This window comes from Aromatoleum diolicum, assembly GCF_012910955.1.
In the GTDB taxonomy this organism is placed as follows: domain Bacteria; phylum Pseudomonadota; class Gammaproteobacteria; order Burkholderiales; family Rhodocyclaceae; genus Aromatoleum; species Aromatoleum diolicum.
Genome location: NZ_WTVQ01000015.1, coordinates 1 through 57671 on the forward strand (window position 1 = coordinate 1; position 57671 = coordinate 57671).

Here is a 57671-nt window from a genome sequence, read left to right on the forward strand (position 1 = left end):
GGGATCAGCTCGGTGAGCGCCCGCGGATCCATCACCGCGCCGGACAGAATGTGCGCGCCGATCTCGGCGGCCTTCTCGATCAGGCACACCGCCAGTTCCGTGCCTTTCTCGTTGGCCAGTTGCTTCAGCCGGATCGCCGCCGCCAGCCCCGCCGGGCCGCCACCAACGATCAGGACATCGAATTCCATCGATTCGCGCATGAGTGACCGTCTCCACTGAATGCGGGCACCGCATCCGGCACCCCGCATTGTTGTTTCATTGTTTCAATTCAAAAAAAAGCCGGCTCGGAAGATCCACGATTTACCGAGCCGGGAGAAGCTCCGGCGACACTTGGAGGAGAGGGAGCATTGAAATCGCCGAAGATCGAGGACGGGACAGCAGTCAGGTTCGTTCAAGCACCAGCGCGATCCCCTGGCCGACGCCGATGCACAAGCTGACCACGGCATAGCGCCCCTGGCGACGCTGCAGTTCGCGCGCGACGCTGAGCGCAAGCCGTGCGCCGGAGGCACCGAGGGGGTGGCCGATGGCGATTGCGCCGCCGTTCGGGTTCACGCGCGGATCGTCGAAGGCGACGTTCAGCAGCTTCAGGCAGCCGAGCATCTGGGTGGCAAAGGCCTCGTTGATCTCGATGATGTCCATGTCGGCGAGCGTGAGCCCGGCACGCTCGAGCGCCTTCGGGATCGCATAGGCCGGACCGACCCCCATGATGCGCGGCTCGACGCCCGCGGCGGCCCCGGCAAGGATGCGCGCGATCGGCTTCGCCCCGGCGCGGTCGCCGACTGCGGCGTTGCCGACCAGAACGGCCGCGGCGCCGTCGTTGATGCCCGACGCGTTGCCGGCGGTGACGACGCCGCCTTCGAACAGCGGCTTGAGCTTCGCAAGCGACTCATAGGTGCTTTCCGCGCGCGGATGCTCGTCGTCGGCGACGACCAGCGGCGGGGTCTTGCGCCCGGTCGGCACGCTGATCGGCAGGATCTCGGCAGCATAGAAACCGGCAGCCTTGGCCCCCGCGTACTTCGCCTGCGATGCGGCGGCGAAGCGGTCAGCCTGTTCGCGGCTGATGCCGAACTCGGCGGCGACGTTGTCGCCGGTCTCGGGCATCGAATGCGCGCCGTACTGCTCGGTCATTTTCCGGTTCGGGAAACGGGCGCCGATGGTCGAGTCGTACACCTTGAAGTCGCGGCTGTAGGCGGACTCGGCCTTTGCGACGACGAACGGGGCACGGCTCATGCTCTCCACGCCACCGGCGATATACAGTTCGCCTTCGCCGCAGCTGATCGCGCGCGCGGTGTCGAGCACGGCGGCGAGGCCGCTGCCGCACAGGCGATTGACTGTCTGGCCGGGCACGCTCGGCGGCAAGCCCGCGACCAGCAGTGCATTGCGCGCCACGTTGCGGCTGTCTTCGCCGGACTGCGCGGTGCAACCGAGGATCACGTCCTCGATCTGCTCGGGGCGGAAAGGCGATCGGGCAACGAGTTCCCGCATCACCGTCGCGACGAGGTCGTCGGGGCGCACGGCGGCGAGGCTTCCCGCGTGACGGCCGAAAGGCGTGCGCAGGCCATCGTAGATATAGGCGTCGAGCATGGCAGTTCCTGTGTGATCGGGTCGTTTCAGTTTTCGGGGGTCAGCAGGGACACGCCCAGTGCGGCGCGCCGCTTCAGCCACGGGCTCGGGCGGTAGCGCGGATCGCGATAGAACGCGTACAAGGCATCGAGGATCGCGAGCACTCTGGCAGCGCCGAGTGCGTCCCCCATGGCCAGCGGTCCCTTCGGGTAGCCGAGGCCGAGGGTCACCGCGCGGTCGATGTCGGCCGGCGTGGCGATGCCCTGCTGGGCGATGTCGCAGCCGATATTGACGATCGTCGCGAGCACACGTTGCGCAACGAAGCCGGGGCTGTCGTTGATCACCGTGACCGGCGTGCCGTCGGATGCGAGCAGGCCCCAGGCCGCGTCGCGCATCTCGGCGCGGGTCAGCGGCGTGCGCATCAGCGTGCGCCGGCCGTCGAGCGTGAGCGAGTCGAGCGCCAGCGTGCGTGCCGGATCGAGTCCTTCCGCGAGCGCGGCAGTCGTCGCATCCTCACCGAACGGCAGCACCAGGCACAGCGACTCGCTGCCCGGTTGTTCGCCGCGGTCCAGCGTTGCACCGAGCTTTTCGATCAGGGCCGCGACAGATTCGGCGGCCGCGGCATGGCGCCGGCTGATCCACACGGGGCGCGTCGTTTTCGCGGGCGGCGTGTCTTCGGCGAGCGCTTCGGCCTTGCCGTCGCGGTACACGTAGAAGCCGCGCCCGCTCTTGCGTCCGAGCAGACCCGCGGCAAGCCGCTGACGCGTGATCGGCGACGGGCGGAAGCGCGGTTCCTGGTAGTACTGGTCGTAGATCGACTCCATCACCGGATGCGAGACATCCAGCCCGGTCAGGTCGAGCAGTTCGAACGGGCCCATGCGGAAGCCGGCCGCCCGGCGCAGGATGCGGTCGATGTCCGCAAATCCGGCGATGCCCTCGCCCAGGATGCGCAGCGCCTCGGTGCCGTAGCCGCGTCCGGCGTGATTGACGATGAAGCCCGGGGTGTCCTTTGCCCGCACGGGCGTATGGCCCATGCGCTGGGCCAGTGCGGTCAGCGCGGTGCCGACCCATGCTTCGCCCAGCACGCCGTCGATGACCTCGACGATCTTCATCAAGGGCACGGGGCTGAAGAAGTGGAAACCGCCGACACGGCCGGGCAGGCGGCAGCCTGCGGCGATCGACGTGACCGACAGCGACGAGGTGTTCGTGGCGAGCACGCAGGCGTCGCCGACGACGTCCTCCAGATCACGGAACAGCGAGCGCTTCGCGTCGAGGTTCTCGACGATCGCCTCGACGACGATATGGCAACCGGCCAGCGCCTGCAGCGATTCGGCGACACCGATCCGCCCGATGGCCGCATCGGCCTCGGCCTGCGAGATCTTGCCTTTGGCGGCGAGCGTTTCGAGAACCTGGCCGATCGCCGCGCGGGCCTCGCCGGCGGCGTCCGGACGCGCGTCGTGCAACAGCACGCGAATGCCACCCTGGACAGCGATCTGCGCGATACCGCGCCCCATCAGGCCGGTGCCGACGACACCGAGTAGCAGATCCGTGCGTGTGATATCGAGCATGACTCAGAGTCCCTTGTATTCGGGTTTGCGCTTCTCGAGGAAGGCCTGCATGCCTTCCTTCTGATCCTGGCTCGCAAACAGCAGTTGAAAGGCCTTGCGTTCCAGCGTCAGGGCGGCGTCGAGCGACGCATCCTGGCCGGCGAGCACCACTTCCTTGATCTGCATGACGGCCAGCGGCGGCAGCGCGGCGATTTCGGCAGCCAGCTCGAGTGCGCGGGCCTGCACCTTGTCATCCGCCACGACCTCGCTGGCGAGTCCCATTTCGAGCGCCTCGCGGGCGCTGACCGGCTGCCCGGTCAGCACCATTTTCATGGCCTTGAACTTGCCGACGGCGCGCGTCAAGCGCTGAGTACCGCCGGCACCCGGCATGATGCCGATGCGCACCTCGGGCTGGCCGAAAGCGGCGCCCTCGCCGGCGATGATGAGGTCCGCGTGCATTGCCAATTCGCAGCCGCCACCGAGCGCGAGGCCATTGACCGCGGCGATGACCGGCTTCGGGCAGGACGCGATCGCCTGCCACAGGCGGTGGGTATTGCGCAGCATCATGTCGATCGCGCTGCGTTCGGCCAGATCCCGAATATCGGCCCCCGCAGCAAAAACCTGTTCGCCCCCCGTCAGCACGACGCACCGAATGTCGGGATTCGCACCGACTTCCTCGAAGCTCGCTGCCAGCAGCGCACGCACTTCCTGATTGAGTGCGTTACGCACGGCCGGTCGATTCAACCGAATCACCGCCACGTGCGCCAAAGCTTGTTCGATAACGACGCTCATCATCTGTGCCCTCGCCCCTGAAAACCTGACATGAAACCGTTGACTAGAAGGTAGCAAGAATTCGCATATGCGTCAATATATTGCCTTAATTAATCGACAAGCCACAGATCGCAAAAAAACCCTGAAACTGCAATCAAGCGCCTCGCACCCTCGGTAACTCAGTGCTTTTGCATGGCTGATGCCGCGCACAAACGCGCAGCGGACGGTGGTCTCGCATCGACTGAAGCAAACTTTACAGCGCGCAAGTACGTCAATATCATTACACATCAGCACAGGATGCTGAGCACCCGAAAATCCCGGCCCGGACCTTCAGGCCAGCCGATTGACGTACCCACATTTCGATGCACAGCAGTGCACCATGGAGACTGTAGTGAAACCACCCCGCGTCTACGCCATCGACGGCATCGTTCCTGTCGTCGCCCCCAGCGCCTACGTGCACCCGTCCGCCGTACTGATCGGCGATGTCATCGTCGGCCCCGGATGCTATGTCGGCCCGTGCGCCAGCTTACGTGGCGACTTTGGCCGCCTCGTCCTCGAGGCCGGGGTAAACGTGCAGGACACCTGCGTGGTCCACACCTTTCCCGATCACGACACGATCATCGAGGAAAACGGTCACATTGGTCATGGCGCAGTGCTGCACTGCTGTCGCATCGGTCGCCAGGCCCTCATCGGCATGAATGCGGTCGTGATGGACAATGCGGTGATCGGCGAAGGCTCGTTCGTCGCCGCGTGCAGCTTCGTCAAGGCGGGCATGATCGTGCCGCCGCGCTCGCTCGTGGCGGGCACGCCAGCCCGGCTGATACGCGACCTGAGCGATGGGGAACTGGAGTGGAAGGCCGCCGGGACCGGCATTTACCAGCAGCTGGCCCGACGCTGCCTCGCAACGATGGTCGAGACCGACGCCCTCAGCGCCGTAGAGGACGGCCGCAGGCGGATCGAGGCGATTGACATCAAGCCCCTGGCAGAGGTCAAAGCCAGGTCGTAGCCCGGATTCCATCTGCACATGACCGCAGCCCTGCCACGCACGCACTCGGGCGCGCAGGCAGGGCGGGTTTTCACTCGTGGCGAACGACGAATTCCGACGTCGCGGCACGCACACTGATCAGGCTATTTTCCGCAGCTTCGGTGTCTGCGTGACCCAATGCCATTCCGCACACGACCTTCTCGTGCGGCATCAAACCAAGCACCTCGCCAATGATGCGGTGATAGTCGATCCACGCCGCCTGGCAGCAGGTAGCCAGTCCACGCGATTCGGCGGCAAGCATCACGTTCTGCAGGAACATCCCGTAATCGAGCCAGCTTCCCTGGGCGAGCCGTCGATCGACGGTGAATATCAACCCGACCGGCGCACCGAAAAATTCGAAATTTTTCCTGTGCTGCGCCTTCATCCGCGGCGCATCGCCCTTGGCGATGCCGAGCAGGCCATACAGATCCCACCCGACTTGCCGCCGCCTTCCCAGATAGGGCTCGAAGAATTCGCGCGGGTAATAATCGTACTCCGACGTGTGCGTGCCATCGCCGGCATCGAAGGCCGAGCAGACCGCGTCCACGAGGCGGCACAGCGCCGCCCCTTTGACCACATGCACACGCCAGGGTTGAAGATTGGTGCCGGACGGGGCTCGCGCCGCGACCTGCAGGATGTCGTCGATGGCGTCGTCGCCCACCTGCTCATCCCGAAACGCACGCACAGAGCGGCGCCTCGTGATGACATGATCGACCTCGGACGCCATCTCCGACATGTTGTTCCGGCAGTTCATGTAGTGCGCGCCTCACTCACCCGTTGTGGGCACGGATCATGTTGCGGGCGATGACCAGTTGCTGAATCTGGGTCGTGCCTTCGAACAGGCGGAACAGGCGCACGTCGCGGTAGAAGCGCTCGATGCCGTATTCCGACAGATAGCCCGCGCCGCCGAAGATCTGCACCGCACGGTCGGCGACACGTCCGCACATCTCGGAGGCGAACATCTTCGCGCACGAGGCCTCGGTACCCACGTCCAGCCCCTGATCGCGGCGACGCGCGGCGTCGATCACCATGCAGCGCGCGGCGTAGATCTCAGCCTTGCTGTCGGCGAGCATGGCCTGGATGAGCTGGAACTCGGCGATCGGCTTGCCGAACTGCTTGCGTTCGCAGGCGTAGCGCAGCGCGTCTTCGAGCATGCGCTCGGCCACCCCGACCGAAATCGCGGCGATGGCGATGCGGCCTTTGTCGAGCACTTTCATTGCGGTCTTGAAGCCGATGCCCTCGCGTCCGCCGATCAGGTTGGCCGCCGGCACACGGCAATCCTCGAAGATCACGTCGCAAGTGTGCGAACCCTTGTGCCCCATCTTTTCGTCCGGATGTCCGAGCGAAAGGCCGGGCGCACCGCGCTCGACGATGAAGGCGGAAATGCCGTCGGCGCCCTTCCTGGCCGGATCGGTGCGCGCCATCACGGTGAAGATGCCGGCTTCGGGCGCGTTGGTGATGTAGCGCTTGGTGCCGTTGAGGATGTAGAAGTCGCCGTCACGCACGGCGGTGGTGCGCAGGCTGGCGGCGTCCGACCCGCTGTCGGGTTCGGTCAGCGCGAACGAACCGATGAGCTCGCCCGTCACCAGCCTCGGCAGGTAATGCGCCTTCTGCTCGGGCGTGCCATCGATGACGATGCCCTGGCCGCCGATGCCGTTGTTGGTGGCAAAGAGCGAACGGAAGCACGGTGAGGTGTGGCCGATCTCGAAGGTGGCGAGCACCTCCTCCTCCATCGTCAGCGCCATGCCGCCATGTTCCTCGGGGATGGACAGGCCGAACAGGCCCAGCTCCTTCATCTCGGTGACGAGGTCGTCGGGAATCCGGTCGGTCTCGGCGACGACCGCCTCGGCCGGCACCAGGCGTTCGCGCACGAAGCGCGAAATCGTGTCCAGCAAGATATTCAGTGTTTCCTGGTCGCGGATCATTCTTGTCTGTCTCCGTGGCGTTGGCTTTGGGGGTGGGGGTGGGCGCAGCGGCAGGTCGCGACGCGGCACGAGGGATGGGAGGAGAGGTCTCGTGCCGCGCCGTACCGTCTTACTTCACGTGCTTGCGGAACTCGGGCTTGCGCTTCTCGCGGAAGGCGTTGCCACCTTCGGCGGACTCGGGGCTTTCGTAGTAGAGCTTCAGCGCGTGCATCGCCAGGCCGCCCATGCCGCGGATCATCTCGGTATCGACGTTGAACGACTTCTTCGCCAGCGCGATCGCGGTCGGGCTCTTCTCGACGATCTCGTCGCACCACTTCTTCACTTCGGCGTCGAGCTGATCCTGCGGCACGACGGCGTTGACGAGGCCCATCGCCAGCGCTTCCTGCGCGGTGTAGCGACGGCACAGATACCAGATCTCGCGTGCCTTCTTTTCGCCGACGACGCGCGCCAGCAGTGCCGTACCGAAGCCCGGATCGACCGAGCCGACGCGCGGACCGGCCTGGCCGAGTTGCGCGTTGTCCGACGCGATCGCCAGATCGCAGATCGTCACGAGCACGTTGCCGCCGCCGATCGCGAAACCGTTAACACGCGCAATAACCGGCTTGGAGATGTCGCGGATCGCGCTCTGCACTTCCTCGATCGGCAGACCGATGATGCCGCGGCCGCCGTAACCGCCGTCCTGCGTGCCCTGGTCGCCGCCGGTGCAGAATGCCTTCTCGCCGGCGCCGGTCAGCACCACCACGCCGATGCTGCGATCGTGGTCCGCGTCCTTGAAGGCGTGGATCATTTCTTCGCAGGTCTGCGCGCGGAACGCGTTGTAGGCCTTCGGACGGTTGATCGTGATCGTCGCGATGCCCTCTGCCTTCGTGTAGAGGATGTCCTGGTATTCCATGGTGTTCTCCAATCCTGAATTCGATTTAGATGAGTAAGGCCGCGCTTAGCCGGCCATCGTCAGGCCGCCCGACACGCTGAGCACCTGGCCGGTGATGAAGGACGCGTCGTCGCTCGACAGAAACATGACCGCGCCCGGCAGGTCGTCGGGCTGGCCGAGGCGGCCGAAGGGCACTGCGCGCGTGAAGGCCGTGCGCAGCTTGTCACCCTTCTCGCCTTCGCCGCAGATGTCGTCGAGCAGCGGCGTATCGGTCGGGCCGGGGCACACGACGTTGACGCTGATCTGCTGGCGGGCGAGTTCACGCGCCATCGTCTTCGAGTAGGCGATCAGGCCGCCCTTGCAGAAGGCATACACCGCCTCGCCCGAGGAACCGACACGGCCGGCATCGGAAGCGATGTTGACGATGCGCCCCGCGCCGCGCGCGACCATGCCCTTGACGACGGCGTGGTGCATGTACAGCGCGCCGTACAGGTTGATCGCGACAATCTTGTCCCACAGCGGCTTCTCGGTGCTGAGGAAGCTGCCGACCTTGTCCCAGCCGGCGTTATTCACCAGCACGTCGGTCGGACCGAGGTCCTTCTCGGCGGCCGTCACGGCAGTGATCACCGAGTCCTGGCTCGTCAGATCGACCGCATAGGCCTGCGCCTTGCCGCCCTTCTCGCGGATCTCCGCGGCAACGGCCGAAGCCGCATCCTGGTTGATGTCGAACACCGCGACCGTCGCGCCTTCCGCGCCGAAGCGGCGGCAGATCGCCGAGCCGATGCCACCCGCTCCGCCGGTGACGATGACGACCTTTCCGTTGATTCCTCTCATTTTTACTTCCTCCTGTTGGATAACAAAATTTGCGGCCCATTGCTTTCGGGCCATGCTTTGCGATTCAATGGGGCCCCTTTTGAACCGGCCCCCTCCAATCGATGAAAGACCTTCCCGCCGACCAGGACGCCGCGTCGATCGAAATCGCCAACCGGCTTTTCTTCCGTTTCTTCCAGGCGGCCAACACGCTGCACACCAAAGGCACGCAGGCCCTCGACGAATTCGGCATCACGACGCAGCAGTGGTCCGTGCTCGGCGCGCTGTCGCGGGAACAGGCTTCGACGGGCATGGGCATCGGCGAACTGTCCCGCTTCCTGCTCGTCAGCCGGCAGAACCTCACCGGCCTGCTGACGCGACTCGAACGCGACGGTCTGATCGAACGCGCGACCAGCGAGGAAGACCGACGCTCGCGCATGGTGAAACTCAGCCCGAAGGGCCGCGAGCTGTGGGTTGCGCTCGCCGACCCGATCCACGCCTTCTACGACGGCGCGCTGAAGGGCTTCTCGTTCGATGACCGGCTGCAATTCATTCATTACGTCAGCCTCCTGCAACGGAACATGGCGCAGCTTTAGACCGCGTGGGCGGCGATCTTCTCGCGCCCGATGATCATCTTCATGATGTTCGCGGTACCGTCGCCGATCTGCAGACCCATGACATCGCGATAGCGCTGACCGAAGTCGTAATCGCTCGCATAGCCGCCGTGGCCGTGGGTCAGCAGGCACTGGTGGATGATTTCGCACGCCAGTTTCGGCGCCCACCACTTGCACATCGCCGCTTCCGCGGTATGCGGCAGCCCCTGATCCTTCAGCCACAGCGTACGCAGGCATAGCGCACGGCAGGCTTCGTACATCGTCTCGGCTTCGGCAAGCGGGAAGGTGACGCCCTGGAACTCGCCGATCTTCTTGCCGAACGCCTCGCGCTCCTGGATATAGCGCCAGGTCTCGTCGAGCGACGCGCGCACCACCCCCATGCACTGCATGCCGATCAGCGCCCGGCTGTAGTCGAAGCCCTGCATCACCTGGATGAAGCCCTGCCCTTCGTCGCCGAGCATCATCTCGGCGGGCACGCGCACGTCGTCGAAGAAGATCGAACCACGACCGACCGGGCGCGTGCCGATGTCGTCGAACGCGGTGCGCGAGATGCCGGGCAGATCCATCGGCACGAGGAAGGCGCTGATGCCGCGGGCACGCTCCGACTCCAGCCCGGTGCGGGCAAACACCACCGCAACATCCGCCTGCGTCGCCATCGAGATCGACGTCTTTTCGCCGTTCAGCACGAAATCCTTGCCGTCGCGCGTCGCCTTGAGCTTGAGGCGCGCGGCGTCCGAACCAGCACTCGGCTCGGTCAGCGCGATCGCGATCGTCTTCTCGCCCGCGATCACCGCCTGCAGCCACTCTCGGGCGATGTCCGGACGCGCATGGCCGGCGACGATCTGGCCGCACAACGACGTCAGCAGGTTCACGTACGAAACGTTGAAGTCGCCGTATGAAATCTGTTCCAGCAACAGGCCGCTGGTGAGGCAATCGACCCCCAGGCCGCCATGCTCCTCGGGCAGCTCCGGCCCGAGAAAGCCCAGCCCGCCCATCTCGAGAATCAGGTCCCGCTCAATACATTCAGCTTTTTCCCGCGCCCGGTAATTCGGAGCAAGACGGTTCTTTGCAAATTTTCCGGCAGTTTCGACCAACGCCATCTGCTCGGGGCTAAGACTGAAATCCATCGCGGTACCTCCTCCATTGCTGTGAATCGATTCTAGGAAGAACTAGCCATACGTGTCAATACATTGCTACATTTAAATTGCGACAAACTCGGCGCCAGAGCCGCTAACGTACTTTAACTATTTGTTTTATCGCATTTTTTTACACTATATCGTGCTGCACCGCACAACACGTCCAGCGAAAACACTCTCGCTTTCAGTCAATATCTTGACTTATAAAAATCTCCCGCTACGATTGCAGCAAACCCCCGCCAGCGAAAAATTAAGGCGCCGCCAAAGAGCGAGACATGTGCTTAGACAGCGCCCAAATGGGTTGTCATAGAACCGGGCAGTCGGCACTACCGCTCGAACGCCCCCAACGCCGCCTGCCCGGGCGCTGATCCACAGACCGAACCCGAAGGAGAACCGCATGAATTTCGATCCCGTACTGCTGACGTCCCGCATGCAGCCAATGAAAGCAGCCGGCCTGTGGCGCGACGAAACCATCAATGTCTTCCTGCAGCGCGCGCTGGAGCGCTGCCCGGACAAGACTGCCGTGGTGGCTTACAGCCAGAGCGCCACGGAACCCGTTCGACTGAGTTACCGTGAGCTCGACCGCCGAGTGGAGAGCGTTGCCCGGAACCTGGCATCGATGGGTGTCGGCCACGCCGACGTCGTGACCTTCCAGCTCCCGAATTCTTGGGAGTTCATCGCCATAGCGCTTGCCTGCGCACGCATCGGCGCGGTCGCCAACCCGGTGATGCCGATCTTCCGCCAGCACGAGCTGACCTTCATGCTCAACTTCGGCGAATCCAAGGTGTTCATCGTGCCCAAGGTGTTTCGCGGCTTCGACTACGAAGCCATGGCACGCGAGATCCTCCCCTCATTGCCCCACCTGAAGCGGGTGATCGTCGTCGGCGGCGAGGGGGAGGACAGTTTCGACAATGCCCTGATGCGCGAGGACGCCCCACCGCTGACCGGCCCCGGCATCGCCCCGGACGACGTCCTGCTGCTGATGTACACCTCCGGCACCACGGGCGAACCCAAAGCCGTGATGCACACCTCGAACACCCTGTTCTCGAATCTGCACGCCTACATCGCGGTGATGGAACTGAGCGACTCCGACATCATCCTCGGCGCATCGCCGATGGCGCACCTGACCGGTTACGGTTACCTGGCGATGATTCCGGTACTGCTGAACTCGACCACGGTCCTGCAGGATGTCTGGGACGCAAAGCGCGCGCTCCACATCGTCCGCACCGAAAGTGTCACGTTCAGCATGGCATCAACCGCGTTCGTCGCCGACATGTGCCTCGCCGTGGAAAACGGTGATAGCACGTCGACGACTTTCACCAAGTTCAATTGCGCCGGCGCGCCGATCCCCCCAGTCCTGATCGAGCGTGCGCACAAGCAGATGGGCCTGCGAATCAGCTCGGCATGGGGCATGACCGAGTGCGGCGCGGTCACCGTGACGGAACCCGCGCGGGCGCTCGAAAAATCGGGTGTATCCGATGGGCGCCCGCTGCCGGGCATCGAAATCAAGATCGTGGACATCAATGGCAACGAGCTTCCGTGCGGCGAAACCGGCACTTTGCTGATCCGCGGAGCGTCGCTGTTCGCGGGATACCTGAAGCGCCCGCAACTGAACGCCACCACCGACGACGGCTGGTTCGACACCGGCGACCTCGCCTTCGTGGATGCCGACGGCTATATGCGGATCAATGGTCGCAGCAAGGATCTGGTGATCCGCGGCGGCGAAAACATTCCGGTGATGGAAATCGAGAACCTGCTCTACAAACACCCCGCCGTCATGACCTGCGCAGTCGTCGGCTACCCGGACAAACGCCTGGGCGAGCGGGCATGCGCCTTCGTTGCGCTGAAGCCGGGGGCGACGCTGACGCTCGATGACGTGCGGACGTTCTTCGACGAGCAGCAGGTGGCCAAGCAATATTGCCCCGAGCGGCTCGAGATCGTCGATGCCCTGCCGGCCACCCCGAGCGGCAAGCTGCAGAAATTCAAGCTGCGAGAGATGGCCCGCCAATTCGGCGAATCCGCGTAAACAGATACCCCGAGCACGACATGAACGCCACGATCATTACTGAAACACTCGACCGGGTGGGGCTGATCCGCCTCAATCGTCCGGAAGTATTCAACGCGCTGAACGACGAACTGATGAACGCCCTCGGCGCCGCGCTCGATGCCTTCGAGGCCGACGAGCGCATCGGCTGCGTGGTCATCACCGGCTCGGACAAGGCTTTCGCCGCCGGGGCGGACATCGAGGCGATGAGGTCCTGGGACTTCATCGATGTCTACAAGTCGAACTTCATCACCCGCAACTGGGAAACCCTGAGGACCTTCCGCAAGCCGGTGATCGCCGCGGTATCAGGCCTCGCGATGGGCGGCGGCTGCGAACTGGCGATGATGTGCGACCTCGTCTTTGCCGCCGACACGGCGAAGTTCGCTCTGCCGGAAGTGAAGCTGGCGGTGATACCCGGCGCCGGCGGCACCCAGCGCATGCCGCGGGCGGTCGGCAAGGCCAAGGCGATGGACCTTTGCCTGACCGGCCGCTTCATGGACGCGGCCGAAGCGGAACGCAGCGGCCTGGTATCGCGCATCTATCCGGCGAACACGGTCCTCGCGGAAGCGCTGTCGGTCGCCGCCGATATTGCGGCGCGCTCCCTGCCGATCCTGATGATGATGAAGGAGTCGGTCAACCGGGCCTTCGAGAGTCCGCTCAGCGAGGGACTCCTGTTCGAGCGACGCACCCTGCACGCCACCTTCGGCCTTGCCGACCAGAAGGAAGGCATGGCGGCGTTCGTCGAAAAGCGCAAGCCGGTGTTCAGTCACTGCTGAACTGCCCGCCCTGCTCAAGGGCCACCTTGCCGGTGCCGCCGTAACGCCCCGATCATCCGGCCCGCACGTGCGCTGCCGTGGTCGACGGGCGTGCGGGGATCACCGATCGCCGAAAGCTGAAACGTCGAATCGTCACGACCGTCTCACCGATCAGTGATTCCGGGCGCCTGTCACCGGCATCGTCACCCTGCCCGGTTCATGAGCTTCAGGAGGTAACCGGCGTCGGAACGCGCGGTCCTCAGCGCTGGAAATAACCTACGCCGACCAGTTTTCCGTCGACGGCGCGGAAATAGCTGTGCTTCTTCTCGACCCTGCCGGTGGTCGGGTTTTGCCAGCTGTAGTCGAGCTCGCCATCACCCTTCTTCGCCACGAGCTTGACCATCTCGGTGACGATCGGCTTGCCGTTCGGGTCGCGCACTTCGAAGCCATTGCTGCCGACGAGGGTCGGTGTCGCACCGTGCGCAAGGAAGCGGCCATCGGCCATGTCGATGACGAATACATACAAATCGTCATGCACGAAGGGGCCGTCGAGCCGCTGGAACTGGGCCAGGGCGCTCTTCGCGTCGGCCGTCATGGCCTTCGCCGCATCCTTGAGCATGGCCCGGGCCTGGACCGGGGTGGCTCGCGGCGGGTAGAAGCCGACTGCGACGACGACCTCGCCGACCTTGCGGAACATGGTGACTTTGGGCTCGCCACGGCTGTCGGCGGGATTGAACCAGCGGTATTCGACCTGACCGCTGCCTTTGGCTTTCGCGAGTTCGATCATTTCACGAAAAAAGGCCTTGCCGGCGACGTCGGTGTAGTCGAGTACGTTGTCGCCGATCAGCGCGGCCGACGAACCGCCGCTCGCCAGAAACCGGCCGTCCAGGCGCACGGCGTAGGCGTAGAGATCGCGGTCGACGAAATCCGCCTGGCGGCTGAAATCGGCGGTGCCCTTTTCGCCGTTCTGCTCGACATGCCTGACTGCGCGATCGAGCAAGGCAGTGGCGCGCTTGCCGAGTTCGCTGTCGAACAGGCGGATAGATTCGGCGTCGGCGGCCTGCGCGGGGGTGGTGAGGAAGCCCGTGCCGAAGGCAAGGCCGAGCGTGAGCGCGAGTACGCGGATCGGAGCAGACATCATCGAACCTCCCGGTTTTCCGGTTTCAGTTGAATTCTTGACCGGCGGGGCAGGCGCGCGTGCTGCGATCCTGCCCCGCCGGACGGCATGGGATGGCTCAGTAGCCAAGCATCTGCGGCAGCCACAGCGTGAGCTGCGGGAAGAATGCGATGACGAAGATCGCGACCGTCGAGGCGAGCACGAAGGGGTGGATGCGCGCCACGATTTCTTCCACTGTCGAACCGCCGATACCGGATGCGACGAACAGGTTCTCGCCCAGCGGCGGAGTCTGGAAGCCGACCGAAAGCGCGCAGATCACGACGATGCCAACGTGGGTGGGGTCCGCCCCCATCATGTACATCACCGGTAGCAGCACCGGCACCAGGATCATGATCGCCGCGAGCGTTTCCATGAACATGCCGACGAAGAGCAGGAAGGCGATGATCAGCGTCCAGATCATGTAAACGTTGTCGGTGAGGCTCAGGAGAGACTCGGCGATCGTCGCGGGAATACGCTGCTCGACGAGGAGGCGCCCGAAGACGACCGCCGCGAACAGGATCAGCAGCACTCGCCCGGTAATCCACGTCGTGGTCTTCAGCGAATTCAGAATCGCCGCGAACTTGAGCTCGCGGTGCAGGACGAGGCCGACGAAGAGCGTGTAGAAGATCGCGACGATTGCCGACTCGGTCGGGGTAAACAGCCCAGTGTAGATGCCGCCGAGGATGATCACCGGCGCGAGCACCGACCAGGTACCCTTGCGCAGCGCCTGCCCGATGTCGCCGTACGACCATTTCTCCGTCAGCCCGCGATAGCCGCGCTTGCTCGAGATCAGGTAGTTCGTGATCAGCAGGGCGATGGCCATGATGATGCCGGGGATGACGCCGGCGACGAACAGCTTGGGGATCGACAGCGAGGCGAACTCACCGTATTTTTCGATGGCGTCGGGCGGCGGCGCCATGCCGAGCGCCGAGATGCCGAAGATCACCATCGGGATCGACGGCGGGATGATGATGCCGAGCCCCCCCGAGGCGGCCGTCACCGCGGAGGCGTAGCTGCGTTCGTACTTGCGATTGACCATCGCGGGGATCATCAGCATGCCGACGGCGGCCGTGGTCGCCGGCCCCGAACCCGAGATGGCGCCGAAGAACAGGCAGGCAAGCACGGTCGCTGCACCCAGTCCGCCGGTGATCGGCCCGGCCAGGGTTTCGGCGATGTCGACCAGACGCTTGGAAATGCCTGCGGCCTCCATCAGCGCGCCGGCGAGGACGAAGGCCGGCAGGGCCATCAAGGGGAAACTGCCGACCGAAGTGAAGGCGATCTGCACGAAGGCGATGGGATTCTTCCCCAGCACCAGGAAGGCGACCATCGCCGCGCCGGCCAGCGAGACCGTGATCGGCGCGCCCAGCAGCAGCAATGCAAAGAAGCCGCCGAACAGGATTTCTACCACATATGCTTCCATTGTCTTTTCTCCGTGGAGGATCCGTCTCAGGCGTTCGCCGCGGCGGCGGCGCGTTTCAGATTCTCGATTTCCTCCGCTTCCGGATCGACGATCTCCACGCCCTTGAACAGCGACAGGTAGTTGTTCCACAGGATGCGGATCGACATCAACACAAAGGCGATCGGCAGGATCATGTAGAAGTACTTCATCGGCAAACCGATGGTCTGCGACTTCCAGAACAGGTTCATGCGGTTGAAGACGAAGTCGTAGCTCAGGAAGGCGAAATAGAGGTTGAAACCGACCCACAGCAGATCGGCAATCGCTTCACTGACTTTCTTGACGATCGGCGGGAAGAACTTGAAGTGGAAAGCCACGCGGTTGTGCGCCGACATCTTGGCCGCGACGCAGGCGCCGAGGTAGGCAAACCAGACGAAGAGATAGGTTGCGAGTTCTTCACCCCAGGGCAGCGAGTACTGGAAGAACTGCCGCAGCAGGATCTGGACGAAGAGCAGCAGGACGAAGAACGCCAGCAGCGCCTCGCACAGATACTCTTCGATGTTGCTGATGAATTTGACGAAGTTGCGCCATACGACCATGACAGACTCCAGAAAATCCGGTGCGCTCGATTACGCGACGACGGCCCCTGCGGCGGGCCGGTAAGCCGGCCGGCACCCGTGAAGGTGTCGGATAGCGGCCCGGCAGGCAGGATTCGTCCGGAATCGTAGCGGAGTGTTTTGCACAAGATCGGCGGTCGTCGCGGCTCCGGCGTCGGCGTGCGGTGCGAACTGTGACTCACGTGCCGCACGCCTTGCAGTCGGAAGCGACTACTGCCCGCGGTTCAGCGGCCGAGCACCTTCTGCGCGCGATCGAGCTTTTCCTTGCCGCCGATGCTCTTGTAGTACTTCGGCCACACCGTGGTGGTCGCCTTCGCGATCCACGCCTTCTCGCCATCGGCCGGGTCGGTGATCTGCATGCCGCGTGCAGCAAGATCCTTCTTGATCTTCTCTTCCGTTTCGAGCAGGTACTTGAAGCTGTGCTCGGTGGCTTCCTGGCCGGCTTCGAGAATGGCCTTCTGCACGTCGGGCTTCTGCGACTTGAAGACCGACTCGCTGACCACCAGCGGCTCGAGCGAGAAGATGTAGCGGATGTTGGTGATGTACTTCTGCACCTCGTAGAACTTCATCGCCGACACGGTGATGTAGGGGTTGTCCTGCCCGTCGACGACGCGCTGCTGCAGGCCGGTGAAGGTTTCCGACCACGACATCGGGGTCGGGTTGATGCCCCATGCCTGATACGAGGAAATCATGATCTCGTTCTTCGGTACGCGGATCACCAAGCCCTTGAGATCTTCCAGCGTCTTCACCGGCCGCTTGGAATTGGTGAGCACGCGGAAGCCCGAATAGGCCCAGCCGACGATGCGTACGCCGGCATCGCGCACCGTGTTGTCGGTGAGTTCCTTGCCGACTTCACCCTGGGTCAGCTTCTTCGCTTCGTCGGCGCTCTGGATCAGGTAGGGCATCGTCAGCAGGCCGACCGTCGGCGAGAACGGCGTGATGTTGTTCACCGCCAGGATCGAGAAATCCAGCGTGCCCATCGCGGCGTTGTTGATCGTGTCTTCCTCGCTGCCAAGTTGCCCGTTGGGGAACAGGTCTACCTTGTGCTTGCCGCCGGTCTTCTGCTGGAACAGCTTGGCGAAAGTCGTGCCGAGTTCCCACTGCGTGCCGCCCGCGGCATCGCCAACGGCCATCTTGAAAGTCTCGGCCAGTGCGGCGGGGGCACTTACCAGCAGGCTGGCGGCGGTGACGAGCGGCATCAGTACGTTCTTGCTGAATTTCATTTCTGTCTCCTCGATCTCATTATGGTTTGGCAGTGCGTGTTGCTGGGGGTATCAAGGTGCGGCTTAGAGGACTTCATCCTTCATGTTGTACCAGCGGTACAACCACCATTGGCCGAAGCGGCGGAAGGGCGCGAAATACTCCGACTCGACCATCTCGCGCACGTTGGGGAAAGGCAGCTTCGAGCGGAAGATCGGCAGCTCGGGGGTGCGAATGCCGGCGATGTTCTCGGCCAGGCGGCGGCCGGCCTGCGCCGAATACATCACGCCGTTGCCACCGTAGCCGAGCGCGTAATAGATCGTCTGCTTCGGGTCCGGCTGAAAGATGCGCGGCATCATGTCGTGGCTGACATCGACCCAGCCCCACCACGAGTAGTCGATCTGGATGCCTTCGAGCGCCGGGAACTTGCGGTGCAGGTCGCGGATCAGGAACTGCTTGTACTTGTCCTGCGGCGCGTCGCTGCCGGTGATCGCGCTGCGACTGCCGATCTGCACGCGGCCGTCGGGCAGCAGGCGGTAGTAGTGGCGCAGGATGCGGGTGTCGGTGATGACCTGGGTCGTACGGAAGTTGCAGGCGTCGATCTCGGACTTCGTCAGCGGGCGAGTGACGATCGAGTTCGACAGGATCGGCAGCAGGCGATTTTTCAGTTCCGGATGCAGGCCGTTCGACGTGTAGCCACCGGTCGCGACACCGACCGCGCGGGCACGCACGATGCCGCCCGGCGTCTTGAGGTAATGCACGCCGTTGCGGGTTTCCCAGCCGATCACCGGGCTCGACGGATGGACTTTCGCGCCGAGCGCGCGCGCCTTCTTCAGGTAGCCGAAGGCGAGCTTGCCGGCATGGATGCCGATGCCTTCCGGCTCGTGCATCGCGCCCGCGGCTTCCTTGTCATCGACGTATTCGCGCTTCACCGTGTCGGCATCGAGGATGCGCGCGTCGTACTTGAAGACGTCGCGCAGGATCTTCGCTTCCTTCTCCAGCACCGGCATGACCTTGGGCCGGTGCGCGATGTAGAGATGGCCACCGGGCTGCGGCTCGCAGTCGATGTCCTTGATCAGATCCTTGAAGGTCTGCATGCCGTCGCAGATTTCCTCGTGCATGCGCAGGGCGGTATCGAGGCCGTAGCGCTGGATCCACTGCGAGCGCTTCAGGCGCCCCGACGCGCATTGGGCCTGGCCGCCGTTGCGGGTGCTGCAGCCCCAGCTGACGCGGTTGGCTTCGAGTACGGTCGCCTTGATGCCGTATTTCTCGGCGAGGAAAATCGCGGTCGTCAGGCCGGTGAAGCCGGAGCCGATGATCGCGACGTCGACGTCGATGTCGTGGGTGATCGGGCCATCGTCGGCGGGCGGTTCGCCGGCGGTACCGATCCAGTAGGTCGGCGCGTACTCGCGGCCTTGTCCGGGCGTCGTCGCGACCAGCGGGTCATAGGCCGGATCGTAAGCTTGCGATGGCGCGCTGGCCCGGCCGCTGGTGATGATCCGCTTTTCTGCAATGGCTTCCATGTCCCGACTCCTGTCTGTTATCGCGCGCGTGATTGCCGGCTCAGTTGCCAGCGCCGGCGACCGGCGGACGGTCCTTGCGATAGGCGTTCTTGACCGCGATCTTGCCGTCGCGGAAGGTGAATACATCGACCATCCGCGCTTCGATGCGGCTGCCGTCGGCCTTGGTGCCGCAGAACGTCGATTCCGACACGCCGCGATCGCCGCAGACGAAGTGTTCGCCGTTCAGCCACGCGGCATCGGGGAAGTTCTGCCACGCCAGCTGGAAACCAGCCCTTACGGCATCGCGGCCTGCGAAGCTCTTGCCCAGCAGGTCGGGACCGCCAACCGCATGGAAAACACAATCGTCGGCCATGAAGCTCATCAGGGCGTCGATGTCGTGACGGTTCCAAGCTTCGCTGAAAGCCTTCAACATCTCTGCGCTGGCTTCATTGCGGGTCTGGGTGGCTACCTGGCTGCTCATGAGAGTCTGTCTCCTTCGCTATCATTTTAGTTAATACGGTACGTGATGTACCGATATTTGAAACTTGATTAACATTAGAACTCAAGCGCGCTAGTGTCAACACAAAATTCCGAAAAACGATACGTTTTTTATTTTTTTTCGGAATATCTAATCATTTAACGCGTAAACGCCCCGTCAGACGATACGACCGGCCATCGGTGACGAGGGCGATGCGGCGAAGCGTCGCGGGATGCGGCCGGCGAGAAACGCTTCGCGCCCCGCCTCCACAGCCAGGCGCATGGCACGGGCCATGCGGATCGGTTCGCGGGCGCCGGCGATCGCGGTATTCATCAGCACGCCATCGCAGCCGAGCTCCATCGCGATCGCCGCATCCGAGGCGGTGCCCACGCCGGCATCGACAATCACCGGCACCCTCGCCTGCTCGATGATCAAGGACAGGTTCCAGGGGTTCAGGATGCCCATGCCCGAGCCGATCAGGCTCGCGAGCGGCATCACCGCGACGCAGCCGATGTCCTCGAGGATGCGCGCCTGGATCGGGTCGTCGCTGCAATAGACCATCACGTCGAAACCGTCCTTCACCAACGCCTCGGCCGCCTTCAGCGTCTCGGGCATGTTGGGGAACAGGGTCTTCTCGTCGCCGAGCACTTCGAGCTTGCACAAGGGGTGGCCATCGAGCAGTTCGCGGGCGAGTTGCAGGGTGTAGACCGCGTCCCTGGCGGTGTAGCAGCCGCCGGTGTTCGGCAGGATCGTGAATTGCGACGGCGGCACGGCGTCGAGCAGGCTCGGCTCACTGGCGTGCTGACCGATGTTCACGCGGCGGATCGTCACGGTGACGATTGCGGTGCCACTCGCGTCGACCGCCGCGCGGGTTTCGTCGAAATCGCGGTATTTGCCGGTGCCCACGAGCAGGCGCGACGCATAGGTCTTGCCGGCGATCGTGAGTCCGGCCGATGCCGCGCCCGCGGTGTCGGCATCCAGCCCATCCGTGGGCGTGTCGTTCAGGTTCATGGGGGCGCTCCTCCTCTCAATGCTTTTATTAGCCGCCGCCGATCGCCACGACGACCTCGACGCGATCGGCCGGATGCAAGACGCGCTCTTGCCAGCCTGGCGACGCGACGACCTCGCGGTTGATTGCGACCGCGACGCGTTTTCCGAGCAGGTCGAGGCTCGCGATCAGGTCATGCAGCGTCTTGCCCTGCCCTACCGCGTGCGAGGCGCCGTTCAGTTCGATCGTGATCGTCGCCATCTCAGGGCCTCGCGTGGAGGTCGGCGGCGAATTTCTCGGACGGGTTCATGGGCTCTCTGTTGTAGTTGGGGCGTTCAGGCCGCGATCAGCCGGCTCAGATAAACGACCAGCAGCATGTAGCCGGCGACGAACAGCGCCTCGCTGGACATCAGCACGATCGGCTTCCAGCCGAGTTCGGCGAGCTTCTCGAGCGAGGTCTTGACGCCGAGCGCGGAAATCGAGATCACCAGGCACCAGCGCGACAGCGTCGAACTCGCCTCGACGACGGCATGCGACAGCAGTCCCAGACTGTTGAGCGTCGCCAGCGCCGCGAAGGCGACCAGGAACAGCGGCAGGATCGGCGTCTTCGTGTTGCTGCCACCGTTTGCCTTCTTGCGCTCGCCGTGGAACACCAGCGCCAGCACGACGACCACCGGCATCAGCATCGCGACGCGGAACATCTTCGCCAGCGTCGCCGCGTCGCCGACTTCGGGCGAGATGATCAGCCCGGCGCCGACGACCTGCGCGACGTCATGGATCGAGCCGCCGAGAAAGAGCCCCGCTTCGCTGACCGACAGCCCCGCGCTCTTGACGACGAGCGGATACAGCACCATCGCCACGGTCGAGAAGATCGCGACGCCAATCGCCGTGAGCAGCGTGTAGCGCTCGTTCTCGCGCGTTGCCGGCAGCGTCGAGGAAATCGCCAGCGTCGCCGAGATGCCGCAGATCCCGGTGCCGCCGCCGGAGAGCAGGCCGAGCATCGACGGCAGTCCGAGAAGGCGCGCGAGCAGCAGGCCGAAGCCGATCGTCAGCACCACCGCACCGACAAGGGCGCCGACACCGATCAGGCCGAGATCACTGACGTCGCTCGCGACGATGCGCGCACCGAGCAACGCGACACCGAAACGCACGAGCTTCTTCGCCGAGGCTTCGATGCCGGGGATGCATTTTTCGGAGTCCGACAGAAAATGGAACGCGATGCCGATCAGCAGCGCGTAGAGAAATTGCGGTCCGCCGTAGTGCTCGGACACGAAAGTCGCCGCGACCGCGATCACGGTGCACAACATGAAGCCCGGCATCAGCACGCGCACCTCGCTGAACATCGCGGGTGGCGCAATAGTTGTTTGAGTGGTCATGGAGTCGATGTCCGGTCGATAAGGTCGGGCCTGGCAGGGATTTGCGACGGACCGCCCCGCGGATCGGGCGGCCCGTCGTCGTTACGGGCGCGGTCTCAGACGTAGTCCTTGTACTTGTCGAGCAGGCGCACGGGCTTCGCCAGCGCGTCACGCCGGAACGGGTCGCCGAGTTCGCGCGTGCACATGATCTCGATGATGCAGGTCTTGCCCTCGTTCATCTGCATGTCGATGGCGCGCTTCAGCGCCGGGCCGACGTCTTCGAGCCGATCCACGGTGATGCCCTCGGCGCCCATCGCGCGCGCGATTTCCGCGAAGCTCTGGTTGTCGAGCTCGCCGGCGACGAAGCGGCGGTTGTAGAAGTCCACCTGGTTCTTCTTCTCCGCGCCCCACTGGCGATTGTGGAACACCACCGCCGTCACCGGGATGTTGTGCCGCACGCAAGTCATCGTCTCCATCAGGCTCATGCCCCAGGCGCCGTCACCGGCGTAGGACACCGCCGGACGATGGGGTGCCGCGACCTTGGCGCCGATGATCGTCGGGAACGCGTAGCCGCAGTTGCCGAAGCTCATCGCGGCGAAGAAGCTGCGCGGCTTCTCGAAGCGCAGGTAGCTGTTGGCGACCGAGTTGATGTTGCCGATGTCGGTCGACACCATCACATCCTCAGGCATCGCTTTTTCCAGTTCGCGCAGCACCTGGCGCGGGTGCAGGTATTCGCCGCCGGAGAAGGGCTTTTCCTTGGCGTTCTCTTCGATCATGTCGAGGCTGAAGGGGTCGCGCTCGTGCGTCCACTCGTCGAGTTCGCGCTCCCATGCGGTCTTCTCGGCCTGCACCTTGGCATAGCGCTGCTCGCGCGTCGCGTCGCATTCCAGCGTGCGACCGGTCAGGCGCCACGTGAGCGCCTTGGCCGCGGCCTTGGCGTCGCCGCAGATGCCGACCGAGATCTTTTTCACCAGGCCGAGCATCTTGTTGTCGGCGTCGATCTGGATGATCTTGGCGTTCTTCGGCCAGTAGTCCATGCCGTGCTGCGGCAGCGTGCCGAAGGGGCCGAGGCGCGAACCCAGCGCGATGACCACGTCGGCCTGCGCCATCAGCTTCATCGCCGCCTTCGAACCCTGATAGCCGAGCGGACCGCACCACAGCGGGTGACTCGCGGGGAAGGAGTCGTTGTGCAGGTAGCTGTTCACGACCGGGGCGCCGAGGCGCTCGGCGAGTGCCTTGCATTCCTCGACCGCGTCGGCCATCACCACACCGCCGCCCGCGATGATCACCGGGAACCTGGCGGTGGCAAGCAGTTCGGCCGCCTCGTTGAGGCTCGCTTCGCCGCCGGCGCCACGGTCGAGCCGCGCGGGCTTGGGGATCTCGCAGGTGATCTCGCCGTAGAAGTAGTCGCGCGGGATGTTGAGCTGGGTCGGGCCCATCTCGCTCATCGCGCGGTCGAAGCAGCGCCCGGTGTATTCGGCCATGCGCGCGGGGTGGGTGACGTGGCCCTGGTACTTGGTGAATTCCTGGAACATCGGCAGCTGCTTGCATTCCTGGAAGCCGCCCAGGCCCATCGTCATCGTGCCGGTCTCGGGGGTCACGATCACCACCGGGCTGTGCGCCCAGTAGGCCGCACCGATGGCGGTGACGCAGTTGCTGATGCCGGGGCCGTTCTGCCCGATCACCACGCCGTGGCGCCCCGACACGCGCGAGAAGCCGTCGGCCATGTGGCCCGCGCCCTGCTCGTGCACCACCGGGATCAGGCGGATGCCGGCCGGCGCGAAGATGTCCATCGCGTCCATGAAGGCCGATCCCATGATCCCGAACATGTCGGTCACGCCGTTGGCCACCATCGTCTCGACGAAGGCTTCCGACGGGGTCATCTTCTGCGGGCCGATGACGACTTCGCGGCGGTCTTTTTCGCTCATTTGTGCTGTCTCCTGGGGTGAGGTCAATCAATCGAATAACGAACGTTTTCCGATACGATTTGTTCCGCTATCCGATACGTGATCGAACTTTAGGACGGCAAAAATAAAACGTCAAGCGTTAATTTCATTTTTCGGAACTTATTGAAACTTTATTCGGAATATAGCTATCATGCGATCGCATTGACCCCGAGGAGACTGCCATGATGGAAATCGCGATCGACAAGCCGGACCAGCTGGTTTCGGTGCGCACGGCGTTCGGAATCGATTCCGACCTGACGGTGCCGGCGTTCAGCGAACGTGACGACCACGTGCCGGAGATCGACGAGGCCTACCGCTTCAACCCCGACGTGACGCTGGCGATCCTCGCCGGCTTCACGCGCGACCGGCGGGTGATGGTCCAGGGCCTGCACGGCACCGGGAAGTCGACGCATATCGAACAGGTCGCCGCGCGGCTGAACTGGCCCTGCGTGCGCGTGAACCTCGACGGTCACATCAGCCGGCTGGACCTGGTCGGCAGGGACGCGATCGTCGTGCGCGACGGCAAGCAAGTCACCGAATTCCAGGAGGGCATCGTGCCGTGGGCGCTGCAGCGGCCCGTGGCGCTGATCTTCGACGAGTACGATGCGGGCCGCCCGGACGTGATGTTCGTGATCCAGCGCATCCTCGAGCGCGACGGCAAATTCACGCTGCTCGACCAGAACCGCGTGATCCGCCCTCACCCGTATTTCCGCCTGTTCGCGACCTCCAACACGGTGGGGCTCGGAAACCTGTCGGGCCTGTACCACGGCACCCAGGTGTTGAACCATGCGCAGATCGACCGCTGGAACATCGTCGCGACGCTGAACTACCTGCCGCGCGACGAGGAAGTCGCGATCGTGCTGGCGCGCGTGCCGGCCAAGAATTACGCCAAGGGCCGCCAGCTGATCGCTGCGATGGTCGCGGTGGCCGATCTGACGCGCAAGGGCTTCGCCGCCGGCGACATTTCGACGCTGATGTCGCCGCGCACGGTGATCACCTGGGCCGAGAACTGCGAGATCTTCCGCAACCCGGCGCTGGCGTTCCGGCTCTCCTTCCTCAACAAGTGCGACGAGGTCGAACGGCCCATCGTCGCCGAGTACTACCAGCGCTGCTTCGGCGTGGAGCTCGACGAATCGTGGATGCGCGAAGCCGGAGCGCAGTGATGCCCACGCCGCAGCAAAAGGCGCAGCGGCAGCAGAAGGTCGAGGAGTTGTGCGCCGCGACGCTGCGCGCGCTGACCGGCGACGCCGCGCTGCACTATCGCGGACGGCGCCTGTACGCGGGGGCACGGCCGCTGCCGATGCACGCGCCGCACTTGCGCGTCGATCCTGCCGAGGACGGTTTTGCCGACTGTCGCGCGACGGCCGACGGGATGGCGCTGCGCTTGCTGCACTCGGACGCCGACCTGCATCGCAAGCTGTGCCCGACGGACCCGGTCGAACGCCTGGTCTTCGAATTGCTGGAGCAGCTGCGCGTGGAGACGCGGGTCCCCGCCGACATGCCCGGCATGGCGGCGAACCTGTATGAGCGCTTCGAGAACTGGTCGCGCGCCTTCTATCGCTCCGGCCTCACCGAAGGCAGCCTCGGCATCCTGCTGTATACGGTGGCGCAGATGTGCTGGTCGCGCCTGACGGCGCAGCGCGTGCTGGAGGAAACCGAGGACTACATCGAAGGCACGCGCGTGTCGCTGGTCGGCGCGCTCGGCACCGCGCTGGCCGGCATCCGGCGCCACCGCGACGATCAGGAATCGTTTGCGCGCCACGCGCTGGAGATCGCCCGCATCGTCGGCGAGCGCGTGCGCGCCGAACGCGCTGAAACCGCGGATGAGGAATCGGACAAGGAAGACGAGTACGCCAAATCCGGCTTCGCTTTGCTGCTGGACTTCGACGACGGCCAGGACGCCGGCGACGGCATCGCCGCCGCGACGACCGGCGCGAGCAAGGTGTTCGAGGACGCCGCCCTCGCCTACCGCGTCTACACGACACGCTTCGACACCGAGGTCGCCGCCGCCTCGCTGGTGCGCCGCGCGCTGCTGCGCGAATACCGCGAGCGACTCGACCGTCACATCGTCGAGCAGGGCGTGAACCTCCCCCGCCTCGCGCGCATGCTCGCCGCGGTGCTGGCCGAGCCCGCCCGCGACGGCTGGCTGTTCGGCGAGGAGGAAGGCCACATCGACGGCCGCCGCCTCGCCCAGGTCATCAGCTCGCCGGGCGAACGCCGCGTGTTCCGGCAGGAGCGCTACCTGCCGCATGCCGACTGTGTGGTCAGCTTCCTCATCGACTGCTCGGGCTCGATGAAGGCGCATATCGAACCGGTCGCGATGATGATCGACGTCCTCATCCGTGCGCTCGAGACGATCGGCGCGCGCACCGAACTGCTCGGTTTCACCACCGGTGCCTGGAACGGCGGCCGTGCGTACCGCGACTGGATGAGCCGCGGTCGGCCGCGCCACCCGGGGCGGCTCAACGAGGTCTGCCACATGGTGTTCAAGGACGCCGAGCGCAGCTGGCGGCGCGCGCGCGCCGACATCGCCGCGCTGCTCAAGGCCGACCTGTTCCGCGAAGGCATCGACGGCGAGGCGGTCGACTGGGCCTGCAACCGCCTGCTCGCGAAGAGCGCGGCCCGGCGCATCCTGATCGTGATCTCGGACGGCTGCCCGTCCGACGGTGCCACCGCCCTCGCCAACGACCCCTTCTATCTGGACAACCACTTGAAGGACGTCGTCGCCCGGCGCGAACAACAAGGCGCCGTGGAGATCCTCGGGCTTGGGGTCGGTCTGGACCTCAGCCCCTTCTACCGGCGCAGCCTCGCCACCGACATGACGCAAGGGCTCGACAACACGCTGTTCTCGGATATCGTTCAGTTGATGGGCGGCCGGCACCGGCGCTGACGCGTCGCACGAAGCGCACCGGCAATACCCTCAACCCTAGTCAGGAGGAAAACTCAGGAATGGCCAAGACCAGAATGGTCGTGCAGTTCGGCATGGGGACTTCGATCCGCAGCCAGGACTACACGCAGGCAGCGGCGCGCGCGATTCGCGACGCCTTGTGGCACAACTCGCTCAACGTCGCCAGCGCGTTCGATTTTCCGCGCGAGCAGATGCTGATCGACGTCGAGATCGGCGTACAGAAGCCGGATGCGGTCGACACGGCGGCACTCGTCGGGATCTTCCCGTACGGCCAGCCCTCGATCAAGGTGGTCCGGGGCGGACTCGACGTCAGCAAGGCGGACGGCAGCGGCGTGACCGTGATCGCCAACGCCGCAATCGTGGTTTCCTTCGACATGGAGCGCACCCATGCCTGAAAAACGCATCATTCTGGAGATGGGCACGGGCAACGATCTGTACGGGGGCGACTACACCAAGGCGGCCTGCCGCGCAGTGCACGACGCGCTGCATCATTCGTCGATCCTGCTGTTCCGCACGCTCGGCTACGATCACCGCGACATGCGGGTGCAGGTGACGATCGGCGTGCAGGCGCCGGACAAGGTCGACGCAGCCGTGGTCGCCGCCGAACTGCCGCGCGGCAAGGCCGAAGTGACGGTCGTGTTCGGCGGGCTCGACGTCCACGACCCCGAACTGGACATCACCCATGTCGTGGCGACAGCGGCGGTAGCGGCCTTCGTGCCAGTCGAGGCTGCGGACTGGCGCCTGAGCGCGACGCCCGACGCGGCTTGAGTCGCCTGCGGACAGGCGCTACTAGGCCTGCGCGCGGCGCCGCAAAACCGTGCCGTGCGCGTGCTGCCGGCTGTCTCCCTGCGTAACGGATTCCCGGGCCAGCGTCGCGTCGAGCGTGGCCTGGTCTTCCGCCGACAACCGGAGCCCGCTCGACGCCAGGCGCCTTAAGGTTTCCTCCACCTCCCAGGGCGCGGCGATCACGCGCTTCTTGCCGTTCTTCATTTCCGCATGCAGCCAGTACGCGTCGATTTCGGGGGCCGCCCTGAGATACAGGCGGGACACGTCTCCGGGCCGGGCTTCCAGCCATGCGAGCCCCTCGCGCTTCTTCTTGCTGCCGACGAAATACGCAATGAAAAGCAAAGCGATTACGGCTGCGCTGGCGCCAAGCAGTTCCATCATCGAGGGTCTCCTTTCCGAATCCGCATCACGGCCGCGCACTTGGCGACCCGCTGGCGCGGGGCACATGGACGTGCGCCCGCCAGCATCGGAATGGAGAATAAATCAGGAATTTGTTATTAGACGCCCATATTTATAGTGCCAATTCTTATAAACCCCGGCCATCGATGTCGCCGCCGGGACGTTTTCAGTTCGCCCGCACGCGGTGGATATCACCCTCCAGCCCGTAGAGCTTGACCTTCTGGTACAGGGTGCTTTTCGCGATGTCGAGTTCGCGCGCGGCGCGAGTCAGGTTGCCATGCGTGGCGGCAATCGCGCGGCGGATCAGATCGACCTCGCCTTCCGCGATGCTGCCGACCTGAGCAGTAGCCGTCAGGGCGCCCAGGGCGGACGCGACCGGCGCGCTGACGGGAGCATCCGCCATGCCGAGCAGTTCCGGCGGCAGCGCGTCGATGCCGGCCTCTTCGCCGTCGCTCATCAACAGCACGCTCTCGATGACGTTGCGCAGTTCTCGCACGTTACCCGGCCACGTGTAGCTTTCGAGGCGCGCGAGCAGCTCCTCGTCGAGCCGCCGCGGCCCCAGCTCGTGCTGTTTCGCAAAGCGCGCGACGAAGTATTCGGCAAGCGCGCGGACATCGCCCGTACGCTCGCGCAGCGGAGGGATGCGGATCGAGGTCACCGCGACGCGGTAGAAAAAGTCCATGCGGAAGCGCGCCTCGGCGACTTCCTTGCGCAGGTCGCGGTGGGTCGCCGCGATCAGGCGGAAACTGACCTTGCGCGGCACGTTCTCGCCGAGCCGATAGATCTCGCTCTGCTCGAGCACACGCAACAGATGCGGCTGCAGGTCGAGCGGCATCTCGCCGATCTCGTCGAGAAACAGCGTGCCACCGTTCGCCGCCTCGATCTTGCCGACCATGCCGCCGCGGCGCGCGCCGGTGAACGCGCCATCGACGTAGCCGAAGAGCTCGCTCGCAAGCAGTTCGCGCGACAGGCCGCCGCAGTTCAGCGCGACATAGGGGCCGTCGCGGAAGGGACTGGCCTTGTGCAAGCCTTGCGCGAATTCCTCCTTGCCCACGCCCGTCTCGCCGAGCAGCAGCACCGGGACCTTGGAACGCGCCAGCTGGTCCGCTTTGCGCACCGCGTCGCGCAGCGCCGGATCATGGGTGATGATCGTCGCGAAACCGGTGGGCATGTTCTGCGCCGCCGCCGGTTCGCGCGACAAGCCGCGCGCGCCCTCGCAGGAAATCGCGCGGCCAAGACGCGGCAACGGCAGCACCAGCAGCGTCCCGAGCCGCTCGCCGCGACTGCCGATCACGGGCTCCAGCCACTCCGGCCGCAGCCACGCGGGCACGCCGGAAACCTGCGCCAGCGTGCCGTTGTCGGCGATTGCCAGGGCGGGCATGCGACGCGGGGCGGCGAGATCCAGATCGGCGCCGAGCGCGCTCATCGCGGCCTGCGCGAGCTCGTTCGCCTTCACCGGATAACCGCGGCGATCGAACAGGACCAAGCCGTCGGTGCCTCCGGACCAGCGCCGCAGCGAGGCGTCGAGCAAGTGGTAGCGCCGCTCCATTTCGCGCATCGCGATCTTGTTCTCGATGCGGCTCGCGGTCGTGACGACCAGCGCCAGGCTCTGGCGGCTGTAGGTCTCCGACAGTCCGGAAACGTCGACGACGCCGATGATTTCGCCGTCGTGCGGATGGCGGATCACGGTCGCCGAGCAGGTCCAGCGCTTGATGCCGGCGCAGTAATGCTCGGCCGAATGGATCTGCACCGGTTCACCGACCGCGAGCGCGGTGCCGATCGCGTTGGTGCCACAGATGCGCTCGCTCCACGCGACACCGGGCAGCAGGTGGATGCTCTCCGCGGAGCCGATCGTCGGGTTGTCGCCCTCCATCGTCAGGATCGTGCAGCTGGTGTCGGCGAGCGCCATGACCGTGCCGGTTTCGGACAGGAAGTCGCGCGCATAGGCCATGATCGGCGCACCGGCTTCGAGCAGTTCGCCGTGGCGTGCCTTCAGCGACTCAAGCGCGGATTCCTCGACCGGCGGCGGCGCACTGCGTTTATCGGGGTCGACGTTCTGTTGCTGGCAGCGTTGCCACGAGCGATCGACGAGTGCGCGCAGCGAATCGGACGGGCGGCTGGCGCCGTCGAGAAAACGCTCCCATGCGGCCATCACCGTGGCGTCACTGCCGGGATCGGAAAACTTCTGCCCTTCGGGCACGCGTGTCATCAGGTCTCCTCCTGGAGCGCGCTTCGCTGCGAGCCACGTCGTGCGCGGCCAATTGGACGGAGTCCTGTAAGTTCTGCAAGCGAAGGCGCAGTTAGTTGTGTCTTGCGGTCGGTCAGTCTCCAGCCGATGGAAAGTGCGCCGAGGGGGAATCCCCTCGCGGTAAACAAAGCATAGCAAATGCGGTGCCAGAAGAAGAATTTGCTCTGCTTCTTGTCCGGCGGCCGTTAGCGGGTCCTGCCAGGGCGCACGGATCGCCACCGGGAAGCCGCGCGAGAAGCGCTCGAAGCAGAGCATCGAACGCAACCGTCCGGATTTCGAACGTTCGACATCGTACGGCGTTCGAAATCCGGACGGTCGGCCGCTGCGACGTTTTAACCTGTCGCCAGCTCGCCGACTTCGACCGGGGCGCCGGTGCGCGCGATGACTTCGTCGCTGCCGACTCCGGGGGCGGTTTCCAGCAAGCGCAGGCCCTGCGGCGTGACGTCGAGCACGCACAGGTCGGTGATGATGCGGCTCGCGACACCGACACCGGTGAGCGGCAGGTCGCAACGGCGCAGGATCTTCGGCTCGCCGCTCTTGCTGCAGTGCTCCATCATCACGATCACGCGGCGCACACCGGCCACCAGATCCATCGCTCCGCCCATGCCTTTCACCAGTTTGCCCGGGATCATCCAGTTGGCCAGGTCGCCCTGCTCGCTGACCTGCATCGCGCCGAGGATGGCGAGATCGATGTGGCCGCCGCGGATCATCGCGAAGGAATCGGCGCTGCTGAAGATGCTGCTGCCGGCGAGGGTGGTGACGGTCTGCTTGCCGGCGTTGATCAGATCGGCGTCGACATCGGCCTCGGTCGGAAACGGCCCGATGCCGAGCAGGCCGTTTTCCGACTGCAGCCACACGTCCATGCCCGGTGGAATGTGGTTGGCGACCAGCGTCGGCATGCCGATGCCGAGGTTCACGTAGTAGCCGTTGTGCAGCTCCTGCGCGGCGCGCCGGGCCATCTCGTTGCGTGTCCAGGCCATGTTCATTCCTGCCGTGTGGTGCGTTGTTCGATGTGCTTGGTCGGGCGCGGATTGACGACGATGCGCTGGACGAAGACGCCGGGGGTGTGGATCTGGTCGGGGTCGAGGGTGCCGGTGTCGACCAGCTCCTCGACTTCGGCCACCGTGATGCGCCCGGCGGTGGCGACCACCGGGTTGAAGTTGCGCGCCGTCTTGCGATAGACGAGGTTGCCGGCGCGGTCTGCCTTCCACGCCTTGACGAGGGCGATGTCGGCGGTCAGCGAATGTTCCAGCAGATAGCGCGTGCCGTCGATGTCGCGCTCCTCCTTGCCCTCGGCGACCAGCGTGCCGACGCCGGTGCGGGTGTAGAAAGCGGGGATTCCGGCGCCGCCGGCGCGCAGCTTTTCCGCGAGCGTGCCCTGCGGCGTCAGTTCCACCTCGAGTTCGCCCGACAGCAACTGGCGTTCGAACTCGGCGTTCTCGCCGACGTAGGACGCGACCATCTTGCGAATCTGCCGCGTCGCGAGGAGCCGGCCGAGGCCGATGCCATCGACGCCGGCGTTGTTGCTGATCACGGTAAGATCCCGCACCTGCGCGTCGCGCAGACCGTCGATCAGCATCTCGGGAATGCCGCACAGGCCGAAGCCCCCGACCGCGACGGTCTGCCCGTCGCGCACGACGCCGGCCAGCGCGGCGCCGGCGTCCGGATACACTTTGCTCATAGGATTCTCCTGGTAAAAATCATGTCGTGATCGCATCCGCGATGGCGCGCGCGGACTGCCCGATCGCGCCCACCGCGTCGATCGCCCCCGGGTTCTCGATCGCCGACAGGTCGCCGAGACGGGTACCGAGGTAGGCGCTGCGCATCACCCGGCGCACCGTCTTGCCGTTGCGCGTCTTCGGGATTGCATCCACGCGGTGCACGTGCGCCGGGCGCAGCGGCTTGCCGAGCTGGCGACCGACGTGGTCGACGAGTTCCGCTTCGCACGCCGCCCACGGCCGCGCCGCCAGCGCTTCGCGCTCATTGACGGTGACGAAGCACACCACCGTCTCGCCCTTGAGTGCGTCGGGGACGCCGACCGCCACCGCCTCGACGACGAGCGGGTGCGACACCAGCGCGGATTCGAAGTCGGCGGGGCCGACGCGCTTGCCGGCAATCTTGATCGTGTCGTCGCTGCGCCCATGGACGAACCAGTAGCCGTCGGCGTCCACGCGCGCCCAATCGCCGTGCATCCACACGTCCGGCCACACCGACCAGTAGGCCTCGCGGTAGCGCTCCGTGTCGCGCCAGAAGCCATGGGTCATGCCGGGCCACGGCTGACGGATCGCGAGCTCGCCGACGCTGCCGCGCAGCGGCTCGCCGGCGCCGTCGAGCACTTCCACCGCCATGCCCGGGATCGGCCCGGAGAAGGAACCCGCCTTCTGCGGCAGGCCGGGAAAGCACGCGAGGATGCCGCCGCCGATCTCGGTGCCGCCCGAATAATTGATGATCGGGCGGCGCTGCTGCCCGACCTGCTCGAACAGCCACAGCCACGGCGCCTCGTTCCACGCCTCGCCGGTGGAACCGAAGATGCGCACGGTGTCGAGCGCACCTGGCGCCGGCAGGCTCGCGTCGTTCGCCATCAGCATCCGCACCAGCGTCGGTGACAGGCCGAAATGCGTGACGCCGTGACGCTCGACCACCTGCCACAGGCGTCCGGCGTCGGGGTAATCGGGCGTGCCCTCGTAGAGCACCAGCGTCGCGCCCAGCATCAGCCCGCCGTAGACCATCCACGGCCCCATCAGCCAGCCCATGTCGGTGATCCACATCAGCGTATCGTCGGCGCGCAGGTCGAAGGCCATCAGCAGATCCTGCGCCGCCTTCACCGGGAAGCCGGCATGGGTGTGGACAACGCCTTTCGGTTTGCCCGTGGTGCCCGAGGTGTAGATCAGCATCAGCGTCTGGTCAGCCGGGAAGTCCGTGCGCGGGCAGCTGGACATGTAGCCCGGCAGCCTGCGGTATTCGAACTCGACGCAGTTCGCGTCGGCTGCGTCGTCGGCGGTGCCCGAACCGGTACCGAGCCGGTCGACGACCACGAGCTGGCGCAGCGACGGACAGGCGCGCGCGGCCGCACGCGCATCGGCGAGCATCGGCACGCGCTTGCCACGGCGGTAGTAGCCGTTGGCACATACCAGTACGCGCGCGTCGCAGTCGGCGATGCGCTGCGCCACCGAGTCGGCACCATAGCCCGAAAAGAAGGGGATGAAGATCGCGCCGATGCGGGTCGCCGCGAGCATCGTCACGGCCGCCTCGGGGATCATCGGCAAGTAGAGCGCGATGCGGTCGCCCTCGCCCACGCCGAGCGCCCGCAAGCCGGCGGCGACGCGCTCCACCTCGGCCGCCAGCTCGGCGTAGCTGATCGTGATGAGTTCACCGCGGTCGCCCTCCCAGCGGATCGCGATCTTCGTCGGCGTCGCGCGGGCGTGCTTGCCGACGAGGTTGTCGACCAGATCGAGGCGCCCGTCGACAAACCACTTCGGCCACATCACGCCGTCGGCGACATCGAGCGTCTGGCGGTACGGCCTCACCCAGTCGAGGCCGATCGCTTCCAGCACCTGGTCCCAGAAGCGATCGGGTTCGCTCACCGCGCGTTCACGCAGGTCGTCGAGGTCGCGATAGCCATGGCGCGCGATGAAACGCGCGAGCTGCGTGGTGCGCCATTCACAGCCCTTGGGCGTGTGGATATTCATGTCGGTGTTCTCCGTCCCTTGTCCGTGTCGATCGCGCGCACCACCGCCGGCCCACCCTCGCCGCAAAAAAATGTCCGCCCCCGAAAGGGGCCAGGGGCGGACAAGGGAGGACCGGGGGCCCGGCGCGGAACGCGGTGACGCGGAGAGCCTTAACGGCCCGCCCCGGTCGCGACTTCCTCGAGAACGTTCAGCGACACATCGGTCTCTTTCACGCCCTTGGGGTTGGATTTCATGTTGGACGACCAGTTGGTGGCGTGCCCGCGCTTGACGTCGATGATGTGACCGACCACCGGCATCACCGCCTTATAGCCGTCGTCGCCGGTGTCGGGGCGGTTCTGGAAGATGAACATCTTCCAGAACTCACCCTTGCGATCGAGCGCGTAGCCCAGATACGGACGCGGGAAATCCACCTCGATGTAGGCCACCTTCTTGCTGTAGGGGTGCTCCGGCGGCGGCGTACCCTCGACCACGTACACCTCGCGCGGCTCCCATTCCACATCCTTTGCGGGGTTGCAGAACGGCGGCTCGGACATGTTGATGCGCGGGAAGCGCTTCTGCGGCTCGCTCCACGGCTGGGTGGTGTCGACACTCACTTCCGGGCTGTGCGCGATGGCCAGCACCCAGCGCTTCTCGATCAGCTTGTTGGACGTGTATTTTGTCGGCCAGGCATCCCAGATATCCCAGTCGTCATAAAGCTGGTCGGTGCCGCCGATCGGGTCCATCCACGCACCGCCCGACAGGCGCCGGGTGCGCCGCACCGATTTCAGGTAGGCATACGAGTCGTCGGGCTTGGTCGAGTCGGACTGGTTGTAGCGCTGCGAGAACGTGCCGAGGCCGCGGATGTCCTGCGGATAGTGGGCGACGAAGTAGGTCTTTTGCGCGACATTGCCGTCGCCGACCGAGACCGGCCCGCCATCGAGGCGCCCTTCCATGTAGTAGCGGCGCGACTGGAACGCCTGCACCCGCTCGTACCCCTTCTTGGCGTCGAGGAACGCCCAGGCGATGTCGCGCAGGTCCATCGTCGCGCCGTAGGTCGCCGCACGCAGGTTCCAGATCACCTTGTCGCCGGCATGGGGGTCGTCCATCTTGATCGTTTCGGGCGGGAACAGCATGCCTGCCTTCCAGCCCGTGACGGTGCGGTCGGCGGGGTTGAACTTGACTTCCTTCGACCAGCTCTTCGTCGCCTCGACGTACTTCGGGTCCATCTCGATCTTCTTCGAGTGGGCGATCTTGATCGTCAGACCGTAGTTGGTGATCATCCACTCGAGCTTTTCCGGGATCATGCTCGCGATGGTCTTGCCCTCGAAGGTGTCGTTCTTGACCCCCTCGAGGTTGTCCTTGGTGATGATGAAGCCGGGCTCCAGCACCTTGGCCTGCGCGCCCTGCCCCGCGAACAACAGCATCAGGCCGACGGCGCCGCCGGTGGCCAGACGCCGCACGGACGGGCGGTCGATATGTCGGATTTGCTTGTGCATGGTGGTCTCCTCTTTTTTAGAACTGCCGGGTCAAGCGGAAAACGAGCTGGCTGGCCTTGTCGAAATAGCCGAACAACTGCGACCTCTGGTTGCTGAACTGCACCTTGTTGGAGCGATCGCCGGTCCAGAACAGGTCAGCCTCGATCTTCGCCAGCCATTGGTCATTGAGCGTCAGCGACACACTGGGAATCGCGAAGCCGCCGCCGTGACTGAGATCGAAGCCGATCGCGAAGCCGGGGTTGATGGTGTCGTTGCGGTAGTTCAGCGTCGTGAAGGCAGTCAGGATGGTGTTGTGCTCGGTGAGCGGCGTGCCGTACGCGAACAAGCGCACGAGATCGTCGGACTCCTTGAAGTTCAGCACCTGCGTGTCGAACAGCTGGATCGACGAGAACGACGGCCGCGAGGTACCGAAAATGCCCTCCAGGTCGAGGTCCTTGTCGATGCGCAGCATCGTCGTCAGCGTGTCCTTCAGCTTCACCCCACCGAGCCCGATACCGACGTTCCCGGGAACATTCGGGCTGAGGAAAGCGCCGGTGCCGATGTTGTAGGGCTGATCCTTGGTGTAGGCCATCTCGGCGCTGAGCACGGCATTCAGCGTCGCGCTGTAGCCGCTCACCGTCATGCCGTACACGTCGATCTGCGGGTGGATGCGGTCGAACACCGCGCCTTCGGGCGCCTTCTTGTAGGGCTTGAAAGCGGAGTTCGCGACCGGGTCGGCCGAGAAGGTCGTGAGCCACGCGAAGGAATAGCTCAGGCCGAAGGCCTCGCCCGACCAGCGCACGCCGCCCGTCACGTCGCGGTAGTCGCCGGAGGGATGGTCACAGTCCTTGTCGGTGACCGCCGTGAGGTCGAAGCCGCGGTAGGGCTGGAAGAACCAGCGCCCGCCCTGGATGTCGTAGGTGTTGCCGATGTCCTGGCAGCGATCGACGCCGGGACGGATGTAGGCCGCGAGCATGCCGTCCGCCTCGGGCACGCGGATCTTGGTCGAGATCAGCGTCAGCGGCTTGCGCCACTCCTCGTTCTCGCCCTCGAAGAACAGGCGCCACGACAGGTCATAGCCATGCACGAGGTCCATCGCGTGGAAGAAGTCCGACTCGCCCCACACCAGCTGCTGCTTGCCGGCCTTCACGGTGACGCGCTCGCCCAGCGGGATCTCGGCCCAGAACTCGCGGATCTCGCCACGGTTGTAGTTGTCGAGAATGCTGCTGGCGTGGCCGCCGCGGTCGGTGCCGTTGGTCTCGCGCAGGCGCTCGAGGTCGTTCAGGTAATCGGTTTTGTACTCGCGGTCGACGCGGCCAATCGCCTTCCACTTCACCGCCCCGGTCTTGGCATCCGCGTCGAGCAGCAGCGAGCCGCGCACCATCGACAGCTTGCCTTTGCTGTTCTCGCCGATCGCTTTCAGTTCGGGCTGATCCTGGAGATTTACCGACACCCAGCCGCGCGCATAGCCCGACAGGTTGAAGCTGAAATCATCGGCGGCCCAGGACTTCGCGGGCTGGTCGCCGATCCCCAACGCTGCAACTTCGTAGTTCCCCGTCTCTGCGCCGCGCGCGGGACTCCCGGCCATGCCGGCCAAGGCCGCGGCCACCGCCAGCGCCGACGCCCTGAACTTCGATACTCCCTTGCTCCTCATCTCCTCGCTCCTTGTGGTTTTGTCACTGCTCTGAAGGGATCACGGGCGGACGCGGCAGGTGTGCCGTCGCGTCCGCGGGGTATGGATCAGCCGACCATCACCGGCTCGGCCTGCTCGATCGGGTGGCGCTTGCTGCCGACGATGAATTCCGGCCGGAACACATAGACGAGGGCGGGCATGATGAAGAGCGCGCTGAACGCCGAGATGAAGAGCCACAGCGCGATCAGCACGCCCATGTCGGCCTGCAGCCGCAAGGAGGAGAAGTTCCACAGCACGACGCTGGTGATCAGCGTCATCGCCGTGATCAGCACGCCCTTGCCCGGCCCCATCAGCGCATTGACGATGGCGCGCTCGACGTTGTGCGAGCGGTGCAGGTTCTCGCGGATGCCATCGACGATGTAGAAGGTGTAATCGACGCCCAGGCCGATGCCGAGCGCGACCACCGGCAGGGTGTTGATGTTCATGCCGATGCCCTGCCACGCCATGTAGCTGAAGGTGATGGTGTTGGAGAGCAGCACCGGGATCATGAAAAACACCCCGGCGACCGTGGAGCGGTAGGTAACCGTGCAGCACACCACCAGCACCAGCAGCGCGAGCGCGATGGCCTCGATCTGCCCGGCGAGGATCACCTCGTTCACCGCCGCCAGCACGCCGACGAGGCCGCCCGCCAGCAGGTACTCGGCGTCCTTGATCGGGTGCTGGGCGACGTAGTCGCGCACGCGCGCCACCGCGGTGCGGATGGTCTCGCCCTGGTGGTCGCGGAAGAACAGCGTCACCGCACCGTTCTTCGCGTCGGCGTCGGCGTAGCGGTCCATGTCGCCCGGGTCGGAACCGGACACGAACATGTACATCAGCTCGCTGTTCTCGTCGGCGCTCTTGCCCAGTTCCTGGTACATCGGGTTGCCCTCGCGCAGCACCCGATTCACCTGCGGCAGGATGTCGCCGAGCGAGATGCTGCCACCGACCTCCGGCTGGGCCTCCATGTACTTCTGGAAGCGGGTCATGCTGGAGAGCACCTCGGGCTCGCGCAGCGCCCCCGGCTCCTTGCCCGCCACCACCACGAACATGCGGTCCGAGCCCTGGAACTGGCGGTTGATCTCCGCGGCGTCGCGGTTGTAGCTCGAGTCCGGCCACAGGATCGGCGAGCCCGGATTGGCGTCGCCGACCTTGAGGTTGAACGCGTACAGGCCGGACACCACGAAGGCCGCCGCCGCCGCGCCGAGCACCGCGTAGCGCCAGCGCGTCGTGACGATCGCCGAGCACAGGCCGAGGATGCGCATCAGCAGCGGGTTGATGTTGATCGGGTGGATGTAGCGCTGGCGCGCGCCGAACCACGACAGCATCACCGGGGTGAGGATCAGCGCGCTGACCAGAATCGTCAGCACCCACACCGTGCCGATGAAGGAGATCTTCTGCAGCAGCGGGATCGGCGTGAGCGCGACCACCAGCACGCAGCCGGCGTCGGCGACGATCGCGAGCATGCTCGGCTTGAACAGGTTGCGTGCGCTGGCCCGCGCGGCGGCCTCGGCCGATGCGACGCCGTGCCCGGTCTCATCGTCGAAACGTGCAATGAGTTGCACCGAGTTCGAGATCGCCTGCGCGGTGATCAGGAAGGCCACCACGACCACCAGCGGATCGAGATGAAAACCCATCAGCCGCGCCGCGCCGAGCGCCCACACCGCACTCACCATGCCCGCGAGCAGCGGCAGGATGGTGCCGTGCCAGGTGCGGGTGATCAGGCACAGCAACACCACCAGCGCGGCCACCGCGAAGAAGAAGATCGTCAGCGTCTCGTGCAGGTAGTGGTTCACCCAGCCGTAAAGCACCGGCTCGCCGACGATGCGCACCGCGACGCCGTCGCCGCTCGCCTCGCCCACCAGCGTCATCAGCTGGTTGAAGGCGCGCGTGTAATCCATGCTGCCGTCGTTGAAGTCGACGGTGACCAGCGTCGCCTTCAGGTCGGTCGACACATAGGGGCCGTACACCAGCGGATTGTTGAGCACCGCGGCCTTCAGCGCGGCGAGCTCGGCGTCGTCACGCGGCAGTTCCGGCCACATCAGCGGACGCGATTCGACGCCCTCGGTCGAGGCGCGCACCTCCTTGATCTTCTTCGATGCGAGCGAAATGATCTGGTAGGTGTCGACGCCTTCGACCTGCTGCAGATCGACGGTGAGCTTCTGCACCTTCGCCAGCACCGTGCGGTTGAAGATGTCGCCGCGCTCGGCCTCGAGCATGATGCTGACCATGTTCGAGCCGCCGAAAGTCTGCTTGAAGCGCTGGTTCACCGCCACGTAAGGATGGTCGCGCGGCAACAGGTCGCTGAAGATCGTCTTCACCTCGATCTGGCTCGCCTGATAGCCCATCGCCAGGGTCACCAGCGCCACCGCGGCGACCACCAGCGCGCGGAAGCGGATGAGGAAGGCGAAGGCGCGATCGACCTTGCCGAATGTCGTGTTTTTCATCCTCGTCCCCTCACATCCGCTTGTGGCCGGCGACGCTCAGCGCACCGGTGTCGTCGAGCACGGCGAGGTTGCTGCCGGCAAGGAAGTAGCGCGAGCCGGCGCGGGTGATCTGCGTGCGCCAGGAGACATCGCCGTCGGCCACCCGGCCGAGCTGCCATTGGTCCGCCCCGGCGTCGGCCGTCGCCATCACGCCCTTGTCGCCGACCGCGAGCCAGCGGCCCTCGTCCCAGGTCACGCTGTACAGGTGCTCGCGGGTGAAGGCCGGCACCTGCTGCCACGAGACCCCGCCGTCGGCGGTCACCAGCAGCGTGCCGGTAAGCCCGACGGCGACGCCATGTTCGGCGTCGCGGAAGGCAACGCTCATCAGGCTCGCCTTGTTCGGCGTCGCCACCTCGTCCCAGCTCGCGCCGCCGTCGCCGCTCTTCATCAGCGCGCCGAACTCGCCGACCAGCCAGCCCGCATCGCCGACGAAGGCGATGTCGTTCCACGCACGGTCCTTCTCGGGCAGCGCCCGCGACCACGTCTCGCCACGGTCCGGCGAGCGCAGCAGCGCGCCGAACTCGCCCACCGCCCACGCGGTGTCGCCAACGATGCGCACGCGGAACAGCTTGTTCGGGTTGCCGCTGGCGGGGATTTCTGCGCGCGCCCAGCTGCGGCCGCCGTCGCGGGTCACGATGACGACGCCGTCATTGCCGACGGCCACCGCGCTGTCGCTGTCCCAGGCCGCGATGCCCTGCAGATTGACTTCGGTGTTGGTGATCTGGCGCGCCCACGATTCGCCGCCGTCCTCGCTGCGCACGATCTTGCCGCCCGCGCCGGCCGCCCACACGACGCGGCTGTCGGGCGCGGCGACGCCGTAGAAGCTGTCGCGGCGTTCGATCGGCGGCGGCTCGACCTTCTGCACCAGCGCCTCGGCCTTGACGAACAGGCCGGCGTAAAGGAGCCCGCCGACAATCACCAGGGGCGCTGACGAGGACATCAAGGTCACGACGCCGCGGGCGCCGCCCCCATATTTTTTGAATCGACGCAACATCACTCTCTCCTTAACGCCCCGGAACGGCGCGCCTGATCATTTGTTCTTGCGCAGCAGGGCCCCTGCAGGGCAATCGCCTCGCATGAGTTGCTGCGGTAATCGGAGGAAAAATGGGGCGGAGCCCGAACCGCGGGCCCCGGCCGGCGCTTCCCGGGCGGAAGCGCCGGCCACACAGCCGCCGGGCGCCCCGCCCGGCCAGGGCGGCTTACGCCGCGCGTTCGGGCACCGGCAGACCGACCCATTCCTTGTAGAAGGCCTCGATGTCCGGCTCGAAGTCGTGAATCACCGGGTACCACGGGGTCGGCGCCTCGACGTCGTGCATCGTGCCGCAGGTCGGGCAGTAGTACTCGCGATACACCTGCCACTGGGTATCCGGCGCCATCAGCTTCGGATACACCTCGGTCATCGCTTCTTCCGTGTCGCGCACGTAGATCGCCGCGTGCAGCTTCCAGTTGTCCGTGTAGTCGCAGAACTCGTGGCCGCAGTCGCACTTGATGACCCACTGCTTGGTCTTGGCCGATTGCACGATGTACATGTGCGGGCTCAGCGGCAGGACGATGCGATCCTTGAAGCCGACTTTCGCCTGCAGTGCCGTAAGGTATTGCTCGAAGCGGCCGTTGTCCTTGGGCATGGACAGCATGCGGAAAGTGGTTTCCCAGTCCAGCGTGCCCTCGACCAGATGCGCGACCTGCTCATTCGTGTATGACATTTCTTGCTCCTTGATTCAGGTTGTCGTTCAGGGAAGAGCTCACTCTTCGACCTGGACCACGGTGGTGACGTCGGGCATCAGCGACAGGTCCATGCGGTGCTTGGAACCGTAGGTGGGCACGCCGAGCTCCTCTTCCAGCAATTGCCAGTCGGCGGGCAGGCTCCAGAAGTCCTTGAACTGCTTTGTGAACTTCTCGGACAGCGCGAAGCTGGTGGCGAACATGTGCTGCACCTGCACGGACGCATGCTTGTTGATGATGCGTTCGCGCTCTTCCTTCATCCACTCGCGCGTCGGCAGGGCGCGCGCCAGGCGTTCCTTGCGCATTTCGGCACGGCGAGCCGCGGTCTTGGCCGCATCGACCGTGAATACGCCTTTCGCGTCTTTGCTCAGGACCGCACCGTAGACCTTCTCGGCATACGTCGGCAGCAGGAACTTCTGGTTCAGGTCGTTCTCGATGGCCTTGACCTCGCGATCGATCGGGTCACCGAAGCCAGGCCCGCCCCGCAGATAGTTCAGATAGAGATCGTGGTTGTCGTAGCAGTCCTCGGTCGTCATGCACTGCTTGTCACGCTTGACCACCGCCGTCGCGTCGATATGGCGCTCGTAGTCCGGGTGCGTCGGGTCGATGTCACCGCCCAGGGGCAGCGAGTCGCCGATCGCAATACGCTCCTTCAGACCGGTCTTGTGGGCTTCGAAGCGGTAACCGGTCGCCGACGGGTAACCACCCATCATGCCCCAGTCACTGTTCATGAAGCCGTTGCCCATGAAGAACATCGTCCAGTCCTGCGCGTTCCAGACCATGCGCAGCGTCTCGAAGCCGCAGCCGCCACGGTACTTGCCGTAGCCACCGGAGTTGGCCTTGACGTTGCGACCGAGGTAGAGAAGCGGCTCGGCCATTTCCCAGATCTCGATGTCACCCATGTCGCCTTCCGGGTTCCAGATGGCGGCGGCGTGGTTCAGCCCGTCCTTGACGGCGCAGGCACCGGTACCGCAGCTCGAGGCTTCGAAACTGTTGACCGCGTGGATCTCACCGTCCTGGTTGATGCCGCCACCTTGCAGCCAGTTGGAGGTGTTGGCATTGCCGGCGTTGACCTCTTCCAGGTAGCCGCGGCTGAAGTACGACTGGCTGAGCCCGCGCCACAGTGCCGCCCAGCCGGACACCAGGAAGTGCCAGGCGTAGGCATGGCCGGTGCGGCGGTCGTCCGGGTTGCACCAGGTGCCCTTGGGCAGGTGGAACTCGGTGGCGTAGTACGCGCCGTCATTGATCCGCTGCGTAGGCACCAGGGTCTGGCACATCATCACCCAGATCCCCGAGGTGAAGGCCACCTGGTGGGCATTGAAGGTATGCCAGCCCCAGCGGCTCGCGCCCTCGAAGTCCAGACGCCATTTGCCGTCCGGCTTGATCGTCATCTCGCACGGCGAGTGCATGATCGAATCGAGCTTGGCGAAGGCGTTGGACACCTGCACGTCCTCGTGCTTGAAGGGCACATCGACGAAGGACACCTTGCGGTACACGCCGGGCAGGGTCATCGCCTTGACGCGGCTCATCAGGCCGCGGCGGCCCTCTTCGATCACTTCATTGGAGAACTTCGTGTACGCATCGAGGCCGTCGGCGCGGATCACGTCCTCCACCAGCTCGCGGATCATGTGGCAGCCGGCGATGCGGGTCTTCTCGTCGAGGATCCAGTACTTCGGCGTGCGCACCGAACGCTGCGACTCGTGCAACCAGTCGCGCAGCGGCTCGTCGTTGATGCCGGTCTTGCGGCAGGTGATCATGTAGCCATCGCCGAAACGCTGCGTCTGGCCGGTGGACATCGAGCCCGGCGTCACCGCACCAGTGTCGATGACGTGGGTCACGCCGCCGACCCAGCCGATCAGCTTGCCTTCCCAGAAGATCGGCACGATGGTGGCGATGTCGCAGGGGTGCACATTGCCGATCGCGCAGTCATTGGTGGTGAACATGTCACCCGGATTGATCGTCGGGTTGGCTTCCCAGTTGTTCTCGATCATGTACTTGATCGCGGCGCCCATCGTCCCGACGTGGATGATGATCCCGGTCGAGGTCAGCACGCAGTCACCCGCGGCGTTGTACAAGGTGAAACACAGTTCGCCTTCCTGCTCCACGATCGGGCTGGCAGCGATCTTCTTGGCGGTTTCGCGGGCATGCACCAGGCCGCCGCGCAGCTTCGAAAACAGCTTCTCGTAACCGATCGGATCGGAGTCACGCAGTTCCAGCTTTTCCAGGCCGTTGTAGTAGCCGGTCGACTTGGTGCGCTCGATGATGGCATCGCGGTGCTGCTTGAGCGTCATACCGCTCGCGAGCAGATTGCCGATGCCGATTTCCTTTGTGCTCATCATGTTCATGGTGGGTCTCCTCAAAAATTGTTGGCCCCCAAGACGCCTTCGGCGTCAGCCCCCCGAGGGGGCACCGGTAGCCTTGGGGCGGCCGGCGACTACCGGGCTTCTTTCAGATGGAACAGGCGGTGCTTGTCGATCGTCGTTTCGAAGCCGTCCGGCACCACGAAGGTGGTGGCGTCGGATTCGATGATCGCGGGCCCGACGATGTGATTGCCGGCCTTGAGCGACTCCATCTTCCACAGCGCCGCATCCACCCATCTCTTGTGGCGGTAGAACGGACGCGTGCCGAGATAGGCTTCCCGCGGCGGGATCGGTCCGGCATCCGGGTCTTCCGGCAGCACCGGCTTTTGCGTCACGACCATGCCACGCAGGATGGCGCCGGTGACCGAGAAGCCGAGTTCCGGCGAGCGCGCCGAGTTCGCATAGACGCGGCCATAGGTGTTCTCGAAGGTCTCGATGATCTGGTTCCAGTCGGCCGCAGTGGCCGCGGTCGAGACCGGCGAAACGATTTCGAGGTCGTTCAGCTGGCCCATGTACTGCATCTTGTAGCCGGGGATGAGCAGCACGTCTTCGGGCTTGTAGCCATTGATCACGAACTCCTCGATGACCTTGACCGCCAGTTCGCCCCAGGCTTCCTGCAGGCTGGCGCAGGCAGCTGCCTTTTGATCGTCGCTGGCGAACTGAGCGACCCCGAGATCGACCGACTTGTCGTAGCGATACTCGAAGTCGGCGCAGGCGCAGCCGAAGGCCGAGAAGCCGGCCGCCCAAGCAGGAACGACAACGTCCTTGAAGCCGACACCTCCGGTGTAGCCGTAGGTGTGCACCGGGCCGGCACCGCCGTAGGAGAAGCAGGTGAATTCGGCCGGGTTGTAGCCCTTGGCGCTGATGTTGGCGCGCAGGTACTCGGACAGGGTCAGGTCGAGCAGTTCGATGACGCCGGCGGCGGCGTCCTCGACTGACAGGCCCAGCGGATCGGCGATCTGCGCCTTGATATGGTCACGGGCGCGTTGCACGTCGAGCTTGATGGCGCCGCCGAGGAAGTTCTCGGGGTTGAGGTAGCCCAGCACGACGTGGCAGTCGGACACCGATACCGTGTCCAGCCCGCTTTCAGGCCAGCAGGTGCCGACACGGTAGCCTGCACTGTCGGGGCCCAGCTTGATCGACTTGCTGTAGGGGTCGAGACGGACGAAGCTGCCGGCACCGGCGCCGACGGAGTCCATCGCCACCAGCGGCAGCGACAACACCAGGCGGGCCATGTCGGGGTCGGACTTGATCGCGAAGTTGCCCTTGGTGATCAGCGCCACGTCGAAGCTGGTGCCGCCGATATCCGAGCAGGCGATGTTTTCGTCGCCCAGATACTCGCCCAGCAGCTTCGAGCCGATCACGCCACCGATCGGGCCGGACACGATGGTGCGCGCCAGCTCCTTGGCCTTCCAGCTGATCGTGCCGCCGTGGGTGGCCATGACCCGCAGGTCGAACTTGGCACCGTGCTTCTTGAAGCGGTCGCTCACCTTCTTGAGTGTCTGGCGCGACGGTTCGGCGCCATAGGCTTCAAGGATGGTGGTGTTCATGCGGTGGCTTTCCTTGCGCGACGGGTAGTAGTCCACCGAGGCGAAGACCGGAATGTCCACCTTGAGCTTCTTCAGCTCTTCCTTGGCCAGGTCACGGGCACGCTGCTCGCTGACCTCGTTCTTGTGCGATTGCAGCAGGCAGATGACGATGGCCTGGGAGCCGGCCTCCACCAGTTCCCGGGTTGCCTGGCGCACTTCGTCCTCGCGCAGCGGGATGACGACCTTGCCCTGCACGTCGGTGCGCTCGGTCACGCCCCGGGTGCGCGACACCGGCACCAAGGGCTCGTCGTAGCGGTGGGTATTGAGGTGGATGCGATCCTCGAGGGCGTAACCGAGGTAGCTCTGCAGGGCGCGCCCCATGGAGTGGATCTGCTCGAATCCGCGGTTGCAGATCAGGCCGACGTCGAGGCCCTTGCGCATCAGGATGCGGTTGAGCATCGCCGTGCCCGAGTAGACGCAGGTGGCCAGCTCGGGATAGACATCGTCCACTTCCCGGTCCCAGTGAGCCAGCGCGTCAACCGACGAGTTGTAGATTGCCAGGGACTCATCCCCGGGGTTGCTCTGAGCCTTGCCGACGACGAAACGGCCGTCGGCGCGCACGAAAAAGGTATCGGTCATCGTGCCGCCGGCGTCGATGCCCATCACCTGTACCTGTGATGCTGCCTGTTGGACTTCCATGTTTGTCTCCATCTCCACTTGGATTGGCGAGTCGCCGATGTTGCTGGCCCCGCGTTTCCTATTGCAGTAGGCGTGCCGGTTCGACAGCCTTGCAATGCAGCAATCGTGCAATCAAGCGTGGAGAAGGAAGTCGCGCGAATCGACCATGCGGCGCAACAGAGACGAACGGCAGAACGCTACGGCCAGAAACCGAACGACGTCCGGAAATCGCACGTTCGCACCAGCGCGCCGCGACGCGCCCGAAGGATTCGGGAGGAAGGCGAAAGCAGGCGTTCAGCCCGCCCGCGGGCTCAGAAGTCCGCGATGGCCGGCACGGCCGACATCACCAGGTACGCCCCGATCAGCATCAGCACGAGGAATACGATGCGTCGCATCGTCCGTGCGGCGAGCGGTGGCGGGTAGCGGCGGCCGATCACGGTCGCGAGCGCGACGACCGGCACCGCGACGGCGGCGAGCGTCCAGATCTCGCCATCCAGACGTCCCTGCACGCCGAGATACAGCGAACGTGTCCCGGACGTGATCGTAAACAACAACAGCAGCATGTTGCGAACGGCGACCGGCTCCATCGGCTGACGATAGAACTGGAAAATCAGCGGCGGACCGGCGACGCCGAACAGGCCACCGCTCAGGCCGGAGAAGAAACCGCTCGCGGCGAAGCTGAAATCGGACGAACGCTCGTCGAGCTGCACCGGGCGCAGCGCGAAGCCGATGCTGCCCTGCACGATGACGATGCCGAGAAGGAGCTGCAGCACGCCGGCCGCGGCGCTGCTCAGGTACTCGAGCAGCAGCACGCCGGTGACGATCGCCGGCAGGATACCGACGCTCGCCGCCCGCGCCGCCCGCCAGTCGATGTCGTGCAGCCGCCCCGGCAACGCGACGACACTGTTCGTCAGCGTCACCAGGCTCACGACCGCGGCGACCGTCGCCACCGACGCGAGATGCATGCCGCTGGTCGCGCCCATCACGATCATCCCCAGCCCGAAGCCGGTAACGGTCTGAAAATAGGTGGCGACCGCGATCACCAGGATCAGCGGCAGCAGGGTCTCGGCGTTCATCTCACACGGGCGCGGCGCATTGGTCGGACAGGCAGTGTGCGGCCGCCTGCGCCTGCACGACAGTAACCGCGATCACATAGAACACGTCTTCGGCACTGCAGCCGCGCGACAGGTCGTTCGCCGGCTTCGCGAGCCCTTGCAACAGCGGCCCGATCGCAACCGCGCCGCCGACGCGCTCGGCGAGTTTGTAGCCGATATTGCCCGCTTCGAGGTTCGGGAAGATCAGCACGTTGGCCCTGCCCTTCACCTGCGAGTCCGGCAGCTTGCGGTTCGCGATCTCGGCGACGATCGCCGCGTCGAGCTGCACGTCGCCGTCGATCGCGAGCGCCGGGCGCATTTCCTTCACCCGCCGTGCGGCCTCCACCACCTTGTCGACCGCCGCGTGCCTGGCGCTGCCGCTCGTCGAGAACGACAGCATCGCCACGCGCGGCTCTTCCATCAGCAGATTGCGCGCGCTGTCAGCGGCCGCCATCGCGATCTCGGACAACTCTATCGCGTCCGGATCGACCACCAGCCCGCAGTCGGAGAAGATCAGCCCGCCCTTGAGGCTGTGGAAAGGCTCGCACAGCATCATCAGGAAGAAGCTCGACACCAGCTTGAACGACTTGTTCAGGCCGATGATCTGGATCGCATTGCGCACCACGTCGGCCGTCGTGCGCACCGCCCCCGACACCGAGCCGTCCGCATGACCGAGCCGCACCATCAGGTTCGCGAAACACAGCGGATCGAGCACCTCGCGCTGTGCCTGCGCCAAGGTCATGCCCTTGTGTGCGCGTAGCCGCAGCAGTTCCTGCACGAAATCCGGCGTCAGGTGCGAGCGGGCGGGATCGACCACCTCCATGCCCGCCAGCTCGATGCCTTCCCGGTACGCGCAACTCTCGATCGCCGCACGATTGCCGGCGAGGATGATCTTCGCCGTCCCCTCGCGTGTCGCCCGCAACGCCGCCTGCAGCACCCGCGGGTCGTCGCCTTCGCTCAGCACGATGCGCCGCGGCGCTGCCCGCGCGCTGTCGATGATCCGATTGATTGCTCTCATTCTGTTCACCCAAAAAAATTGCCGGAACCGAAGGGGTAGGAGGGGTCGGTTCCGGCGAAGTCGCAACCCCGGGGGTAAACGGGGTTGAGGAGGGATGCTCGAATCCACGCTACGTTTGTCGGGCGGTACGTGGCGGTCTTGTGCGCTCAACTGGGTTCGCCCGCCGCGAACACATTTAATCTTATTCGGTACAATTTGTTCCGATATTCGAAACGTGAACGAACTCTAGAGCGACAGATACAAAACGTCAACACAAAAATTACAGAAAACGGTACGATTTGTACCTTAAATAGAAATTTCAACGAGGAGCCTGCGATGAACGAGCCTCACCCTCTTCGGTCGGAACCCGGAAAGATCGACGGGGACACGCCCACGATGCGGCTATTCGGGCTTCTCGAAGTGATCGCGGAGAAGGATCAATTCTTTTCCCTGCAGGGTCTGGTCGAGGAAACGGGTCTGCCGAAACCGACCCTGCACCGCATGTTGCAGCAGCTCGAAAGCGCCGGCATGCTCCAGCGCGACGGCGACGGCCGCCAGTACAGCACCGGCGTGCGGCTGCGACGCCTCGCCGAGAACCTGCTCCTCAACAACACGATGCATGGCGCCCGCCACGTCGTGCTGCGACAACTCGTCGAGGAAGTCGGCGAAAGCGGCAACCTCACCGCGTTCAACGGCAGCGAAGTGGTCTATCTCGACCGTGTCGAAACCGCAGCGCCGCTGCGCTTCTACCTGCATCCCGGTTCGAAGGTGCCGGCGCACTGCTCCGCCACCGGCAAACTGTTTCTCGCGCAGATGACGCCGGCACAGCGTCGCCGCCTCCTCGCCCATATGCCGCTGGAACGCTTCACGGCGAACACGATCACCGACTTCGAGGCGCTCGAGCGCGAAATCGAGACCGTCAAGCGCAACGGCTACGCGCTCGACAACGAGGAATTCCTGCCCGGCCTGCTGTGCGTCGCCGTACTCGTTCCGGTCAAGCATGGGCATTCCAATATCGGCATCGCGATTCAGGCGCCCATCATGCGTCTGACGGCCGACAAGGCGCTCCACTTCCTGCCCGCGCTGCAACGCGCCGCACAGGCGCTCGCCAATATCGAAATGGAGGCCACCGTTACACACGGCACTGACGAGGAGCTCGACGCCCCCCGTCAGGCACGGCGCTGAATTCGCGGCGGCCGCAAACCGCGCCCGATCAGCCGCCGGCGCGGCCAGGCGCCGTCCGCGCGGCGGCCACGCCCCCGCTCTCGGTCGGTCCCCAGCCGCCCCCCAGCGCGCGCACCAGTCCGACCGTCGCCTGGTATTGCGCCGCACGCACCTGCAGGGCCTCGCGCCGGTTGCGCAATTCGCTGCGCCGCGCGTCCAGCAGGTCGAGTTGACTGACGAGGCCGTTGCGATAGCGCACGTCCGACAACACCGTCGCGCGGCTCGCCGACGCGACGGCACGTGACTGGGCCTCGCCCTGATCGGCGAGCAGCCGCAAGGACGACAGCTGGTCTTCGACGTCCTTGAACGCGACCAGCACCTGCTCGCGGTAGCCGGCGAGCGCGGCATCGAGTTCCGCGTTCGCATTGCGCACCCCGGCGTCGCGCCGGCCGCCGTCGAGGATCGGAAGCGACAACAGGGCGCCGATGCCCCAGGAGCGCGCCGACCACTTGAAGAGATCGCCCAGATCAGGCGACGCGAAGCCGCCCGAGCCGGTCAGCGCAATGTTCGGGAACCACGCGGCCTGCGCGACGCCGACACGCGCCTGGGCCGCGAGCATCGACTGGCGGGCGGCGGCGATGTCGGGGCGGCGCACGAGCACCGTACTCGGTACGCCGGCCGGGATCACTGGCAGCGCGGTGCGCCAGTCGGCGACGTCGAGGCGGAAGTCGGATGCCGCGTCGCCGACCAGCACCGCGAGCGCATGTTCGAGCTCGGCGCGGCGGCGATCGAGACCCAGCGCGTCCGACTCGGTCGCGGCGAGTTCGGTGCGCACGCGCGCGACATCGAGTTCGGCGATGTCGCCGGCTTCGAAGCGGCGTTCGGTGAGCGCCAGCGTGTCGCGATAAGCGCCGACCGTCTCGCGCACCAGCGCCCGCTCGGCGTCGAGCGCGCGCACGGCGAGGTAGCCGCGCGCGACGTCGGCCTGCACGACGAGCCGCGCGCTGTGCAGCAAGGCTGCGCGGCTGTCGGCATCGAGCGCGGCCGCGTTGCTCGCCTGCGCAAGGCGCCCGAAGAGGTCGAGCTCCCACGAGAAGTTCGCCCCGGCGCGGACCAGCGTGCCGGCGGCGCCGGACGCGTTCGCGAGCGCCCCTCCCTGGCGCGTGACGTCGGCGCCGACGCCGACCTGGATCGAGCGATCGGCGTCGGTCGCCTGCAGCAGCGCACGCGACTGCGCAAGCCGGGCGGCGGCGATCTGGATGCTGTTGTTGCGTTCCAGCGCACGGTCAACCAGTCCGTCCAGCACCGGATCGGCAAAGGCTTTCCACCACGTCCCGTCGGACGGTGCATCGGCCGGCGCCACCGCCTGCGTCCAGCGGCCGTCACCTTCCTTGAAGGCCGCAGGTGCCGTCGGCAAGGCGGCGGGATCGATCGCCGGGGCGGAGGCGCAACCTGCCAGCACGAGGGCGACGAGGAGCGGCGCAAGCGCGGTGCGCAGCGGATTGTTCAGCAATGTCATGTCGATGTCCTCAATTCTGTTCGACGTTTGTTCGCGCCTGCTCATTCGTGATGCGAGCGCGGTGCCGCGAGCCCGGGCACGGTCGCTGCGCCGCCCGTCGCGGGCGAGCCGGCGAAGGCTTCGAGATGCGGGATCTCGCCGTGCAGCTTCAGCGCGCGATTGCCGCCGAGCCGGCGCAGCAGCACGTAGAACACCGGCGTCAGGAAGAGCCCGAAGGCGGTCACGCCGATCATGCCGGCGAACACCGCGACACCCATCGCGCTGCGCATCTCGGCGCCGGCGCCGGTCGACAGCACCAGCGGCAGCACCCCCATGACGAAGGCGAGCGAGGTCATGAGGATCGGGCGCAGGCGCAGGCGGCTCGCCTCGATCGCCGCCTGGATCGGCGTGCGGCCGGCGAACTCCAGCTCACGGGCGAACTCGACGATCAGGATCGCGTTCTTCGCCGACAGCCCGACCAGCACGATCAGGCCGATCTGCGTGAACACGTTGTTGTCGCCGCCCGACAGCCACACGCCGGTCATCGCCGCGAGCAGGCCCATCGGCACGATCAGGATGATCGCCAGCGGCAGCGTCAGGCTCTCGTACTGCGCGGCGAGCACCAGGAACACCAGCAGGATCGCAAGCGGGAACACCCACACCGCCGAGTTGCCGGCGAGGATCTCCTGGTAGGTGAGCTCGGTCCACTCGAGGCTGATGCCCTGCGGCAGGGTTTCGGCGGCGATGCGTTCGACCGCCTCGCGCGCCTGCCCCGACGAAAAGCCGGGCGCCGGTGCGCCGCTGATGTCGGCCGAGAGGAAGCCGTTGTAGCGCATCGCGCGCTCCGGGCCGAAACTCGATTCGATGTTCATCAGCGCCGACAGCGGCACCATCTCGCCGGTCTGCGAGCGCACCTTGAGCAGGCCGACGTCTTCGGCGCGGGCGCGGAACGGGGCGTCGGCCTGCACGCGCACCGAATAGGTCCGGCCGAAGCGGTTGAAGTCGTTCACGTACAGGCTGCCGAGGTAGATCTGCATCGTGTCGAAGACTTCGGTGACCGGGATGCCCAGCTGGCGCGCGCGCGTGCGGTCGATGTCGGCATAGAGCTGCGGCACGTTCACCTGGTAGCTGGAGAACAGGCCTGCGAGCTCGGGCGCCTTGGAGGCTTTCGCGAGGAAGGCCTTGGTCGCGGCGTCGAGCGCCTCGTAGCCGAGCGAGGCGCGGTCTTCGAGCTGCAGCTTGAAGCCGCCGGTCGTCCCCAGTCCCTGCACCGGCGGCGGCGGGAACATCACGATGAAGGCGTCCTCGATGCCGGCGAACTTCTTGTTCAGCTCCATCGCGATCGCACCTGCACTCAGCGCCTCGCCCTTGCGCTCGGCGAAAGGCTTGAGCGGCGTGAACACGATCCCCGAGTTCGAGCTGTTGGTGAAGCCGTTGATCGACAGGCCCGGGAAAGCGACGGCGTGTTCGACGCCCGGCTGCGCCAGCGCGATCTCGCCCATGCGGCGGATCACCGCCTCGGTGCGGTCGAGCGTCGCGCCGTCGGGCAGTTGCGCGAAGCCGATCAGGTACTGCTTGTCCTGCGCCGGCACGAAGCCGCCCGGCACTGCCTTGAAGAGTCCCACCGTCAGCCCGACGAGCCCGAGGTACACCGCCATCATCACCGCCTTGCGCCCGATCGCGCCGCGCACGCCGCCGCCGTAGGCTTCCGCGCCGCGACGGAAGGTGCGGTTGAAGGCGCCGAAGAAGCGGCCGAAGACCTTGTCCATGCCGCGCGTCAGCGCGTCCTTCGGCGCGTCGTGCCCTCGCAGCAACAGCGCAGACAGCGCCGGCGACAAGGTCAGCGAATTGATCGCCGAGATCACTGTCGACATCGCGATCGTCAGCGCGAACTGCTTGTAGAACTGGCCGCTGAGACCGGTGATGAAGGCGAGCGGCACGAACACCGCGATCAGCACCAGCGCGATCGCGATGATCGGGCCGGAGACTTCGCGCATCGCGCGGTAGGTCGCTTCGCGCGGCGTAAGCCCCGCCTCGATGTTGCGCTCGACGTTCTCGACGACGACGATCGCGTCATCGACGACGATGCCGATCGCGAGCACCAGGCCGAAGAGGCTCAGCGCGTTGATCGAGAAGCCGAAGAGATGCATCACCGCGAACGTGCCGACGATCGACACCGGCACCGCCAGCAGCGGGATGATCGACGCGCGCCAGGTCTGCAGGAACAGGATCACGACGAGCACGACCAGCGCGACCGCTTCGAGCAGGGTCTTCACCACGGCTTCGATCGACGCGCGCACGAACTGCGTCGTGTCATAGACGATCTCGTAATCGACACCTTCGGGCATGTGCTGCTTCAACTGCTGCATCGTCTCGCGGACGTGGTCGGAGATCTCGATCGCGTTGGAGCCCGGCGCCTGGAACACCGGAATCGCGACCGCGTCCTTGTTGTCGAGCAAGGAGCGCAGCGCGTATTCGGACGCACCCAGCTCGATGCGGCCGAGATCACGCAGGCGCGTCACCGCGCCATCCGCACCGGTACGCACGATGATGTCGCCGAACTCATCCTCGCTCTGCAGGCGCCCGCGGGCATTCACCGACAGCTGCAGATCGATGCCGGGCAGGCCGGGCGAGGCGCCGACCACGCCGGCCGCGGCCTGCACGTTCTGCTCGCGAATCGCGCGCACCACGTCGCCCGCCGACAGGCCGCGCGCGGCGACTTTCTGCGGGTCGAGCCAGATGCGCATCGAATAGTCGCCGGAGCCGAAGAGCTGCACCTGGCCGACGCCGTCGATGCGCGCGAGACGATCCTTGACGTTGAGCAGCGCGTAGTTGCGCAGGTAGGTCATGTCGTAGCGGCCGTTCGGCGACAGCAAATGCACGACCATCGTCAGGTCGGGCGAGCTCTTGACCGTCGTCACGCCGAGGCGGCGCACCTCCTCCGGCAGGCGCGGTTCGGCCTGCGCGACGCGGTTCTGCACCAGCTGCTGCGCCTTGTCCGGGTCGGTGCCGAGGCGGAAGGTAACGGTCAGCGTCATCAGGCCGTCGGTCGTCGCCTGGCTGCCCATGTAGAGCATGCCTTCGACGCCGTTGATCGCTTCCTCGAGCGGCGTCGCCACCGTTTCGGCGATCACCTTGGGGTTGGCGCCGGGATACTGGGCGCGCACGACGACCGATGGCGGCACGACTTCCGGGTACTCGGAGATCGGCAGCACGCGCAGCGCCAGCAGGCCGGAGACGAGCATCAGCAGCGACAGCACGCCGGCAAAGATCGGGCGGTCGATGAAGAATCGGGACAGATTCATGGTGGTGTCCTCGGTAGCGGGCGGGTCAGGATTGCGGCGCGCCGGCGGCACGCATGGCGCTTTCGGTGCGCCCCTCGGTACGCCCGTCCATCGCCACCGGCTGCGGCGCGACGAGTGCCCCCGGGCGGACGCGCTGCAAACCATTGACGACGATGCGCTCACCCGCCTGCAGACCGGCGGTCACGATGCGCAGCCCTTCGGCCGCGCCGCCGAGCGTCACCTCGCGGTACTCGGCCTTGCTGTCGGCGTCGACGACCAGCACGAACTTGCGGCTCTGGTCGGTGCCGACCGCGCGCTCGTCGATGAGCACCGCCGGGGCATTCGCGGTGCGCCCCATCCTCAGTTTCGCGAACTGCCCCGGCATCAGGCTGCCGTCCGGGTTGTCGAACACCGCACGCACGCGCACCGTGCCGCTGCGCGGATCGACCTGGTTGTCCACCAGTTGCAGGTGCCCCGCGAACGGCAACTCGGGAGTCGCGGCGGTCCCCATCTGCACCGGGATGCTGTCGAGCCGCGCCGCTTTCCCGTTCGCGTCGCGCAGGCCCTGCAGCGCACGGGTGACGATCTGCTCGTCGGCCTCGAAGCTCGCGTAGATCGGGCTAACGGACACCAGCGTCGTCAGCACCGGCGCCCCGGGACCGGCGGCGACGAGGTTGCCGACGGTGACGTCGAGCCGGCCCGCACGACCCGAAACCGGCGCGCGCACCTGCGTGTAACCGAGATTCAGCCGCGCCGACTGCAGCGCGGCCTGGGCGGCGCGCAGCTCGGCCTCGGCGGCGCGCCGGGCGTTCGCGCGTTCCTCGAGTTCGCGCTCGGCGATCGCGCGCTGCTCCCACAGGCGCTGCGCACGGTCATGTTCGCTCGTCGTGAAGGCGACGCGCGCCTGCGCGGCGGCCACCTGCGCGGCGGCGCGATCGGCCTCTGCCGCATAGGGGGCGGGATCGATCGTGATCAGCAACTCGCCCGCCTTCACCAGCCCGCCCTCGCGAAAATGCACCGCCTGCACCGTGCCGGCGACGCGCGAGCGGATGTCGACCCGCTCGACCGCTTCGAGCCGGCCGGAGAATTCGTCCCAGGTCGCCACCTCGCGCAGCGCGACGGTCGCAACCGACACCGGCGTCGCGGGCGGCGCGCCGGCGGACGGGTTCGCTTCGACCTGCGACGAGCGCAGGCCAAGGACGGTAGCAGAAACGGCGGTCAGGGCAGTGACGGCAAGGCCGGCGGCCCACAGCCGGCGGCGCTTCGAATGGCTCTCTGGGGACATGGCAAACTCCTTTGTTTTGATTTGTTCCGACCTGCGCTCACAGGGGCGGGGGAACGGGAGGCATCCTAAAGTCCGTAGTTAAGTACGGAGTCAACACCTTTTTTTTTGCGTCGAGAATCGCTCAGCCTGGATCGACAATCGACCCACGGCCCGCTATCGCAAGGACGCCTGCCTCCCCCGCCCACGAGCTGATGCCCTGAACGATAGATGTCGCTCGTCAATGAATAAATAATCAATCCATAGCTTCTTTATTTCCATTGGTGAATAATCCTGCCGCGACAATCAGCGCTGGCAGATCGGAGGAGATGCAGATGGACCAATTTCTGGCACTGCGCGTATTCGCGCGCGTGGTCGAAGCGGGCACATTCACCAAGGCGGCCGATTCCCTCGGCATGCCCAAGCCGACCGTCACGAAGCTGATCCAGAGCCTGGAAGCGCATCTGCGCGTGAAATTGCTCAACCGCACGACGCGCCGCGTGACGGTTACCGCCGACGGGGCCGCCTACTACGAGCGGACCGCGCGACTGCTGACCGAACTGGAGGAGATCGACGCCAGCGTGTCGAACGCGCAGGCCTCGCCGAAAGGCCGCATCCGCGTCGACGTCCCGGCCTCCGTCGCGCGTCAGATGATCATCCCGGCGCTGCACGCCTTCCACGCGCGCTATCCCGACATCCAGATCGATCTCGGCGTCGGCGACCGACTCGTGAACCTGATTGCCGACAACGTCGATTGCGTGGTCCGAGCCGGACGGCTCGAGGACGAATCGCTGGTCGCGCGGCGCATCGCCCAGGTCGAATACGTAACCTGTGCCGCGCCGGACTACCTCGCAGCCTACGGGGTGCCCGCACATCCTTCCGAGCTCAACGGGCAGCACCGTGTCGTGGGCTATTTCTCCGCCGGCACAGGCCGGCTCTCGCCGTTCGAATTCCAGCGCGGAGACGAGCACATCGCGCTGCCCGGCCGTTATGTCGTTGCAGTCAACGACAGCAATGCCTATCTCGCGGCGGGACTGGAAGGGCTTGGAATCATGCAGATGCCCGATTTCATGATCGGCCCGCATCTGGCGAGCGGGGAACTGGTGCCGGTGCTGGGGGACTGGACCAGCCCTGGCTTCCCGGTCTATGTGGTCTATCCGCCGAATCGCCATTTAAGCGCCAAGGTCCGCGTCTTCGTCGACTGGATCGCGGAGTTGTTCGCGCCCTACAACGCGCCGCCGCGACGCTGAAGCCCCCCGCTCTCGCGGCCTCCGCGCAGGAGGAAAGACGGCCCGTGCAAGGCTCGTCTTGCACAGGCCGCGAGTTCGCGCGCGCCGGTCTCAGCCGGGGCACACGGTCACACCACCGTCAGGCCGGCGAAGCCGCCGTCATCGGGAAGCCGGTTTACGCACGCCGGGCGCCGCCATGCGCAGCGACAGGACGATCGCGCCCGCAATGAGGGTCGCGACGACGGCGAGCGACACCAGCGCCGGGATCTTGACCACGTCGACCAGCAACATCTTCGTGCCGATGAAGACCAGCACCAGCGCGAGACCGTACTTCAGCAGCGAAAAACGGTCCGCCATGTCCGCGAGCAGGAAGTACATCGCACGCAGGCCGAGAATCGCGAAGACATTCGAGGTCAGCACGATGAACGGGTCGGTCGTGATAGCGAAAATCGCCGGGATCGAATCGACGGCGAAGATCACGTCCGAGACCTCGACCAGCACCAGCACAAGGAATAGCGGCGTGGCGTAGCGAACGACGCGGCCAGCCTCCTCGCGCACGACGAAGAAGTGTTCGCCGCAAAGCGTGTCAGTGAGTTTCAAGTGCCCGCGCAGCCAGCGAATCAGCGGATTGTTCCCCAGATCCGGCTTGGCCTCGGCGAACCACCACATCTTGATGCCGGTGAACAACAGGAAAGCGCCGAAGAGATAGAGAATCCAGTGGAACTTCGCGATCAGCCACACCCCGGCGAAGATCATGATCGTGCGCAGCACGATCGCGCCGAGCACACCAAAGGCGAGAACGCGCTTCTGCAATTCAAGCGGCACCGCGAAGTAGCTGAACAACATCAGCCAGACAAAAACGTTATCGACCGCCAGCGATTTCTCGATCAGGTAGCCCGTCAGGTATTCGAGCGCCTTCTGGTTGGCGATCTCGCGCCCCAGCGTGCCGTCGAGGTAGGCCCACAGGCCGGCCGCGAATGTCAGCGACACGCCGACCCAGACGGCGGACCACGTCGCCGCCTCGCGGAAGCTGACGCGATGCTGCTTGCCACCGCCGACCACGAACAGGTCGATCGCCAGCATGACCAGGACGATGGCGAAGAAGCCCGCCCACATCCACCATATACCAATCGTTTCCATCGGAAGACTCCTTGTCAGAGACGGCTTTCCGTTCTGCCGGCACCCGCAGGCGCTGAAACAGAACGGCCCTTTGTCCGCTGAGGACGAAGGGCCGTGGTGCTGACAAGGGGACCTTCGCCATCATGGCAAAGGTCTTGCTCGCGGCCGTCTTGCGACAACCACCCGGGGCGCCGGGAAAAACCCTCGCACTGCGAGCTTTTCCGGATTGACGACGCCGCGGCGGAGAGCTACTCCCCCTTGGGACATCCCAAAAATATTATTTCCAGCCGACGTAGTCAAGCATTGTCGTCGCGGCCGCACCGATCTGCGGTCTTCGCCCGACGGGCAGGCAAACCTGCGCACGACTTACGCATGTCGCGCCCCTGAGCACGTGCGGCG

The 57671-nt window shown here is 65.5% G+C and carries 47 protein-coding genes; 10 read left to right on the plus strand and 37 right to left on the minus strand.

Translation table 11 applies throughout. The features are described from left to right. The 4 genes from GPA25_RS10475 to GPA25_RS10490 all read right to left on the minus strand — a co-directional run. Positions 1 to 200, minus strand: a 200-nt coding sequence (locus tag GPA25_RS10475; protein ID WP_425486382.1) for an NAD(P)-binding protein, incomplete at its 3' end; no start/stop codon positions are given. 181 nt (positions 201 to 381) lie between these two features. Beyond that, a complete protein-coding gene (locus tag GPA25_RS10480; RefSeq protein ID WP_169260330.1) occupies positions 382 to 1584 on the minus strand; it encodes a 3-oxoadipyl-CoA thiolase in 1203 nt (400 codons plus the stop codon). A gap of 26 nt (positions 1585 to 1610) precedes the next feature. Further along, positions 1611 to 3131, minus strand: a complete 1521-nt coding sequence (locus GPA25_RS10485) for a 3-hydroxyacyl-CoA dehydrogenase (protein WP_169260331.1) — start codon at positions 3129 to 3131, stop codon at positions 1611 to 1613. Positions 3132 to 3134: 3 nt separating this feature from the next. Beyond that, positions 3135 to 3905, minus strand: coding sequence for an enoyl-CoA hydratase (locus GPA25_RS10490; RefSeq protein WP_169260332.1), 771 nt, complete (start codon positions 3903 to 3905; stop codon positions 3135 to 3137). 367 nt (positions 3906 to 4272) lie between these two features. Between GPA25_RS10490 and GPA25_RS10495 the strand changes: the two genes are divergently transcribed. Further along, the gene (locus tag GPA25_RS10495; protein WP_343034893.1) at positions 4273 to 4887 is read left to right on the plus strand and encodes a phenylacetic acid degradation protein PaaY; all 615 of its coding nucleotides are present in this window, start codon (positions 4273 to 4275) and stop codon (positions 4885 to 4887) included. Between the two features lie 70 nt (positions 4888 to 4957). On the opposite strand, the gene GPA25_RS10500 is transcribed toward GPA25_RS10495, so the two are convergent. The 4 genes from GPA25_RS10500 to badH all read right to left on the minus strand — a co-directional run bounded on the left by GPA25_RS10500 (position 4958) and on the right by badH (position 8535). Beyond that, positions 4958 to 5659, minus strand: a complete 702-nt coding sequence (locus GPA25_RS10500; RefSeq protein ID WP_246265599.1) for a nitroreductase — start codon at positions 5657 to 5659, stop codon at positions 4958 to 4960. 16 nt (positions 5660 to 5675) lie between these two features. Then, a complete protein-coding gene (locus GPA25_RS10505) occupies positions 5676 to 6830 on the minus strand; it encodes an acyl-CoA dehydrogenase family protein (RefSeq protein ID WP_169260334.1) in 1155 nt (384 codons plus the stop codon). Between the two features lie 109 nt (positions 6831 to 6939). Then, positions 6940 to 7722: a 2-ketocyclohexanecarboxyl-CoA hydrolase gene (gene badI / locus GPA25_RS10510; RefSeq protein WP_169260335.1), complete on the minus strand. Its 783-nt coding sequence runs from the start codon at positions 7720 to 7722 to the stop codon at positions 6940 to 6942. Positions 7723 to 7767: 45 nt separating this feature from the next. Further along, positions 7768 to 8535, minus strand: coding sequence for a 2-hydroxycyclohexanecarboxyl-CoA dehydrogenase (badH, locus tag GPA25_RS10515; protein ID WP_169260336.1), 768 nt, complete (start codon positions 8533 to 8535; stop codon positions 7768 to 7770). A gap of 101 nt (positions 8536 to 8636) precedes the next feature. On the opposite strand from badH, the gene GPA25_RS10520 reads away from it, so the two are divergent. After that, positions 8637 to 9107, plus strand: a complete 471-nt coding sequence (locus GPA25_RS10520) for a MarR family winged helix-turn-helix transcriptional regulator (protein WP_169260337.1) — start codon at positions 8637 to 8639, stop codon at positions 9105 to 9107. Here GPA25_RS10520 and aliB read toward each other — a convergent pair. Beyond that, entirely contained in the window at positions 9104 to 10252 is a 1149-nt protein-coding gene (aliB, locus tag GPA25_RS10525) for a cyclohexanecarboxyl-CoA dehydrogenase (RefSeq protein WP_169260338.1), read from the minus strand. The genes GPA25_RS10520 and aliB overlap by 4 nt on opposite strands. A 406-nt stretch (positions 10253 to 10658) precedes the next feature. Here aliB and aliA point away from each other — a divergent pair, with 406 nt between their 5' ends. Together aliA and GPA25_RS10535 are read left to right on the plus strand one after the other, a co-directional pair. Then, positions 10659 to 12287 carry a cyclohexanecarboxylate-CoA ligase gene (gene aliA, locus GPA25_RS10530; RefSeq protein WP_169260339.1) on the plus strand — a complete coding sequence of 543 codons (1629 nt, stop codon included), beginning with the start codon at positions 10659 to 10661 and terminating at the stop codon, positions 12285 to 12287. A 20-nt stretch (positions 12288 to 12307) separates the two neighbouring features. Then, positions 12308 to 13081, plus strand: coding sequence for an enoyl-CoA hydratase (locus GPA25_RS10535; protein WP_169260340.1), 774 nt, complete (start codon positions 12308 to 12310; stop codon positions 13079 to 13081). A gap of 238 nt (positions 13082 to 13319) precedes the next feature. On the opposite strand, the gene GPA25_RS10540 is transcribed toward GPA25_RS10535, so the two are convergent. From GPA25_RS10540 to xsc, 10 genes are all read right to left on the minus strand, one after another. Then, entirely contained in the window at positions 13320 to 14201 is an 882-nt protein-coding gene (locus GPA25_RS10540) for a cache domain-containing protein (protein ID WP_246265600.1), read from the minus strand. Between the two features lie 94 nt (positions 14202 to 14295). Continuing rightward, complete coding sequence (locus GPA25_RS10545; protein ID WP_169260341.1) at positions 14296 to 15636, minus strand: TRAP transporter large permease; 1341 nt, start codon at positions 15634 to 15636, stop codon at positions 14296 to 14298. Positions 15637 to 15662: 26 nt separating this feature from the next. Continuing rightward, positions 15663 to 16211 carry a TRAP transporter small permease gene (locus GPA25_RS10550; protein WP_169260342.1) on the minus strand — a complete coding sequence of 183 codons (549 nt, stop codon included), beginning with the start codon at positions 16209 to 16211 and terminating at the stop codon, positions 15663 to 15665. A gap of 242 nt (positions 16212 to 16453) precedes the next feature. Continuing rightward, entirely contained in the window at positions 16454 to 17452 is a 999-nt protein-coding gene (locus GPA25_RS10555; RefSeq protein WP_169260343.1) for a TRAP transporter substrate-binding protein, read from the minus strand. Positions 17453 to 17515: 63 nt separating this feature from the next. After that, complete coding sequence (locus GPA25_RS10560) at positions 17516 to 18952, minus strand: NAD(P)/FAD-dependent oxidoreductase (RefSeq protein ID WP_169260344.1); 1437 nt, start codon at positions 18950 to 18952, stop codon at positions 17516 to 17518. 40 nt (positions 18953 to 18992) lie between these two features. Next, on the minus strand, positions 18993 to 19412 hold the full coding sequence (locus tag GPA25_RS10565; RefSeq protein WP_169260345.1) for a nuclear transport factor 2 family protein: 420 nt from the start codon (positions 19410 to 19412) through the stop codon (positions 18993 to 18995). A gap of 174 nt (positions 19413 to 19586) precedes the next feature. Beyond that, positions 19587 to 20420, minus strand: a complete 834-nt coding sequence (locus GPA25_RS10570) for a thiazole synthase (RefSeq protein WP_169260346.1) — start codon at positions 20418 to 20420, stop codon at positions 19587 to 19589. A gap of 28 nt (positions 20421 to 20448) precedes the next feature. After that, positions 20449 to 20658 (minus strand): sulfur carrier protein ThiS, encoded by a 210-nt coding sequence (gene thiS, locus GPA25_RS10575; RefSeq protein WP_211163053.1) that lies wholly within the window; start codon positions 20656 to 20658, stop codon positions 20449 to 20451. Between the two features lie 74 nt (positions 20659 to 20732). After that, complete coding sequence (locus tag GPA25_RS10580) at positions 20733 to 21740, minus strand: YeiH family protein (protein WP_211163059.1); 1008 nt, start codon at positions 21738 to 21740, stop codon at positions 20733 to 20735. A gap of 128 nt (positions 21741 to 21868) precedes the next feature. Continuing rightward, the gene (xsc, locus tag GPA25_RS10585) at positions 21869 to 23680 is read right to left on the minus strand and encodes a sulfoacetaldehyde acetyltransferase (RefSeq protein WP_169260348.1); all 1812 of its coding nucleotides are present in this window, start codon (positions 23678 to 23680) and stop codon (positions 21869 to 21871) included. 200 nt (positions 23681 to 23880) lie between these two features. Between xsc and GPA25_RS10590 the strand changes: the two genes are divergently transcribed. The 4 genes from GPA25_RS10590 to GPA25_RS10605 are packed head-to-tail and all read left to right on the plus strand — an operon-like array spanning position 23881 to position 27374. Then, a complete protein-coding gene (locus GPA25_RS10590) occupies positions 23881 to 24861 on the plus strand; it encodes an AAA family ATPase (RefSeq protein WP_169260349.1) in 981 nt (326 codons plus the stop codon). Then, on the plus strand, positions 24861 to 26588 hold the full coding sequence (locus GPA25_RS10595; RefSeq protein ID WP_169260350.1) for a cobaltochelatase CobT-related protein: 1728 nt from the start codon (positions 24861 to 24863) through the stop codon (positions 26586 to 26588). The genes GPA25_RS10590 and GPA25_RS10595 overlap by 1 nt, the downstream gene beginning before the upstream one ends. 59 nt (positions 26589 to 26647) lie before the next feature. Then, positions 26648 to 27001 carry a Lin0512 family protein gene (locus GPA25_RS10600; RefSeq protein ID WP_169260351.1) on the plus strand — a complete coding sequence of 118 codons (354 nt, stop codon included), beginning with the start codon at positions 26648 to 26650 and terminating at the stop codon, positions 26999 to 27001. Beyond that, complete coding sequence (locus tag GPA25_RS10605; protein ID WP_169260352.1) at positions 26994 to 27374, plus strand: Lin0512 family protein; 381 nt, start codon at positions 26994 to 26996, stop codon at positions 27372 to 27374. Before GPA25_RS10600 ends, GPA25_RS10605 begins: the two co-directional genes overlap by 8 nt. Before the next feature lie 21 nt (positions 27375 to 27395). Here the strand turns inward: GPA25_RS10605 and GPA25_RS10610 are convergent, their stop codons facing one another. The 14 genes from GPA25_RS10610 to pta form a co-directional block, all read right to left on the minus strand. Continuing rightward, positions 27396 to 27773, minus strand: a complete 378-nt coding sequence (locus GPA25_RS10610; RefSeq protein WP_211163054.1) for a hypothetical protein — start codon at positions 27771 to 27773, stop codon at positions 27396 to 27398. A 184-nt stretch (positions 27774 to 27957) separates the two neighbouring features. Beyond that, on the minus strand, positions 27958 to 30000 hold the full coding sequence (locus GPA25_RS10615) for a sigma-54-dependent Fis family transcriptional regulator (protein WP_169260353.1): 2043 nt from the start codon (positions 29998 to 30000) through the stop codon (positions 27958 to 27960). Positions 30001 to 30371: 371 nt separating this feature from the next. Then, positions 30372 to 31019, minus strand: a complete 648-nt coding sequence (locus tag GPA25_RS10620) for a CoA transferase subunit B (RefSeq protein ID WP_169260354.1) — start codon at positions 31017 to 31019, stop codon at positions 30372 to 30374. 2 nt (positions 31020 to 31021) lie between these two features. Further along, complete coding sequence (locus GPA25_RS10625; protein ID WP_169260355.1) at positions 31022 to 31720, minus strand: CoA transferase subunit A; 699 nt, start codon at positions 31718 to 31720, stop codon at positions 31022 to 31024. Between the two features lie 19 nt (positions 31721 to 31739). Then, positions 31740 to 33728, minus strand: coding sequence for an AMP-binding protein (locus GPA25_RS10630; RefSeq protein WP_169260356.1), 1989 nt, complete (start codon positions 33726 to 33728; stop codon positions 31740 to 31742). A 149-nt stretch (positions 33729 to 33877) separates the two neighbouring features. Then, complete coding sequence (locus GPA25_RS10635; protein ID WP_169260357.1) at positions 33878 to 35203, minus strand: DUF1329 domain-containing protein; 1326 nt, start codon at positions 35201 to 35203, stop codon at positions 33878 to 33880. Positions 35204 to 35219: 16 nt separating this feature from the next. Then, on the minus strand, positions 35220 to 36836 hold the full coding sequence (locus GPA25_RS10640) for a DUF1302 family protein (RefSeq protein WP_211163055.1): 1617 nt from the start codon (positions 36834 to 36836) through the stop codon (positions 35220 to 35222). An 86-nt stretch (positions 36837 to 36922) separates the two neighbouring features. After that, positions 36923 to 39298 (minus strand): efflux RND transporter permease subunit, encoded by a 2376-nt coding sequence (locus GPA25_RS10645; RefSeq protein WP_169260358.1) that lies wholly within the window; start codon positions 39296 to 39298, stop codon positions 36923 to 36925. A gap of 10 nt (positions 39299 to 39308) precedes the next feature. Continuing rightward, positions 39309 to 40331 carry a WD40/YVTN/BNR-like repeat-containing protein gene (locus tag GPA25_RS10650; RefSeq protein WP_169260359.1) on the minus strand — a complete coding sequence of 341 codons (1023 nt, stop codon included), beginning with the start codon at positions 40329 to 40331 and terminating at the stop codon, positions 39309 to 39311. A 205-nt stretch (positions 40332 to 40536) separates the two neighbouring features. Continuing rightward, positions 40537 to 41040 carry an acetone carboxylase subunit gamma gene (locus GPA25_RS10655; RefSeq protein WP_169260360.1) on the minus strand — a complete coding sequence of 168 codons (504 nt, stop codon included), beginning with the start codon at positions 41038 to 41040 and terminating at the stop codon, positions 40537 to 40539. Between the two features lie 39 nt (positions 41041 to 41079). Beyond that, the gene (locus GPA25_RS10660; protein WP_169260361.1) at positions 41080 to 43404 is read right to left on the minus strand and encodes a hydantoinase B/oxoprolinase family protein; all 2325 of its coding nucleotides are present in this window, start codon (positions 43402 to 43404) and stop codon (positions 41080 to 41082) included. 89 nt (positions 43405 to 43493) lie between these two features. Continuing rightward, positions 43494 to 45647, minus strand: a complete 2154-nt coding sequence (locus tag GPA25_RS10665) for a hydantoinase/oxoprolinase family protein (RefSeq protein WP_169260362.1) — start codon at positions 45645 to 45647, stop codon at positions 43494 to 43496. A 290-nt stretch (positions 45648 to 45937) separates the two neighbouring features. Further along, on the minus strand, positions 45938 to 46702 hold the full coding sequence (locus GPA25_RS10670; RefSeq protein WP_169260363.1) for a sulfite exporter TauE/SafE family protein: 765 nt from the start codon (positions 46700 to 46702) through the stop codon (positions 45938 to 45940). 1 nt (position 46703) lies between these two features. Next, a complete protein-coding gene (pta, locus tag GPA25_RS10675; protein ID WP_169260364.1) occupies positions 46704 to 47738 on the minus strand; it encodes a phosphate acetyltransferase in 1035 nt (344 codons plus the stop codon). Positions 47739 to 48053: 315 nt separating this feature from the next. Here pta and GPA25_RS10680 point away from each other — a divergent pair, with 315 nt between their 5' ends. Then, positions 48054 to 48902 carry an IclR family transcriptional regulator gene (locus GPA25_RS10680; RefSeq protein ID WP_169260365.1) on the plus strand — a complete coding sequence of 283 codons (849 nt, stop codon included), beginning with the start codon at positions 48054 to 48056 and terminating at the stop codon, positions 48900 to 48902. A 28-nt stretch (positions 48903 to 48930) separates the two neighbouring features. Here GPA25_RS10680 and GPA25_RS10685 read toward each other — a convergent pair whose 3' ends face one another. The 3 genes from GPA25_RS10685 to GPA25_RS10695 are packed head-to-tail and all read right to left on the minus strand — an operon-like array spanning position 48931 to position 54948. Next, positions 48931 to 50400 (minus strand): efflux transporter outer membrane subunit, encoded by a 1470-nt coding sequence (locus tag GPA25_RS10685; RefSeq protein ID WP_169260366.1) that lies wholly within the window; start codon positions 50398 to 50400, stop codon positions 48931 to 48933. A 41-nt stretch (positions 50401 to 50441) separates the two neighbouring features. After that, positions 50442 to 53684: an efflux RND transporter permease subunit gene (locus tag GPA25_RS10690; protein ID WP_169260367.1), complete on the minus strand. Its 3243-nt coding sequence runs from the start codon at positions 53682 to 53684 to the stop codon at positions 50442 to 50444. A 25-nt stretch (positions 53685 to 53709) separates the two neighbouring features. Then, positions 53710 to 54948, minus strand: coding sequence for an efflux RND transporter periplasmic adaptor subunit (locus GPA25_RS10695; protein ID WP_169260368.1), 1239 nt, complete (start codon positions 54946 to 54948; stop codon positions 53710 to 53712). Between the two features lie 311 nt (positions 54949 to 55259). Here GPA25_RS10695 and GPA25_RS10700 point away from each other — a divergent pair, with 311 nt between their 5' ends. Next, the gene (locus GPA25_RS10700) at positions 55260 to 56174 is read left to right on the plus strand and encodes a LysR family transcriptional regulator (RefSeq protein WP_169260369.1); all 915 of its coding nucleotides are present in this window, start codon (positions 55260 to 55262) and stop codon (positions 56172 to 56174) included. 138 nt (positions 56175 to 56312) lie between these two features. Here the strand turns inward: GPA25_RS10700 and GPA25_RS10705 are convergent, their stop codons facing one another. After that, positions 56313 to 57293 carry a TerC family protein gene (locus GPA25_RS10705; protein WP_169260370.1) on the minus strand — a complete coding sequence of 327 codons (981 nt, stop codon included), beginning with the start codon at positions 57291 to 57293 and terminating at the stop codon, positions 56313 to 56315. Between the last annotated feature and the right edge of the window lie 378 nt (positions 57294 to 57671).

What these genes read in the sequence shown, in the direction of transcription:
- GPA25_RS10565 (WP_169260345.1), bottom strand. Translation starts at nt 19,412, where the DNA reads ATGAGCAGCCAGGTAGCCACCCAGACCCGCAATGAAGCCAGCGCAGAG.
- GPA25_RS10640 (WP_211163055.1), bottom strand. Translation starts at nt 36,836, where the DNA reads ATGAGGAGCAAGGGAGTATCGAAGTTCAGGGCGTCGGCGCTGGCGGTG.
- GPA25_RS10635 (WP_169260357.1), bottom strand. Translation starts at nt 35,203, where the DNA reads ATGCACAAGCAAATCCGACATATCGACCGCCCGTCCGTGCGGCGTCTG.
- GPA25_RS10560 (WP_169260344.1), bottom strand. Translation starts at nt 18,952, where the DNA reads ATGGAAGCCATTGCAGAAAAGCGGATCATCACCAGCGGCCGGGCCAGC.
- GPA25_RS10580 (WP_211163059.1), bottom strand. Translation starts at nt 21,740, where the DNA reads ATGTTCAGCGAGGTGCGCGTGCTGATGCCGGGCTTCATGTTGTGCACC.
- GPA25_RS10540 (WP_246265600.1), bottom strand. Translation starts at nt 14,201, where the DNA reads ATGATGTCTGCTCCGATCCGCGTACTCGCGCTCACGCTCGGCCTTGCC.
- badI (WP_169260335.1), bottom strand. Translation starts at nt 7,722, where the DNA reads ATGGAATACCAGGACATCCTCTACACGAAGGCAGAGGGCATCGCGACG.
- GPA25_RS10695 (WP_169260368.1), bottom strand. Translation starts at nt 54,948, where the DNA reads ATGTCCCCAGAGAGCCATTCGAAGCGCCGCCGGCTGTGGGCCGCCGGC.
- GPA25_RS10545 (WP_169260341.1), bottom strand. Translation starts at nt 15,636, where the DNA reads ATGGAAGCATATGTGGTAGAAATCCTGTTCGGCGGCTTCTTTGCATTG.
- GPA25_RS10605 (WP_169260352.1), top strand. Translation starts at nt 26,994, where the DNA reads ATGCCTGAAAAACGCATCATTCTGGAGATGGGCACGGGCAACGATCTG.
- pta (WP_169260364.1), bottom strand. Translation starts at nt 47,738, where the DNA reads ATGAGAGCAATCAATCGGATCATCGACAGCGCGCGGGCAGCGCCGCGG.
- GPA25_RS10670 (WP_169260363.1), bottom strand. Translation starts at nt 46,702, where the DNA reads ATGAACGCCGAGACCCTGCTGCCGCTGATCCTGGTGATCGCGGTCGCC.
- aliA (WP_169260339.1), top strand. Translation starts at nt 10,659, where the DNA reads ATGAATTTCGATCCCGTACTGCTGACGTCCCGCATGCAGCCAATGAAA.
- GPA25_RS10505 (WP_169260334.1), bottom strand. Translation starts at nt 6,830, where the DNA reads ATGATCCGCGACCAGGAAACACTGAATATCTTGCTGGACACGATTTCG.
- GPA25_RS10520 (WP_169260337.1), top strand. Translation starts at nt 8,637, where the DNA reads ATGAAAGACCTTCCCGCCGACCAGGACGCCGCGTCGATCGAAATCGCC.
- GPA25_RS10610 (WP_211163054.1), bottom strand. Translation starts at nt 27,773, where the DNA reads ATGATGGAACTGCTTGGCGCCAGCGCAGCCGTAATCGCTTTGCTTTTC.
- GPA25_RS10665 (WP_169260362.1), bottom strand. Translation starts at nt 45,647, where the DNA reads ATGGAAGTCCAACAGGCAGCATCACAGGTACAGGTGATGGGCATCGAC.
- GPA25_RS10615 (WP_169260353.1), bottom strand. Translation starts at nt 30,000, where the DNA reads ATGACACGCGTGCCCGAAGGGCAGAAGTTTTCCGATCCCGGCAGTGAC.
- GPA25_RS10705 (WP_169260370.1), bottom strand. Translation starts at nt 57,293, where the DNA reads ATGGAAACGATTGGTATATGGTGGATGTGGGCGGGCTTCTTCGCCATC.
- GPA25_RS10625 (WP_169260355.1), bottom strand. Translation starts at nt 31,720, where the DNA reads ATGAGCAAAGTGTATCCGGACGCCGGCGCCGCGCTGGCCGGCGTCGTG.
- GPA25_RS10690 (WP_169260367.1), bottom strand. Translation starts at nt 53,684, where the DNA reads ATGAATCTGTCCCGATTCTTCATCGACCGCCCGATCTTTGCCGGCGTG.
- GPA25_RS10700 (WP_169260369.1), top strand. Translation starts at nt 55,260, where the DNA reads ATGGACCAATTTCTGGCACTGCGCGTATTCGCGCGCGTGGTCGAAGCG.
- GPA25_RS10550 (WP_169260342.1), bottom strand. Translation starts at nt 16,211, where the DNA reads ATGGTCGTATGGCGCAACTTCGTCAAATTCATCAGCAACATCGAAGAG.
- badH (WP_169260336.1), bottom strand. Translation starts at nt 8,535, where the DNA reads ATGAGAGGAATCAACGGAAAGGTCGTCATCGTCACCGGCGGAGCGGGT.
- aliB (WP_169260338.1), bottom strand. Translation starts at nt 10,252, where the DNA reads ATGGATTTCAGTCTTAGCCCCGAGCAGATGGCGTTGGTCGAAACTGCC.
- GPA25_RS10490 (WP_169260332.1), bottom strand. Translation starts at nt 3,905, where the DNA reads ATGATGAGCGTCGTTATCGAACAAGCTTTGGCGCACGTGGCGGTGATT.
- GPA25_RS10535 (WP_169260340.1), top strand. Translation starts at nt 12,308, where the DNA reads ATGAACGCCACGATCATTACTGAAACACTCGACCGGGTGGGGCTGATC.
- GPA25_RS10500 (WP_246265599.1), bottom strand. Translation starts at nt 5,659, where the DNA reads ATGAACTGCCGGAACAACATGTCGGAGATGGCGTCCGAGGTCGATCAT.
- thiS (WP_211163053.1), bottom strand. Translation starts at nt 20,658, where the DNA reads ATGGCGACGATCACGATCGAACTGAACGGCGCCTCGCACGCGGTAGGG.
- GPA25_RS10555 (WP_169260343.1), bottom strand. Translation starts at nt 17,452, where the DNA reads ATGAAATTCAGCAAGAACGTACTGATGCCGCTCGTCACCGCCGCCAGC.
- xsc (WP_169260348.1), bottom strand. Translation starts at nt 23,680, where the DNA reads ATGAGCGAAAAAGACCGCCGCGAAGTCGTCATCGGCCCGCAGAAGATG.
- GPA25_RS10620 (WP_169260354.1), bottom strand. Translation starts at nt 31,019, where the DNA reads ATGGCCTGGACACGCAACGAGATGGCCCGGCGCGCCGCGCAGGAGCTG.
- GPA25_RS10655 (WP_169260360.1), bottom strand. Translation starts at nt 41,040, where the DNA reads ATGTCATACACGAATGAGCAGGTCGCGCATCTGGTCGAGGGCACGCTG.
- GPA25_RS10485 (WP_169260331.1), bottom strand. Translation starts at nt 3,131, where the DNA reads ATGCTCGATATCACACGCACGGATCTGCTACTCGGTGTCGTCGGCACC.
- GPA25_RS10480 (WP_169260330.1), bottom strand. Translation starts at nt 1,584, where the DNA reads ATGCTCGACGCCTATATCTACGATGGCCTGCGCACGCCTTTCGGCCGT.
- GPA25_RS10570 (WP_169260346.1), bottom strand. Translation starts at nt 20,420, where the DNA reads ATGAACCTGAACGACACGCCCACGGATGGGCTGGATGCCGACACCGCG.
- GPA25_RS10680 (WP_169260365.1), top strand. Translation starts at nt 48,054, where the DNA reads ATGAACGAGCCTCACCCTCTTCGGTCGGAACCCGGAAAGATCGACGGG.
- GPA25_RS10590 (WP_169260349.1), top strand. Translation starts at nt 23,881, where the DNA reads ATGATGGAAATCGCGATCGACAAGCCGGACCAGCTGGTTTCGGTGCGC.
- GPA25_RS10660 (WP_169260361.1), bottom strand. Translation starts at nt 43,404, where the DNA reads ATGAACATGATGAGCACAAAGGAAATCGGCATCGGCAATCTGCTCGCG.
- GPA25_RS10650 (WP_169260359.1), bottom strand. Translation starts at nt 40,331, where the DNA reads ATGTTGCGTCGATTCAAAAAATATGGGGGCGGCGCCCGCGGCGTCGTG.
- GPA25_RS10595 (WP_169260350.1), top strand. Translation starts at nt 24,861, where the DNA reads ATGCCCACGCCGCAGCAAAAGGCGCAGCGGCAGCAGAAGGTCGAGGAG.
- GPA25_RS10645 (WP_169260358.1), bottom strand. Translation starts at nt 39,298, where the DNA reads ATGAAAAACACGACATTCGGCAAGGTCGATCGCGCCTTCGCCTTCCTC.
- GPA25_RS10600 (WP_169260351.1), top strand. Translation starts at nt 26,648, where the DNA reads ATGGCCAAGACCAGAATGGTCGTGCAGTTCGGCATGGGGACTTCGATC.
- GPA25_RS10630 (WP_169260356.1), bottom strand. Translation starts at nt 33,728, where the DNA reads ATGAATATCCACACGCCCAAGGGCTGTGAATGGCGCACCACGCAGCTC.
- GPA25_RS10685 (WP_169260366.1), bottom strand. Translation starts at nt 50,400, where the DNA reads ATGACATTGCTGAACAATCCGCTGCGCACCGCGCTTGCGCCGCTCCTC.